The 57671-nt window shown below is 61.5% G+C and carries 42 protein-coding genes and 1 pseudogene; 26 read left to right on the forward strand and 17 right to left on the reverse strand.

The features are described 5' to 3' along the window. Positions 1 to 588 precede the first annotated feature (588 nt). The 3 genes and pseudogenes from QMX88_RS12720 to QMX88_RS29680 all read left to right on the forward strand — a co-directional run bounded on the left by QMX88_RS12720 (position 589) and on the right by QMX88_RS29680 (position 4631). Positions 589 to 2505 carry a methyl-accepting chemotaxis protein gene (locus tag QMX88_RS12720; RefSeq protein ID WP_282369761.1) on the forward strand — a complete coding sequence of 639 codons (1917 nt, stop codon included), beginning with the start codon at positions 589 to 591 and terminating at the stop codon, positions 2503 to 2505. 308 nt (positions 2506 to 2813) lie between these two features. After that, positions 2814 to 3773, forward strand: a pseudogene (locus QMX88_RS29675) (methyl-accepting chemotaxis protein); the annotation flags it as partial. Beyond that, on the forward strand, positions 3765 to 4631 hold the full coding sequence (locus tag QMX88_RS29680) for a methyl-accepting chemotaxis protein (RefSeq protein ID WP_442969453.1): 867 nt from the start codon (positions 3765 to 3767) through the stop codon (positions 4629 to 4631). The pseudogene QMX88_RS29675 and the gene QMX88_RS29680, both read left to right, overlap by 9 nt. An 88-nt stretch (positions 4632 to 4719) precedes the next feature. Here QMX88_RS29680 and mdoH read toward each other — a convergent pair whose 3' ends face one another. The 4 genes from mdoH to pip all read right to left on the reverse strand — a co-directional run bounded on the left by mdoH (position 4720) and on the right by pip (position 10939). After that, on the reverse strand, positions 4720 to 7317 hold the full coding sequence (gene mdoH, locus QMX88_RS12730; protein WP_282369764.1) for a glucans biosynthesis glucosyltransferase MdoH: 2598 nt from the start codon (positions 7315 to 7317) through the stop codon (positions 4720 to 4722). After that, positions 7310 to 9265 (reverse strand): glucan biosynthesis protein, encoded by a 1956-nt coding sequence (locus QMX88_RS12735; RefSeq protein ID WP_282369765.1) that lies wholly within the window; start codon positions 9263 to 9265, stop codon positions 7310 to 7312. Before QMX88_RS12735 ends, mdoH begins: the two co-directional genes overlap by 8 nt. A gap of 264 nt (positions 9266 to 9529) precedes the next feature. After that, on the reverse strand, positions 9530 to 9967 hold the full coding sequence (gene dtd / locus QMX88_RS12740) for a D-aminoacyl-tRNA deacylase (protein WP_282369766.1): 438 nt from the start codon (positions 9965 to 9967) through the stop codon (positions 9530 to 9532). Continuing rightward, on the reverse strand, positions 9968 to 10939 hold the full coding sequence (pip, locus tag QMX88_RS12745; RefSeq protein ID WP_122533954.1) for a prolyl aminopeptidase: 972 nt from the start codon (positions 10937 to 10939) through the stop codon (positions 9968 to 9970). Between the two features lie 380 nt (positions 10940 to 11319). On the opposite strand from pip, the gene QMX88_RS12750 reads away from it, so the two are divergent. The 6 genes from QMX88_RS12750 (at position 11320) to QMX88_RS12775 (ending at position 20831) form a co-directional block, all read left to right on the forward strand. After that, on the forward strand, positions 11320 to 13803 hold the full coding sequence (locus QMX88_RS12750) for a glycogen/starch/alpha-glucan phosphorylase (protein ID WP_192171236.1): 2484 nt from the start codon (positions 11320 to 11322) through the stop codon (positions 13801 to 13803). Positions 13804 to 14136: 333 nt separating this feature from the next. Further along, a complete protein-coding gene (locus tag QMX88_RS12755) occupies positions 14137 to 17022 on the forward strand; it encodes a DUF2339 domain-containing protein (RefSeq protein ID WP_282369769.1) in 2886 nt (961 codons plus the stop codon). A gap of 50 nt (positions 17023 to 17072) precedes the next feature. Next, the gene (locus tag QMX88_RS12760) at positions 17073 to 18419 is read left to right on the forward strand and encodes a DUF3999 domain-containing protein (RefSeq protein WP_282369845.1); all 1347 of its coding nucleotides are present in this window, start codon (positions 17073 to 17075) and stop codon (positions 18417 to 18419) included. A 233-nt stretch (positions 18420 to 18652) separates the two neighbouring features. Beyond that, positions 18653 to 19663 carry a class 1 fructose-bisphosphatase gene (locus QMX88_RS12765; protein WP_192171239.1) on the forward strand — a complete coding sequence of 337 codons (1011 nt, stop codon included), beginning with the start codon at positions 18653 to 18655 and terminating at the stop codon, positions 19661 to 19663. A gap of 329 nt (positions 19664 to 19992) precedes the next feature. Continuing rightward, positions 19993 to 20247 carry an outer membrane protein assembly factor BamE domain-containing protein gene (gene bamE / locus QMX88_RS12770; RefSeq protein ID WP_282369771.1) on the forward strand — a complete coding sequence of 85 codons (255 nt, stop codon included), beginning with the start codon at positions 19993 to 19995 and terminating at the stop codon, positions 20245 to 20247. Positions 20248 to 20333: 86 nt separating this feature from the next. Then, positions 20334 to 20831, forward strand: a complete 498-nt coding sequence (locus QMX88_RS12775) for a lipocalin family protein (RefSeq protein WP_282369847.1) — start codon at positions 20334 to 20336, stop codon at positions 20829 to 20831. Positions 20832 to 20958: 127 nt separating this feature from the next. On the opposite strand, the gene QMX88_RS12780 is transcribed toward QMX88_RS12775, so the two are convergent. Continuing rightward, the gene (locus QMX88_RS12780; protein ID WP_282369774.1) at positions 20959 to 22323 is read right to left on the reverse strand and encodes a formimidoylglutamate deiminase; all 1365 of its coding nucleotides are present in this window, start codon (positions 22321 to 22323) and stop codon (positions 20959 to 20961) included. Positions 22324 to 22513: 190 nt separating this feature from the next. On the opposite strand from QMX88_RS12780, the gene hutC reads away from it, so the two are divergent. The 13 genes from hutC (at position 22514) to hutG (ending at position 38700) form a co-directional block, all read left to right on the forward strand. Next, positions 22514 to 23224 (forward strand): histidine utilization repressor, encoded by a 711-nt coding sequence (gene hutC / locus QMX88_RS12785; RefSeq protein WP_192171477.1) that lies wholly within the window; start codon positions 22514 to 22516, stop codon positions 23222 to 23224. Next, complete coding sequence (locus QMX88_RS12790) at positions 23221 to 23814, forward strand: HutD/Ves family protein (protein WP_282369776.1); 594 nt, start codon at positions 23221 to 23223, stop codon at positions 23812 to 23814. Before hutC ends, QMX88_RS12790 begins: the two co-directional genes overlap by 4 nt. A gap of 54 nt (positions 23815 to 23868) precedes the next feature. Beyond that, on the forward strand, positions 23869 to 25047 hold the full coding sequence (nhaA, locus tag QMX88_RS12795) for a Na+/H+ antiporter NhaA (protein ID WP_282369778.1): 1179 nt from the start codon (positions 23869 to 23871) through the stop codon (positions 25045 to 25047). 399 nt (positions 25048 to 25446) lie between these two features. After that, positions 25447 to 27144 carry a urocanate hydratase gene (gene hutU, locus QMX88_RS12800; protein WP_282369780.1) on the forward strand — a complete coding sequence of 566 codons (1698 nt, stop codon included), beginning with the start codon at positions 25447 to 25449 and terminating at the stop codon, positions 27142 to 27144. 177 nt (positions 27145 to 27321) lie between these two features. Further along, positions 27322 to 28791, forward strand: a complete 1470-nt coding sequence (locus QMX88_RS12805) for a purine-cytosine permease family protein (RefSeq protein ID WP_282369782.1) — start codon at positions 27322 to 27324, stop codon at positions 28789 to 28791. A gap of 139 nt (positions 28792 to 28930) precedes the next feature. Next, complete coding sequence (locus QMX88_RS12810; RefSeq protein WP_282369784.1) at positions 28931 to 29896, forward strand: ABC transporter substrate-binding protein; 966 nt, start codon at positions 28931 to 28933, stop codon at positions 29894 to 29896. Between the two features lie 93 nt (positions 29897 to 29989). Continuing rightward, positions 29990 to 30841: an ABC transporter permease gene (locus QMX88_RS12815; RefSeq protein ID WP_282369786.1), complete on the forward strand. Its 852-nt coding sequence runs from the start codon at positions 29990 to 29992 to the stop codon at positions 30839 to 30841. Then, positions 30838 to 31722, forward strand: coding sequence for a quaternary amine ABC transporter ATP-binding protein (locus QMX88_RS12820; protein ID WP_282369788.1), 885 nt, complete (start codon positions 30838 to 30840; stop codon positions 31720 to 31722). Before QMX88_RS12815 ends, QMX88_RS12820 begins: the two co-directional genes overlap by 4 nt. Before the next feature lie 13 nt (positions 31723 to 31735). Then, entirely contained in the window at positions 31736 to 33385 is a 1650-nt protein-coding gene (gene hutH, locus QMX88_RS12825) for a histidine ammonia-lyase (protein WP_282369789.1), read from the forward strand. Next, on the forward strand, positions 33382 to 34932 hold the full coding sequence (gene hutH, locus QMX88_RS12830; protein ID WP_442969452.1) for a histidine ammonia-lyase: 1551 nt from the start codon (positions 33382 to 33384) through the stop codon (positions 34930 to 34932). The genes hutH (QMX88_RS12825) and hutH (QMX88_RS12830) overlap by 4 nt, the downstream gene beginning before the upstream one ends. 187 nt (positions 34933 to 35119) lie before the next feature. Then, the gene (locus QMX88_RS12835) at positions 35120 to 36514 is read left to right on the forward strand and encodes an amino acid permease (RefSeq protein ID WP_282369791.1); all 1395 of its coding nucleotides are present in this window, start codon (positions 35120 to 35122) and stop codon (positions 36512 to 36514) included. Positions 36515 to 36677: 163 nt separating this feature from the next. Further along, positions 36678 to 37883 (forward strand): imidazolonepropionase, encoded by a 1206-nt coding sequence (hutI, locus tag QMX88_RS12840; RefSeq protein WP_282369793.1) that lies wholly within the window; start codon positions 36678 to 36680, stop codon positions 37881 to 37883. Between the two features lie 13 nt (positions 37884 to 37896). Further along, the gene (gene hutG, locus QMX88_RS12845) at positions 37897 to 38700 is read left to right on the forward strand and encodes an N-formylglutamate deformylase (protein WP_282369795.1); all 804 of its coding nucleotides are present in this window, start codon (positions 37897 to 37899) and stop codon (positions 38698 to 38700) included. Between the two features lie 198 nt (positions 38701 to 38898). On the opposite strand, the gene QMX88_RS12850 is transcribed toward hutG, so the two are convergent. Next, a complete protein-coding gene (locus QMX88_RS12850) occupies positions 38899 to 41232 on the reverse strand; it encodes a heavy metal translocating P-type ATPase (RefSeq protein WP_282369797.1) in 2334 nt (777 codons plus the stop codon). A gap of 84 nt (positions 41233 to 41316) precedes the next feature. Between QMX88_RS12850 and cadR the strand changes: the two genes are divergently transcribed. Beyond that, complete coding sequence (gene cadR, locus QMX88_RS12855; protein ID WP_122533975.1) at positions 41317 to 41775, forward strand: Cd(II)/Pb(II)-responsive transcriptional regulator; 459 nt, start codon at positions 41317 to 41319, stop codon at positions 41773 to 41775. A 522-nt stretch (positions 41776 to 42297) separates the two neighbouring features. On the opposite strand, the gene QMX88_RS12860 is transcribed toward cadR, so the two are convergent. The 3 genes from QMX88_RS12860 to lgt all read right to left on the reverse strand — a co-directional run bounded on the left by QMX88_RS12860 (position 42298) and on the right by lgt (position 45643). Next, the gene (locus QMX88_RS12860; protein ID WP_282369799.1) at positions 42298 to 43746 is read right to left on the reverse strand and encodes a catalase; all 1449 of its coding nucleotides are present in this window, start codon (positions 43744 to 43746) and stop codon (positions 42298 to 42300) included. A gap of 183 nt (positions 43747 to 43929) precedes the next feature. Next, on the reverse strand, positions 43930 to 44763 hold the full coding sequence (locus tag QMX88_RS12865) for a thymidylate synthase (protein ID WP_282369801.1): 834 nt from the start codon (positions 44761 to 44763) through the stop codon (positions 43930 to 43932). A gap of 73 nt (positions 44764 to 44836) precedes the next feature. Then, positions 44837 to 45643, reverse strand: a complete 807-nt coding sequence (gene lgt / locus QMX88_RS12870; RefSeq protein ID WP_122625513.1) for a prolipoprotein diacylglyceryl transferase — start codon at positions 45641 to 45643, stop codon at positions 44837 to 44839. A gap of 266 nt (positions 45644 to 45909) precedes the next feature. Between lgt and QMX88_RS12875 the strand changes: the two genes are divergently transcribed. Then, positions 45910 to 46656 (forward strand): NRDE family protein, encoded by a 747-nt coding sequence (locus QMX88_RS12875; RefSeq protein ID WP_282369806.1) that lies wholly within the window; start codon positions 45910 to 45912, stop codon positions 46654 to 46656. 133 nt (positions 46657 to 46789) lie between these two features. Here QMX88_RS12875 and ptsP read toward each other — a convergent pair whose 3' ends face one another. Continuing rightward, positions 46790 to 49069 (reverse strand): phosphoenolpyruvate--protein phosphotransferase, encoded by a 2280-nt coding sequence (gene ptsP, locus QMX88_RS12880; RefSeq protein WP_122533979.1) that lies wholly within the window; start codon positions 49067 to 49069, stop codon positions 46790 to 46792. A gap of 21 nt (positions 49070 to 49090) precedes the next feature. Then, the gene (locus tag QMX88_RS12885; protein ID WP_062379340.1) at positions 49091 to 49570 is read right to left on the reverse strand and encodes an RNA pyrophosphohydrolase; all 480 of its coding nucleotides are present in this window, start codon (positions 49568 to 49570) and stop codon (positions 49091 to 49093) included. 166 nt (positions 49571 to 49736) lie between these two features. Here QMX88_RS12885 and QMX88_RS12890 point away from each other — a divergent pair, with 166 nt between their 5' ends. Further along, positions 49737 to 50393, forward strand: coding sequence for an HAD family hydrolase (locus QMX88_RS12890; protein WP_282369818.1), 657 nt, complete (start codon positions 49737 to 49739; stop codon positions 50391 to 50393). An 81-nt stretch (positions 50394 to 50474) separates the two neighbouring features. On the opposite strand, the gene QMX88_RS12895 is transcribed toward QMX88_RS12890, so the two are convergent. After that, a complete protein-coding gene (locus QMX88_RS12895) occupies positions 50475 to 50903 on the reverse strand; it encodes a DUF2269 domain-containing protein (protein ID WP_282369820.1) in 429 nt (142 codons plus the stop codon). Between the two features lie 61 nt (positions 50904 to 50964). Continuing rightward, entirely contained in the window at positions 50965 to 52479 is a 1515-nt protein-coding gene (gene ilvA, locus QMX88_RS12900) for a threonine ammonia-lyase, biosynthetic (protein WP_282369822.1), read from the reverse strand. A 154-nt stretch (positions 52480 to 52633) separates the two neighbouring features. On the opposite strand from ilvA, the gene rpiA reads away from it, so the two are divergent. Continuing rightward, complete coding sequence (rpiA, locus tag QMX88_RS12905) at positions 52634 to 53305, forward strand: ribose-5-phosphate isomerase RpiA (RefSeq protein ID WP_192171260.1); 672 nt, start codon at positions 52634 to 52636, stop codon at positions 53303 to 53305. A 220-nt stretch (positions 53306 to 53525) separates the two neighbouring features. Here the strand turns inward: rpiA and QMX88_RS12910 are convergent, their stop codons facing one another. The 4 genes from QMX88_RS12910 to QMX88_RS12925 all read right to left on the reverse strand — a co-directional run bounded on the left by QMX88_RS12910 (position 53526) and on the right by QMX88_RS12925 (position 57573). Further along, positions 53526 to 54437 (reverse strand): SdiA-regulated domain-containing protein, encoded by a 912-nt coding sequence (locus QMX88_RS12910; RefSeq protein WP_282369826.1) that lies wholly within the window; start codon positions 54435 to 54437, stop codon positions 53526 to 53528. 139 nt (positions 54438 to 54576) lie between these two features. Then, positions 54577 to 55476, reverse strand: coding sequence for an SdiA-regulated domain-containing protein (locus QMX88_RS12915; protein WP_282369827.1), 900 nt, complete (start codon positions 55474 to 55476; stop codon positions 54577 to 54579). Next, a complete protein-coding gene (locus QMX88_RS12920; RefSeq protein ID WP_065987348.1) occupies positions 55473 to 56141 on the reverse strand; it encodes a fumarylacetoacetate hydrolase family protein in 669 nt (222 codons plus the stop codon). The genes QMX88_RS12915 and QMX88_RS12920 overlap by 4 nt, the downstream gene beginning before the upstream one ends. Before the next feature lie 37 nt (positions 56142 to 56178). Then, complete coding sequence (locus QMX88_RS12925; protein ID WP_192171480.1) at positions 56179 to 57573, reverse strand: FAD-binding oxidoreductase; 1395 nt, start codon at positions 57571 to 57573, stop codon at positions 56179 to 56181. Between the last annotated feature and the right edge of the window lie 98 nt (positions 57574 to 57671).

The following is a 57671-nucleotide window of genomic DNA, read 5'->3' on the forward strand; positions in this document are numbered from 1 at the left end:
GCCGATACATCCGCTAAATATCCGGCGCTTGAAATGCAGTCTTCGTGAGCAAGCTCACTCCCACAAGTCCTGTGTTTGCTGCTCGACAGCGCGGTGTCAAAACACAGACCCGCGCTCAGAGCACATGGCGACACCGATCTCCCCGCCGACGAAGAACCCGTGGGAGGAGCTTGCTCGCGAAGACGCCGATACATCCGCTAAATATCCGGCGCTTGAAATGCAGTCTTCGTGAGCAAGCTCACTCCCACAAGTCCTGTGTTTGCTGCTCGACAGCGCGGTGTCAAAACACAGACCCGCGCTCAGAGCACATGGCGACACCGATCTCCCCGCCGACTGATAACCCGTGGGAGCGAGCTTGCTCGCGAAGGCTCACTGTCAGTCACCCGACAACGTTGCTGACTGTCCCGGCCTCTTCCTGAGCAAGCTCAGTCCCACATGGGCAGTGTTGGCTGGCTGAATTACGCGGTGTCAGAGCGATGGGGAATTTTCCATCCAACACCCCCACGCCCTCTTCATCACCCCACGCTTCAGTTCGTCACGCAGCGGCCGATGTACAGGCGTCCATAACTACAATTCGCAGGAATCATCATGTCTCGCTGGTTTACCCAACGCCTTGGAAATATGAGCGTCAGCCTCAAACTGGGTATCGGTTTCGGCCTGGTGCTATTGCTGACGCTGCTCATCACGGCGACGGGGTGGTCTAGCGTGAAGGCGTTGATCGAGCGCGGCGACAAGCTGGGGATGATCTCGCAGATCAGTGAGCGGACGATGGATCTGCGCACGGCACGCATGGTGTATGAAACCCAATACACCGCTGAAGCCGCGACGGCTGTCATGACCGCGCTGGACAATCTCGACGCCGACCTGAAAACCGCGCAGAGCATGGTCAAAGGTGTCGGCGATCTCAAACTGATGGACGCTCAGGCTCAGGCCGCGGGCGAATACCGCCGCGCCTTTGGCGACATGACCAAAGCCATCCAGACCCGCGAAGCGAGCCGAACCAATCTGGGAACTACGGCCGATGCAGCCGTAGATGTCGTCAAAAAGATTGAAGAAGCGTTGATCCAGCACGACAACATCCTGCAATTCAACAGCGCGGTGGATGTCAGCAAACAGATTCAGCAGGCACGCTTCCAGGTGCGCGGTTACACCTTCAGCGGCAAAGCGGATTTCGAGAAGAACGCCACCGCCGCCATCGACGAAGCCATCGTCGGAGTGAACACGCTGGCCGGGGACGTTTCCTCCCAATACATCCCGCAGCTGCAAAAGGCCAACCTGGCGCTCAAAGGCTACCGCGACGCTGTCGGCCAGTACCGTGACGCACAACTGGTCAGCGTTCAGGCACTGGCCAAAATGACCGAGCTGGGCCAGCAGCTGCTGGACAACAGCGAACAATTGAACAGTTCGCAAAACGCCAAGCGTGATGCAGACACTCGTCAGGCCCAATCGACGCTTGGCATCGCTACGATAGTGGCCCTGATCCTCGGTGCTCTCGCCGCCTGGATCATCACACGACAAATCACGGTGCCACTGGGCCAGACACTCGTGGCGGTCGAGCGCGTGGCGTCCGGTGATCTGACCCACAACTTGAGCGTCGACCGCCGCGATGAGCTGGGTCAGTTGCAGGGCAGCATCCAGCGCATGACCGTGGAGCTTCGTCAGTTGATCAGCGGCATCGGCGAAGGTGTGACGCAGATCGCCAGCGCTGCCGAAGAACTGTCGGCGGTCACCGAACAGACCAGCGCCGGCGTCAACAGCCAGAAGGTCGAGACTGACCAGGTAGCGACCGCGATGCACGAGATGACCGCCACGGTGCAGGAAGTCGCCCGTAACGCCGAAGAAGCGTCCGAGGCCGCCGTAGCTGCCGACCTCCAGGCGCGCGAAGGCGACAAGGTGGTCAACGAGGCCATCGCCCAGATCGAGCTTCTCGCCACCGAAGTCGGTCACTCCACCGAGGCCATGGCCCAGCTCAAGCGCGAGAGCGACAAGATCGGCAGCGTCCTCGACGTGATCAAGTCCGTCGCACAGCAAACCAACCTCCTCGCCCTGAACGCCGCTATCGAGGCTGCGCGGGCGGGCGAGGCTGGTCGCGGATTTGCCGTGGTGGCGGACGAAGTGCGCAGCCTGGCGCAGCGCACGCAGAAATCCACTGAAGAGATCGAGGAACTTATTTCCGGCCTGCAGAACGGCACGCGGCAGGTGGCGACGATCATGGACAACAGCCGCGAGCTCACTGTCAGCAGCGTAGAGCTGACCCGACGTGCTGGCAGCTCGTTGGAAAGCATCACCCGCACCGTGTCTGCGATTCAATCCATGAACCAGCAAATCGCTGCCGCGGCCGAGGAGCAAAGCGCCACCGCCGAAGAGATCAACCGCAGTGTGCTCAACGTGCGCGATGTATCGGAACAGACCTCGGCCGCGAGCGAGGAAACTGCCGCATCGAGCGTCGAACTGGCGCGACTGGGCAGCCATCTGCAAGCGCTGGTGGGTCGCTTCCGGGTCTGATTCAGTGGCCTGCCCCGCACTTGTATCAGTAACGCACCTGCCGCAAAACCTCCGATCAGGGGTGGAATCTGTGACACGCGTCACCCCTTCCCGCTCCTCGGAAATCTCCTACGACCTGATCAGGTCACGCCTCCGCTTGCCCTGCCGATGCGCGTTTATCGCTCATCCGCAGGAGACGCATCATGCTGCAAGGCATCAACCGGACGCTGGCCAACACCAGCGTCAAACTCAAACTCTCGCTGGGCTTCGGCCTGGTTCTGCTTCTGACCCTGGCCATCACGCTGACCGGCTGGCATGGGCTCGACACCATGATCGAGCGCTCGGAGTCATTGACCTCCATCGCCCAGCTCAACGCGATGACCAAGGACCTGCGCGCCGAGCGCATTGTCTTTCGGGTCGAAAACACCGCTGACAGCGCCTCGCGCGTCGTTGCCCGCATCAATGAGATCGAAGCGCATCTGGTGTTCCTGCGTGACGACGCCCCACCGGCCGACATCCTCACGTTACTCAACGGGCAGAGCGACACCGTACGAGCCCTCGAAGCCACCTTCGCCGATCTGGCCAAGCTGTTGAGTGCGCGGGCAGATTCCCGCGCGCAACTGGCCGTTCTGTCTGAAGAGGCGATCACGTCCATTGGCCAGGTGGAAAGCGAAGTCTTGAAGGCCGTGAGTCAGGAGCAGGACAGCAGCGAGCGGCTGGGGGAGTTCACCAACATCCAGCAGTTGCGCGGCCAGGTGCAGAACGCCCGTTACGAAGTCCAGGCGTACGTGTTCAGCGGTAAGGAGTCCTACGAGGTCGCCGCCATTACCGCCATCGACGAAGCGCTGAAGGAAGTCGAACAAATTGCCACCGACCAGGCCGATGGCAATATCAGTGAATTGCTCAACGCCCGTAAGACGCTGCTCAAGTACCGCGAGCACATGGGCCAGTTCAAGGACCTCCAGGTCAAGGTTGAAGCGGCGCAGGAGTCCATGGAGGCGCTCAGCGAGAATCTGCTGACGTCAACCGGGGAGATCACTGCGCTGCAAGGCCAGCGGCGTGATGCCGAAGCCACTCAGTCGCGGCAGACGCTCAGTGGCGTGGCCGGGTTGGCGATGCTGCTTGGCCTGCTGGCCGCCTGGCTGATCACCCAGCAGATCATCGCGCCGCTACGGCTGACCTTGAGCGCCGCTGCGCGCATCGCCAAGGGTGATCTGAGTCAGGACCTGGAAATCGGCCGTCACGACGAAATGGGCATGCTCCAGCGCAGCATGCAGGACATGACCCTGAGCCTGCGGCAACTCATCAGCGGCATCAGCGACGGCGTGACCCAGATTGCCAGCGCGGCAGAGCAGCTGTCGGCCGTCACTGCGCAGACCAGCGTGGGCGTCACCAGCCAGAAAGACGAAACGGACTGCGTCGCCACGGCGATGAACCAGATGACCTCGACCGTGATGGAAGTGGCCCGCAATGCCGAAGAAGCGAGTGAAGCCGCGCGGCACGCTGATCAGCAGGCGCGGGACGGCGACAAGGTGGTCAACGACGCTATCGCGCAGATCGAGCGCCTGGCGCTGGAGGTCAACTACTCAACCCAAGCCATGGGCAAGCTGAAACTGGAAAGCGACAAGATCGGCGGGGTGCTCGACGTGATCAAGTCAGTGTCGCAGCAGACCAATCTGCTCGCACTGAACGCCGCCATCGAGGCCGCCCGTGCAGGCGAAGCGGGACGCGGGTTTGCGGTGGTGGCCGATGAGGTTCGCGGCCTGGCGCAGCGCACTCAGGAATCCACCGAAGAAATCGAAGTACTCATCGCGGCGCTGCAAAGCGGCACCCAGCAGGTGGTGATGACCCTTGATGCCAGCCGGACCCTGACCGACAGCAGCGTCGAGCTGAGTCGTCAGGCCGGCGATGCCCTGGGACACATCACACGCACGGTGTCGACGATTCAGACGATGAACCAGCAGATCGCTGCCGCGGGCGAGGAGCAGAGCAGCGTGGCGGAGCAGATCAACCGCAGCGTGCTGAACGTGCGGGATGTGTCCGAGCAAACCGCCGCGTCCAGCGAAGAGACGGCCGCGTCGAGCATTGAACTGGCGCGGCTGGGGGTGCAGTTGCAGGAGATGGTCGGGAAGTTTCGGGTGAGTTGAGGCGAAACGGGGAAGCGCCTACACCGATCCCCAAACAAAAACGCCGCCGAAGATTGGCTCTTCGGCGGCGTTTTGTTTAGCGGGTGGATCAGGCGTTGACGAGGGTCGCGTCGTTCACATGGGTCGCTGGCTGCAGAGGCAGCAGCGGCGCATGAGGATCGGCTTCGACCGAGGCGCGCCAGGCATTGAGCCACGCAGAATTGCCTTCGCTCCAGACCAGTTCGTGCAACCGAGCCAGTGCAACCGGATCGCTCAGCAATTGCAGGCGCTCATGGTTGTTCAGGAGTTCAGGGCCACCCTTGATCGCATGACGCACACGCTCGACACGCATCCACTCGATCGGCTCGGCTTCGCGATGGCGAGAGGTCGCCAGCGCACAGGCCAAAGCGTTCTGCTGCGGATCAACCACGGCCCGAACAAAGCCGTCGTTCAGCGCGTGCCAGCGGTTCTCGTGGGTGTACTTGTCTGTGGACACCAGCTCTTGCGGGGGCGTGTGCTCTTCCGGGATCAGGAAGAGCTTGGTGTCGCGCGCCTTCAAACCCAGGTTCGTGCGGCTGGAAATCACCGACACCGGGATCGACAGCATCAACGAACCCACGATCGGCACCAGCCACCACAGAAAGCTCGGGTTCAGCCAAGCCACCAGCAGCGCCCAGCAAAAGCCCAGCAGCGTCTGCGGGCCGTGACGCTTGACCGCTTCGCTCCATGGCGTCGAGTCATCATCACGCTGCGGTGAGTTCCAGGTCGCTGCCCAGCCCAGGAAAGCGGCCAGTACAAAGCGGGTGTGGAAGATCATGCGCACCGGCGCCAGCAGCATGGAGAACAGCATCTCCAGCAGCATCGACATCGTAACCTTGATGCGACCACCAAAGCCGGTCGCGCCCTTGGCCCAGATCAGAATGACGCTGAGCAGTTTCGGCAGGAACAACAGCACGACGGTCGTCGAGAACAAGGCGACGGCTTTTTCCGGGTGCCACTGTGGCCACAACGGATACAGCTGACGCGGCTCCATGAAGTAGGTCGGCTCCATCAGCGTGTTCACCGCCAGCAACGCAGTGGACAACACCAGGAAGAAGAACCACAACGGCGCCGACAGATAGGACATCACGCCGGTCAGGAACACCGCACGGTGTACCGGGTGCATGCCTTTCACCAGGAACAGGCGGAAGTTCATCAGGTTACCGTGGCACCAGCGACGGTCACGCTTGAGCTCATCCAGCAGGTTCGGCGGCAGCTCTTCGTAACTGCCCGGCAGGTCGTAGGCAATCCACACGCCCCAGCCGGCACGGCGCATCAGCGCAGCTTCGACGAAGTCGTGGGACAAAATTGCACCGGCGAAGGCGCCCTTCCCGGGCAGCGGCGCCAGGGCGCAATGCTCGATGAATGGCTTCATGCGGATGATCGCGTTGTGACCCCAGTAGTGGGATTCACCCAGCTGCCAGAAGTGCAGGCCGGCCGTGAACAGCGGGCCGTATACGCGAGTCGCGAACTGCTGCATGCGGGCATACAGCGTATCCATGCCCGAAGCACGTGGCGCGGTCTGGATGATACCGGCGTCCGGCGTCGCTTCCATCAGGCGCACGAGGCTGGTCAGGCAGTCGCCACTCATGACCGAGTCAGCGTCAAGCACGACCATGTAGCGGTATTCACCGCCCCAACGACGGCAGAAGTCATCGAGGTTACCGCTCTTGCGCTTAACGCGACGGCGGCGACGACGATAGAAGATCTTGCCGAAACCGCCGGTCTCACGGCACACGTCCAGCCAGGCTTGTTGCTCGGCCACGCAGATGTCGGTTTCGTTGGAGTCGCTGAGAATGAAGAAGTCGAAACGATCCAGATCGCCCGTGGCTTTAACCGATTCGAACGTCGCCCGCAGACCCGCGAATACACGAGGCACGTCTTCGTTGCAGATCGGCATGACCAGCGCAGTGCGCGCACCGGCTTCGATCGGCTCATTGCCCGCACTGGCACCGGAAATACGGTACTTGTCGTGGCCAGTGAGCAGTTCGAGGAAGCCCATCAGCGCGGTCCAGAAACCCGCTGATACCCAGCAGAACAGAATGCCGAACAGCAACAGAATGCTGGTCTGCAACGCGTACGGCATGACCTGAACCGCGGTCTGCCACAGGGTCTGATGACTGATTTCGTCAAACGAAACCAGCGACCAGCCCTGGTACGGCAGGATGCCTTTCATGTAGAAGCCGGCGACGATGGTCTGGCCCAGCATGAGGATCAGCAAAATGTAGCGACGGATCGAACCGACGGTGCGCCAGCGCGCTTTCGGCAGATCCCGTGGCAAATCGTCCTTTGGCGGCGGCGGGTTGGATTTCCCGGTCAACCGGCGCCAGCCGCGGTGCAGGATGTTGGTCCGCCACGGCTCCGGCACGACTTTGGTCCGACGAATCGGCGGCGTAGCTTTCAGGACCACGCGCCCGCTGGCGTCGACACTCAGCATCTCGGCTTCGCGCAGTTCATCAGCGGTCGTCAGGGTGAGGCGACGACCCACCGAAGCCTGGGAGGCCTCGGCAGAATCAGCGACGGTCTGCGCCGAAAGGCGTTCGTGCAACTCAGCGAACGAGGTGCAGTTGGCAAGTTCTGCCCGCTGCGCATCGGTCATCGGCAAGTGCGCCAGGTACTCGCTGAGAGACTCATTCAAAGGCTCTGGCACCGCGTGTGAATTACTCATCGGCTGGCAACTGGTAGCTCCAGGTTTCGGTCAGGACTTGTTGAATCATGGCCGGCCCCTGTTGGGTGGATGCAGCCTCTACCGCTGGCTGCGGGGTATCTTTCACGCCTTTGTTGGCCTTGGCAGCGTCGCCCAGAGCGGCTTCGGGCTTGGAGGCCTCGTCCGACTTGGCTTCCGCTACTTTGGTGGCGTCGGCAGACTTGGCGGCGTCTTTGCTGTCGGCTTTCGGGCCTTTGGCTTCCTTCGCATCACCCGCCTTCAAAGCGTCGGTTTTAACGATTTCAGCTTTCTCGTCCTTCGGCGCAGCAACGACTGGGGCAGCGGCAACAGCAGGCTTGGAATCAGCTTTGGCGGCCGGCTTCTTGTCGGACTTGTCAGCTGTGATCACCGCAGGCTCTTTGCCTGGCTCAGCAGGGGTTTCGCGCAGCAGATAAGCACGCATCTCAACCGCCTTGCCCGGATCCTTGACCTTCAGGCGCAGCGTCAGACGCCAGCCTTTGGTCACCGGGTTGTAGCGCAGGTTGTTCTCGACCAGATCAGTGTTGTCGTCGGTGATGACCTGACTGCGGATCGACGGATCTTCGCCCAGCTTGGCGAGGGTCGGGCCGACAAAATCGACCAGGTAGGCAACGCTGCCGTCCGGTTGACGAATCAGGTTGGACTGCTTCACGTCACCAGTGGAGCGCAGGGTCTGCTTGACCCAGCCCAGATCTGGCGAGTGAATGGCATCTTCATCCATGGTCCAGTGCAGACGATAGTTGAAGTCGATCGCCTGACCCGGCTCTGGCTGGGTTTCCGGCTTCCAGAACGCAACGATGTTGTCGTTGGTTTCATCGGCAGTCGGGATCTCTACCAGATCAACAGTGCCCTTGCCCCAGTCGCCCTTCGGCTCGATCCAGGCGCTTGGACGTTTGTCGTAGCGGTCATCCAGATCTTCGTAGTGGCTGAAGTTGCGGCCACGTTGCAGCAGACCGAAACCGCGCGGGTTCTCCACAGAGAAGCTGCTGACCGAAAGGTGTTTAGGGTTGTTCAGCGGCCGCCAGATCCACTCGCCATTGGCGGCCTGAATCGACAGACCGCTGGAGTCGTGCAGCTCGCGACGATAGTTGAGGACTTTCGACGGCTGATTGGCACCGAACAGGTACATGCTGGTCAGCGGCGCAACGCCCAGTTTGCCGACCTTGTCACGCAGGTACATGCGCGACTGGACATCAACCAGTGTGTTGGTGCCCGGACGCAGGGTCAGCTTGTACGCGCCAGTGGCGCGAGGGGAGTCGAGCAGGGCGAAGATGACCAGATGGTTGTCATCCGGGTTCGGCTTCTCGATCCAGAATTCGGTGAAGCGAGGGAATTCTTCACCCGACGGCATGGCCGTGTCGATCGCCATCCCGCGCGCAGACAGACCATAAACCTGACCTTTACCGATGACGCGGAAGTAGCTCGCGCCCAGCATGGTCATGATTTCGTCTTGCTTGTCGTCTTTGTTGATCGGGTAAGTCACGCGGAAACCGGCATAGCCCAGGTTCTCGGTCGACTTCGGATCGAACTTCACGTCGCCGAAATCGAAACGACTCGGGTCGTACTTGATCTCGTTGACGGAGTTGGCGGTGACTTCGTTGATCTTGACCGGGGTGTCGAAGTGCATGCCCTGGTGGTAGAAAGACACCTTGAACGGAGTCTTGTCATTGGCCCATTCGGCTTTGTCTTGCAGGAAGCGGATCTTTTGATAGTCCGCGAACTTCATGTCGCGGAATTCGGCCGGAAGATTGCTCTTCGGCGCGGTGAATTTCTGTCCGGCCAGATCTTTGGCCTTTGTCGCCACGTCGTCGAGATCGAACGCCCACAGCTGACTGGCGCCGAACAGACAAAACAAAGCCGACCCTGCCAGCAGTGCGCTACGCAAGCGACCACCCGGGTTCTTTGGTGCATTACATGGACTAACAATCACGAGCAACCCTCGCCGAAAACAGATGAAGAAACCAACGGCCAGCTATCAAATGCCGGGTTGGCGAGCATTGTTCCGACTCCAAAAGGGGCCAATGATTCCCCAAGCGGTGTCGGACCAGTCTGCGTTTTACCGATTTGACGGGCCCTGGCCCGTCCTTGTAGCGCGCGATTATCCAGTAGCTCGCGTTACAACGCATCAGGTGACGCAAACTATTTATTGCGTTTAAAGCGCGTAAATCCGGGGTCATCAAACAGACCTGGCCATTCAGGTCTCAAGCAAAAATGTCACGGGGCCATCGTTGACCAGATGCACCTGCATATCTGCACCAAACTGGCCCGTTTCCACGGTCGGGTGAGACGTTCTGGCCTTCGTCACCAGGTAGCCAAACAGCTCGGCACCGAGTGCCGGAGGCGCGGCTTTTGAGAAGCTCGGCCGCATCCCGCTTTTGGTATCCGCCGCCAGTGTGAACTGAGAGACCAGCAACAACCCGCCATTAACGTCGGTTAACGAAAGATTCATCCTTGCGTCGGCGTCACTGAATACCCGGTAGTTAAGCAGCTTGTGCAACATCTTGTCGGCGCTGGTCGGCGTGTCTTGAGGCTCGATGCCAATCAGGACCATTAATCCTTGATCAATCGCGCCAATGGTTTCGCCGGCGACGTCGACGCGCGCCTGGGAAACGCGCTGCAGCAACGCTTTCATTTATGCTTCTTCCGGGGGTAGATCCAGCAAACGGCGCGCCACTTCTGACGCTGCGCGCACCAGCGCATCGGTGATCCCCGGTTCGGACGCCGAGTGCCCGGCGTCGCGGATGACCTGCAGCTCACTGTTCGGCCACGCCTGATGCAGCTCCCAGGCGTTGTCCAGCGTGCAGATCATGTCGTAGCGGCCATGGACGATGATGCCCGGCAGATGGGCGATCTTCGGCATGTCGCGAATCAGCTGGTTTTCTTCAAGGAACGCGCCGTTGGTGAAGTAGTGGCATTCGATGCGCGCGATGGACAGGGCGCGATGGGGCTCGGTGAAGCGATCGACCACCTGCGGGTTCGGACGCAACGTGGCGGTGCGCCCTTCCCACGTCGACCATGCCTTAGCGGCGTGCATCTGCGCGATCTGGTCACTGCCGGTGAGGCGTTTGTGGAATGCGCCGAGCACGTCGTGGCGCTCGTCCGGCGGAATCGGCGCCATGTAATCCTGCCAGTAATCAGGGAACAGCCGGCTCGCACCCTCCTGATAAAACCACTTGATGTCCTGGGGACGGCTCAGAAAGATGCCGCGCAAAATCAGTGCGTGAACCCGATCCGGGTGCTTCTGCGCGTAGGCCAGGGAAAGCGTCGAACCCCACGAGCCACCGAACACCACCCATTTGTCGATGCCCAGATGAGTGCGAATGCGTTCGAGGTCGTCGACCAGATGCCAGGTGGTGTTGTTTTCCAGGCTGGCGTGAGGAATGGACCGGCCGCAACCGCGCTGATCGAACGTGATGATGCGGTAGAGGTTCGGATCGAAGTAGCGGCGGCTCTGTGCGTCGCATCCCGAACCCGGCCCGCCGTGGATGAAGATGACGGGCAAGCCGTCTGGCGAGCCGCTTTCATCGACATACAGCACATGCGGCTCTTCCACCGCCAGATCGTGCCGGGCGTAAGGTTTGATCTGCGGGTACAAAGTCTGCATAGGTGCTCCAAAAGTCCGGTTCAGGGGCTGCGGTGTATCTGCCGTGGGGCATCATAAACCCGAATCGGCGAATGAACATGTCTGCCTCATTCTGGCCAACTGTGATCCCCTGTTTCACGCGGCATAAGCCCACTGAAAGCAGGCATGAGCAAGATCAACGTCAGAGTGGAACGATCAATGCAAGCCGTCTCCAGATCAGGGGGAAAGCGCCAGATATTCGCCGCCGGTGTGCATTGACGGCGAACCGAGGTAGCTTGTTCGAGTCGAACCGAGGGTCGTGCAACCGCGTATTTTTCATCCGATCGGGAGGAAATAACCAATGACACGCCCTACAGTCAACCCACCCATTTAATCGTCAAACCAACTTGAGGTCGTACCCGATGTCTCCGGAACCCAACGTTCGTGACGCTGAAGTGGCAGCCTTCCGAGAAGCTGTGCTGAACAAACTCGAGTATGCCGTCGGTAAAGACCCCGACCATGCCTTCGATCATGACTGGTTCATGGCAATCGCCCTGGCGACGCGCGACAAAATGGCCGAGCGCTGGATGAACCACACGCGCTACGTCTACCGTCAGGAAAAGAAGCGCGTCTATTACCTATCCCTCGAGTTCTTGATCGGCCGTCTGATGTTCGACAGCCTGAGCAACCTGGGCATTCTCGAAACCGCGCGCGAAGCGTTGAAGGGCCTGAACGTCGATCTGGAGCAGATTCGCTCGCTGGAACCTGACGCTGCACTGGGCAACGGCGGCCTCGGTCGTCTGGCCGCGTGCTTCATGGAAAGCATGTCGACCCTCGGCATTGCGGGTCATGGTTACGGCATTCGTTACGAGCACGGCCTGTTCCGTCAGGCCATCGTCGATGGCTGGCAGCAAGAGCAGACCGAGAACTGGCTGGACTTCGGTAACCCGTGGGAATTCGAACGCCCTGAAGTGATTTACCAGATCGGCTTCGGCGGCAGCGTCCAGCCCCTGCTTGATGCAGCCGGCGCACCTGTTCTGGATGCCTCGGGCGAAACCCGTCAGGTCTGGACCGCAGGTGAAACCGTCCGCGCGATCGCGTACGACACCCCGGTTGTGGGCTGGCGCGGCAAAGCGGTGAACACGCTGCGCCTGTGGCGTGCGCGCGCCGTGGAAGACCTGCACCTGGAACGCTTCAACGCCGGTGACCACGTCGGTGCGGTGGCGGAAGTGGTGCGGGCAGAAAGTATTTCCCGTGTGCTGTATCCAAACGACAGCACCGAAGCGGGCCAGGAACTGCGCCTGCGTCAGGAGTTCTTCTTCGTTTCGGCGTCGCTGCAGGATTTGCTGCGCCGTCACAAGAACATGGGCTACAGCATCAGCAGCCTGCCGGAACACGTGGCCATCCAGATGAACGACACGCACCCGTCGATCGCTGTGGCAGAGCTGATGCGCGTTCTGATCGACCTGCACGACGTGGAGTGGGACGAGGCCTGGCGCATCACCGTGGGCACCCTGGCGTACACCAACCACACGCTGCTGCCTGAAGCGCTGGAAACCTGGTCGGTCGGCCTGATGGAGCGCATGTTGCCGCGCCACATGCAGATCATTTACATGATCAACGCTCAGCACATCGACAAGGTTCGCCAGGACTTCAAAGACGACCCCGCACTGTTCGACCTGCTGCGCGCCGTGTCGCTGATCGAAGAAGACAACGGCCGTCGCGTGCGCATGGGTAACCTGGCATTCCTCGGTTCGCACAGCGTGAACGGTGTGTCAGCGCTGCACACGCAGCTGATGCGAAAAACCGTTTTCGCCCATCTGCACAAGCTGCACCCGGATCGCATCAACAATAAAACCAACGGCATCACCTTCCGCCGCTGGCTGTTCCAGTCCAACCCGCAACTGACGTCCATGCTGGTCAACGAGCTGGGCGAGCAGGTGCTCGACAACCACGAGACCGCACTGCTGAAACTGGAGCCGCTGGCCGACGACGCACGTTTCCAGAAGGAGTTCGCTGCTCAGCGCCTGCAAAGCAAACAAGCCCTGGCCTCCATCATTCAGGAACGCATGGGCATCTCGGTTAACCCCGAGGCGATGTTTGACGTGCAGGTCAAACGCATCCACGAGTACAAGCGTCAGTTGCTGAACCTGTTCCACACTGTGGCGCTGTATCAGGCCATGCGTGCCGACCCGAGCACCGACTGGGTGCCGCGGGTGAAGATCTTCGGCGGCAAGGCGGCGGCCAGTTATCACTCGGCCAAGCTGATCATCAAGCTGACCAACGACATCGCACGCACGGTCAACAATGACCCGACGCTGCGCGGCCGTTTGAAAGTGGTGTTCATGCCCAACTACAACGTCAGCCTGGCGGAAAGCATCATTCCGGCGGCGGATTTGTCGGAGCAGATTTCCACGGCAGGTCTGGAAGCTTCCGGCACCAGCAACATGAAGTTCGGCCTCAACGGTGCGCTTACCATCGGCACTCTCGACGGCGCCAACGTGGAGATGAGCGAGCAGGTCGGCCTGGAGCACATGTTCATCTTCGGCATGACCGCGCAGGAAGTCGAAGCGCGCAAGCATGCCGGTGAGTTCAACGCCCATCAGGACATCGCGGCGTCCGGGCGTTTGAATGACGTGCTGCAAGCGATTCGGGGCGGGGTGTTCTCGCCGGATGATCCGTATCGCTATGCCGGGCTGATCGATCAGTTGATCAACTACGACCGCTTCTTCGTCTGCGCGGACTTCGAGTCGTACTGGCACGCGCAGGCCAAGGTGGAAGCGCGCTGGCACGATTCGAAAGAATGGTGGCGCTCGGCGGTGCTCAACACCGCGCGCATGGGTTGGTTCTCTTCGGACCGGACCATCCGCGAGTACGCGACCGAAATCTGGAACGCGCTGGATTAAGGACGCGCGGGGTGATCGCCTCAGCGGAGACGATCACCTCGGCCACAGCACTCGGTTTCGAAGCAGATGCAAATCCTGTGGGAGCGAGCTTGCTCGCGAATAGGTATTTCAGCCGCTGGTGATTTAGCGGATGTACCGACCTTTTCGTGAGCAAGCTCACTCCCACAAGTTCACCAGCGTGGCCGAGATCCCGAGTCGATCCAGATCTCACTCCACAGTTCTCATCTGCATGTTGTCCACTGCCCCCTCCCCGACACAAAATGTTTCCCCTTTCCTGACGCCCGATATACTTTTCGCCATCGCCGTTAATCGGCCGAAAAGGGATGTCGTCGCGTGCAATGGATTCTTCTGCTGGCCGGTCTGGTAATCGGAGCGCTTCTTGATGAGTCGCTGTTGGGCGGCGCTGTCGGCGCGGTCATTGGCCTGGCCGCGGGCTTGAGCTTCCGGCTGAGCGCATTGACGCGGGAGGCCGCTGCGCAGAAAGCCGAGCTCGCCAAAACCCGGCTGGACCTCAACGCCGTTCAACAACGCCTTAGCCAGCTGGACTCAGCCGCCGCGCAATTGCCGGATGCGCCCGCGCCTGCGCCGTTGAATGTTCAGCCCATCGCAGACGACGGCCCGGAACTGCTGTGGGACCTCCCGGATCTTGAACCGGCCGCCTCGGACGCTGGCGACTCAGAATGGAGCCGGCCTCCGCACGCGCCGTCACCTACCGCCCCGAGCTACCCGCCCGCCTCCCTGCCCGCTTCAACCCAGCCCGCTCCTCCCCAGCACAGCCTCTTCGACAGCGCCTTACTGCGCGCGAAAAACTGGCTGCTGGGTGGCAACACCGTGCTGCGGGTCGGCGTGGTGCTGCTGTTTCTCGGCCTGGCGTTTCTGCTGCGCTACGCCACCGAAGGCATGGTCGTCCCGATCGAAGCCCGTTATGCCGGCGTGGCGTTGGCCGCCCTGGCGCTGCTGGGTCTGGGTTGGTGGTTGCGTCACCGCAACGAATCCTTCGCGTTGATGCTGCAGGGGACGGGCGTCGCGGTGCTGTACCTGACCGTATTCGCCGCCATGAAAGTCCACACCCTGCTGGCGCCGGGGATGGCGTTCAGCCTGTTGGTTGCAGTCACCGTGTTTTCGGCCATTCTCGCCGTCACGCAAAACTCCCTGGCCCTCGCCTGCGTGGCCGCGCTGGGCGGGTTTGCCGCGCCGCTGCTGACATCCTCCGGCGAGGGGAGTCATGTCGCGTTGTTCAGTTATTTCGCCCTGCTCAACGCCGGCATTTTCGCCATCGCGTGGTTCAAGGCATGGCGCCCGCTGAACCTGATCGGCTTCATCGGCACGTTCGGCATTGGCTTCGCCTGGGGCATGGACGCGTACACGCCCGAGCTGTTCTGGAGCACCGAACCCTTCCTGATTCTGTTCTTCCTGATGTACCTGGCCATCGGCCTGCTGTTCGCCCGACGCAAGCTGCAAGAGCATGCCGCCGGGCCCGACGACGACAGCCGCGAAGCCACCCTGCGCTGGTCCGCGCGCCAGACTCACTACGTCGATGGCAGCCTGTTGTTCGGCACGCCTATCGTGGGTTTCGGCCTGCAATACGCGCTCGTCAAACATTTGGAATTCGGCGCTGCATTGAGCGCACTGGCGCTTGGCTTGCTGTACATGGGCATCGCCCGGTTACTGGCCGGGCGCGCACCGGGTCGGGCATTGCTGTTGGTCGAAACGTGCCTGTCACTGGGCGTGGTGTTCGGCACGCTGGCGATTCCGCTCGGACTGAGCGCGCAATGGACCACGGTCGCCTGGGCGGTCGAAGGCGCGGCGGTATTTTGGCTGGGCATGCGCCAGAACCGCTTGCTGGCGCGGGCTTTCGGCTTGCTGCTGCAACTGGGCGCGGGGATCGCGTTCCTTGGCGTGGTCGGCCGCTGGTTTGTGCCGAACTTCAACCACGGCGATTTCTGGACACCGCTGATCATCGCGCTTGCCGGCCTGGTCAGCGCCTTCACGGTCGAGCGCGTAGGCACCTTGCGTTTGTCGTTGAGCAATCGCTTCCTGCAGCCATTGCTGTTGATCTGGGGCGCGCTGTGGTGGGGCGCGCTGTGGTGGTCCGCGGCAGTGGGCGTCAGCACCCATTACGTGCCGGGAGAGACCGAGTTCTCGACGCTCTTGCTGTTGGGCGCTTTCAGTGTCGGGCTGTGGACAATGGCGGCCCTGCGTCTGAACTGGGCGGGAATCGCGCAGCTGTCCACGCTGCTGACGCCCATGAGTGCGGTATTGCTGGCGCTGATGAGCTTCAACTCTTACTACAACCCTGCCGCCGATTGGGGCTGGCTGGGCTGGCTCGCGGTGTTTGCGGTTCATCTGTGGTCGCTGAATCGGCTCGACAAACTGCTGCTCCCGCGCTTGCGCAGTGCAGCCCATGTGATCGGCTGCTGGCTGATCATCGCCGTGCTCTCGCTGCAACTTCGTTACGGATTGCTGGTGTTGTCGGAGTCGTATAACGCTTGGCGCTGGCTGGGCTGGGCGTTGCTGCCAAGCCTGTACTTGCTGGCGATGACCGCATCCCGCACGTGGCCCTGGCCTGTCGGGGCGTACCCGCGCGAATACCGCGTCTGGGCCGCCGCGCCGCTGGCGGCATTGATGCTCGGCTGGTTCTGGCTGGCGAACGGGTTCAGCGAAGGCGCTGCCGATCCCCTGCCCTATCTGCCGCTGCTGAACCCGCTGGAGCTGGGCTTGCTGATCACACTGACCGGTATCTTCAGTTGGAGCCGCCAGCAACTCCCGCAATTGGGCGTCAGCGAGGGGCGGGCTCAAAAAGCGGCGCTGGTCATTGCCGGCGCATCGCTATTTGCGTTGATCACAGCCATGGTCCTTCGCACGGCGCATCACTGGCTGGGCGTGGCCTGGTATCCGGATGCGCTGTTTGAATCCATGCGGGTGCAGGCCGGGCTTTCCATCGTCTGGACGCTGACCGCGCTGGCGCTGATGATCGGCGGCCACCTGCGCGCCCGCCGCGACCTGTGGATCGTCGGCGCCGCGCTGATCGGGGTTGTCGTCGCCAAGCTGTTCTTCGTCGAGCTGAGCAATCGCGGCGGCTTGGAGCGAATCATTTCCTTCATCGGCGTTGGCGTTCTGTTGCTGGTGGTGGGATATTTCGCCCCCCTGCCGCCCCGGCATCCGGCTCGAAGCGAGGGTCTGACCGACGCCGACCCGGCGGACCGGGCATCGAAATGAAGCGCGTAAGGAGTGTCCAGTTGAGTCGTCAGTTCTTCACCAAGGCTGCCCTGCTTGTCCCGTTGCTGGGCTCGCTGCTGTGCGCGGCGTCGCTCAGTCAGGCGGAGGATCTGCCGGATGATTTCACCACCCATGCGCCCCTGACCGTCAGAGGTGAAGGGCCTTGGTATCGGCTGGAATTGCCCCTCGGCGTGCAGTTGAACGCGCGCCAGAGCAATCTCAACGATGTGCGCGTTTTCAATGCGGACGGCCAGGCCCAGCCCTACGCGATCACTCAAAGCCCGCCTCAGCGTGCCGCCGACGCAAGCCCGGTCTCGGTGAAGTGGTTCCCGCTGTACAACAGCGATGGCGCGAAAGACGCCGAGCCGAAAATCCGCGTCGAGCGCACGCCCAACGGCACGCTGGTGGAGGTGCAGCCCCAGGGCGAGATCGAGGCGGGCGAAGAGATTCTGCGCGGCTGGTTGCTCGACACCAGCGCGATCAACGCGCCGCTGGATCAATTGATTCTGGACTGGAGCAGCGAGCGCGACGGCTTTCAGCGGTTCAGCATCGAGGCCAGCGACGACCTCCAGCACTGGCAGCGCTGGGGCGAGGGTCAGGTCGCGAGGCTGTCATTTGCCGAGGAATTGGTTGAGCAGCGCGTCGTCAATCTGCCGGGGCGCAGCGCCCGCTATCTGCGTCTGCTGTGGAAATCGCCCCTGTCCGCGCCGACGCTGAACGCCGTGCAACTGATCAGCACGCGGCCCGGCGTGCTGCCGTTGAGCTGGTCGCCGGCCATCAATGGCCGCGTCGAAAAACCTGGCGTGTATGTGTGGCAACTGCCGGTGGCCCTGCCGCTGGAACGCATGCGGATCGACATCGCGCAACCCAACAGCCTCGCGCCCGCCACGCTGTATGGGCGTCGCGATAACAACGCGCCGTGGCAGTTGATCGACAATGGCCTGCTTTATCGGCTCAGCCAGAACGGTCAGGACGTTGTGCAGGACGAAATGGAGCTGCCGGGCAATGTCGTGCAGCAGCTGAAACTTGAGGTCGATGACCGTGGCGGCGGCCTGGGCAATGACGCGCCTACGCTGAGTTTTGCCGTGCGCGCCACGCAACTGGTGTTTCTCGGCCGCGGCGCGCCGCCTTACAGCCTGGCCGTCGGCAATGCCACGGTGAAAAGCGCGGCGCTGCCACTGGCGACGCTGATTCCCGGTGTCAGCCCCGAGAAACTGGCGGCGCTGGGCAGTGCGTCCATGGCCTCCACACCGGTCGCGCCGGTTGCTGCGGCTGCACCCGTGGAGGCCAGTGGTCCCGACCTGAAACGCATCGGTTTGTGGGCCGTTCTGATACTCGGCGTGGTTTTTCTGGCCTGGATGGCGCTTGGCACACTGCGCGGGTCTCGTAGCAAGTAACGCGCAAAATAACGCGCCAACCGAGGCGCCAAATTATAAGTGTCGGGGTGATGACGCTGAATCGATCCGGCATCGAAAAAATTGCAGACGATGCCCGCCGATTCGTCACCCCGATCGGGTTAGGCTTATGTAGCCCGTGAACTGAATCACTACCTAACCGGTCTGACAGGCAGTATTAAATCTCCGCTCACGCTAGACTGTGCGCGTTTTTATCCCCCATTTCGGAGCTCTCCATGTCCCGCGTTACCTTGAGTCGTTATCTGATCGAGCAGACCCGCACCAACAACACCCCTGCCGATCTGCGCTTTCTGATTGAAGTGGTGGCGCGTGCGTGCAAGGAGATCAGCCACGCGGTATCCAAAGGCGCCCTGGGCGGCGTGCTCGGCAGCATGGGCACTGAAAACGTGCAGGGTGAAGTGCAGAAGAAACTGGACGTGATGTCCAACGAGATTCTGCTCGAAGCCAACGAATGGGGCGGTCACCTGGCCGGCATGGCCTCCGAAGAAATGGACAACGCCTACCAGATTCCCGGCAAATACCCGAAAGGCGCCTACCTGCTGGTGTTCGACCCACTGGACGGCTCGTCCAACATCGACATCAACGCGCCGGTCGGCACGATCTTCTCGGTGCTGCGTTGCCCGAACGAGTACCTGAGCCAGAACGAAGCGCTGAACGAGAAGGCATTTCTGCAGCCAGGCACCCAGCAAGTCGCCGCCGGTTACGCCATCTACGGCCCGCAGACCATGCTGGTGCTGACCTTGGGTGACGGCGTCAAAGGCTTCACGCTGGACCGCGAGATGGGCAGCTTTGTCCTCAGCCACGAAGACATCAAGATCCCGGAGTCCACTCAGGAATTCGCGGTCAACATGTCCAATCAGCGTCACTGGGAAGCCCCGGTCAAGCGCTACGTCGAAGAGCTGCTGGCGGGCGAAGACGGTCCGTTGAAGAAGAACTACAACATGCGCTGGGTCGCGGCGATGGTCGCTGATGTACACCGTATCCTGACCCGTGGCGGCCTGTTCATGTACCCGCGCGATTCCCGCGAGCCTTCCAAGCCGGGCAAACTGCGCCTGATGTACGAAGCCAACCCGATGTCGTTCCTGGTGGAACAAGCCGGTGGCGCGTCGACCGATGGCCATCAGCGCATCCTCGACATCCAGCCCGAAGGCCTGCACCAGCGCGTCGCGGTGTTCCTGGGTTCGAAAGAAGAAGTGGAACGCGCAACGGCGTATCACAAGGAGTAACGTCCTGGATGGCCGCCTTTGGCGGCCATTTCTTTTCTGCAGGACCCGGTTAAGTGGAAGTGACCTGGGTGGCGCTTCACTGTTGTCGCAGGCGGGCGAGAACATCCGCTAAATTTCATGCGGCTGAAATTCCGTCTTCGTGAGCAAGCTCACTCCCACAGGGTTTACTTTTGCTGCACAACCGCGTGCTGTCTGGCCGAGCGGAAAAATCTCTTCCTCGGAACCAGTCCTCCCCTTTTCTCTTCTAAACTTACGGCATCATGTCGGCGCTGTGCGGCTATCGCCGTGCACTGTGACACTGCCCCCCCTCGATTCAGGAGCTTCATCTCATGTCTTCGCGCACTCTCGCGGTGTTGTCGTTCTGCGTATTGCTGGCCGCCTGCAGCAAGGTCACTCAGGAAAATTACTCGAAAATCTCGGCCGGCATGCCCAAGGCCCAAGTCGAGCAACTGCTCGGCAGTCCGACCGAATGCTCCGGCGCGTTGGGGATGTCCAGCTGCACGTGGGGTGATGCGAAGACCTTCATCAGCGTCCAATACGCCGCCGACAAGGTCGTGCTGTTCTCGGCGCAGGGGCTTGAATGAATATTCGTCAGGGATTAAAAATCGGCGCCGTGGCGCTGGCAGCATTGTGGATCAGCGCCTGTGCGGTTAAGCCAGAAACCGAATCCATGGCGCCGAAGACGGTTGATCATGTTGATCTCAAGCGTTATCAGGGCACGTGGTACGAAGTGGCGCGGCTGCCGATGTTCTTCCAGCGCAACTGCGCGCAGTCCGAAGCGCATTACACGCTGAAGGACGATGGCAACATCGCTGTCACCAACCGCTGCCGCACGATCGAGGGCAAGTGGGAGCAAGCAACCGGAACGGCTTCACCGCAGGTTCAGGGCAAGACCGACAAGCTGTGGGTCGTGTTCGACAACTGGTTCTCGAACCTCTTCCCGGGTGTGGCAAAGGGCGATTACTGGGTGCTGTACGTGAGCCCCGACTACAAGGTGGCGCTGGTGGGCAGTCCGAACCGCAAGTTCCTCTGGCTGCTGTCGCGCACGCCTCAAGTGCCGGATGCAGTGCGCAACGACCTGCTGATGAGAGCGCAGCAACAGGGCTACGACACCATCAAGCTGATCTGGCGGGTGTCGGATTCGAAAGTGGGCAAGTCAAAGGACTGACCTGTTCGGTCATTCGTGAGCAAGCTCACTCTCATGAAACATGACAGCGCCGCAGTTCTACCTGTGGACACAAAAATTGTGGGAGCGAGCTTGCTCGCGAAGGGGCCCTTTGCCTCTGCACACATGTTCAGCCCAGCAATTCCCTCAGCACCTGAGCGAACGCACGGCTGCTCTGCCCTTCATCGGCATGGTGGCCGTCGCGGATCACCCAGCGCCCATTGACCATCACATCCTTGATCTGACGATCACTCCCGGCGAACAGCCAGCGATTGAGAATGGCATCGCCAGACGCCGTTGCCAGATAAGCGTCGTTACCGTCCAGCACCAGCCAGTCGGCCCGTTTGCCCACTTCCAGCGCACCTACCGGTTGGCCCATCGCTTGGGCACCGCCCACCAGCGCCGCGTCGTATAGCGTGCGCCCGACCATCGGCTGATCAGGCCGGTACAGGCGGTTACGGCGCTGATCGCGCAGACGCTGACCGTATTCCAGCCAGCGCAGCTCTTCGACCACGCTCAGCGACACATGGCTATCAGAGCCGATACCCCAGCGCCCGCCCTGAGCGATGTAATCCACCGCCGGGAAAATCCCGTCGCCCAGGTTCGCTTCGGTGGTCAGGCACAGTCCCGCGATCGCACGACTTTTCGCCATCAACGCCACTTCGTCAGGCTCGGCATGGGTCGCGTGAACCAGGCACCAGCGCGCGTCGACATCGACGTTTTCATACAGCCACTGCAATGGCCGGCGACCGCTCCAGTCCAAGCAATCGTCGACTTCCTTTTGCTGCTCGGCGATATGAATGTGGATCGGGCAATGGGTGTCGCTGGCGGCCGTCACGTCACTGATCTGCTGCGGGGTCACGGCACGCAGCGAGTGAAAGCACAGCCCCAGCGCCTGGGCGGGTTGCGCGGCGATGATGGGCTTAAGACGTGCTTGCAGGTCCAGGTAACTGTCGGTGCTGTTGATGAATCGGCGCTGGCCTTCGTTCGGGTTCAGGCCGCCGAAACCGGAGTGGCTGTAGAGCACCGGCAACAGGGTCATGCCGATGCCGACCGAACTCGCCGCCTGGCTGACCTGCAGCGCCAGCTCGGCGGGGTCGGCGTAGGGCTTGCCGGTGGTGTCCTGATGGACGTAGTGAAACTCCGCAACCGAAGTAAAACCGCCCTTGAGCATTTCAATGTACAGCTGTCGCGCGATGACGCCGAGCTGCTGCGGACTGATCTGCCCGACGAGGCGATACATCAGGTCGCGCCAGGTCCAGAAACTGTCATTGGGATTGCCGGCCACTTCCGCGAGGCCCGCCATGGCACGCTGAAAGGCGTGGGAGTGCAGATTGGGCATGCCCGGCACGACCGGCCCGTTGAGCAGCTCGGCGCCAGCGCGTTCGGCATCGGCTTGAACTTGGCTCAGCAGGCCATCGGCGCTGACCTCGAAACGAACGTTATTCGCCCAGCCGGTGGGCAATAGCGCGCGTTCGGCAAAGAAAACGGACATGACTCGGCACCCCTTGCGTGAAATTGTCTATACATATACAGACGTTTATACGGCCGGTAAACTGCGCCGCGCTTGTCGGCACACGTGTTAATGGTTAGCGTGGACGCTGTAACCTCTTTCGCCTGAATAACGCCATAACAAGGATTTCTCTGTGCCGACTCCGCCTGCCAATTTGCCGCTGGCCTCCCAGATGGGTGACAGTCCGGCGCCGCTGTACGCCAGGGTGAAGCACATGATCACCCAACAGATTCAGAACGGCACGTGGCCGCCGCACCACCGCGTGCCGTCCGAGAGCGAACTGGTGACGCAGCTGGGCTTCAGCCGCATGACCATCAACCGCGCCCTGCGCGAGATGACCGCCGAAGGGCTGCTGGTGCGCATGCAAGGCGTCGGTACATTCGTCGCCGAGCCCAAGACCCAATCGGCACTGTTCGAAGTGCATAACATCGCCGATGAGATCGCCGCCCGCGGACATACCCACACCTGCCAGGTCATCATCCTCACGGAAGAAGCCGCTGGTTCCGAACGCGCGCTGGCGCTGGACATGCGTGAAGGCCAGCGAGTGTTTCATTCGCTGATCGTGCATTTCGAAAACGATATCCCCGTGCAAATCGAGGACCGTTTCGTTAACGCCCTCGTCGCGCCGGACTACCTGCAGCAGGATTTCACCCAACAAACGCCCTACGCCTATCTGTCTCAGGTAGCGCCGCTGACCGAGGGCGAGCACGTGGTTGAGGCGATTCTCGCTGAACCCGACGAGTGCACATTGCTACAGATCGAGAAGGGCGAGCCGTGCCTGCTGGTGCGTCGGCGCACCTGGTCCGGGCGCCAACCGGTGACCGCCGCCCGCCTGATTCATCCCGGCTCACGCCACCGCCTGGAAGGACGCTTCAGCAAATGACTCAACTGACTGTTATGCGCGCCGCTGACTACCCGCGCATGCCCTGGAAAAACGGCGGCGGCAGCACCGAGGAAATCACTCGCGATGCCGGCGAAGGCCTGGAAGGTTTTGGCTGGCGGTTGTCGATTGCCGACATCGGTGAGTCGGGCGGCTTTTCGGTGTTCGCCGGTTATCAGCGCATCATCACGGTGCTGCAAGGCGCAGGCATGACGCTGAACATCGATGGCAAGGACAGCGAGCCACTGCTGCCGTCCGATCCGTTCGCATTCAGCGGCGACAGCGCAGTGTCATGCACGCTACTCGACGGCCCGATACGCGACTTCAACCTGATCTACTCGCCCGCCCGCTACCGCGCGCGCCTGCAGTGGATCGACGTGATGCAGCCGCAGCGGTTTTTCAGTTCGGCCAACATGTTCGTGGTATTCAGCGCGGCCGAGCAGATGGCCGCCAATGTCGGCGAGCATCCGCCGCAACGGCTGGAAAAACACGATTGCCTGCAATTGGACAACGCTGCAGGCGGGCTGCTGGAGGTTGTGCTCTACGCCCCTCGCGCCAGTCGCGTGTGCGTGATCGAGTTGTCACGCGTCTGAGTCCCGCCGTCCCTGTGGTAGATTGCGTTTTTTTTCGCCAGCACAGGGACGACCATGACGACGCTCAACAACAATAAAGAAAGCCCCCGAGCCCTCGCCATTCTTGCCAGTTTTCTTTCATCGGAGTCGGCAGGCGGCCTTGTGCTGATGGGCGCTGCCCTCGCGGCGATCATCGTCGCCAACTCCCCCCTCGCCCCCTCGTATTTCGCCGCACTGCACAGTGTCTGGGGAGGACTGTCGATCGAGTTGTGGATCAACGACGGGCTGATGGCGATCTTCTTTCTGATGGTCGGTCTGGAAATCAAACGCGAAGTGTTGGCCGGCGGTCTGGCCAGTTGGGGTCAGCGCGCGCTCCCCGGTTTTGCGGCAGCGGGCGGCATGCTGGTGCCGGCGCTGATCTACATCGGCATCAACATGGGCAACGCCGAAACCCTGAGCGGCTGGGCGATTCCTGCGGCCACCGATATCGCCTTCGCTCTCGGCGTGCTTTCGTTGCTGGGCAAGCGGGTGCCGACGTCGTTAAAGGTGTTTCTGGCCGCACTGGCGATTCTCGATGACCTGGGCGCCGTCACCATCATTGCGCTGTTCTACAGCAGCGGCCTGAACATGCCGATGCTCGGTGCCTCCTTCGCGACGCTGGCCGTGCTGGTGATCATGAACCGCATGGGCGTGCAGCGATTGCTGCCGTACCTGCTGCTGGGTCTGCTGTTGTGGTTCTTCGTGTTGCAATCCGGCGTGCACGCGACGCTGGCCGGTGTGGCGCTGGCGCTGTGCATTCCGCTGGGCACGCCCAAGGAAGAAGCCCGCTCGCCGCTGCTGTTCCTTGAAGAAAAAATGCACTACTGGGTGGCGTTCGCGGTGGTGCCGATTTTCGGCTTCGCCAATGCGGGCGTGTCCCTGTCGGGCATCACCCTCGGCAATCTGGTCGATCCAGTGCCGCTTGGGGTGGCACTGGGGTTGTTCGTCGGCAAGCAGATCGGCGTGTTTCTCGCAGCCGTGTTGGCGATCCGTTCCGGCCTGGCAACCCTGCCAGAAGGCAGCAACTGGCCGCAGCTGTACGGCGTGGCCCTGCTCTGCGGTATCGGGTTCACCATGAGCCTGTTCATTGGCAACCTGGCGTTCCCGGGCGCTGCGCATCTGATCGATGAAGTGAAAGTGGGCGTGTTGCTGGGTTCGATCGCGTCGGCGCTTGCCGGGGTGTGGCTGTTGCGCAGCAAGCTGGCCCGGCACTGATTAGCGCTGAGACTACCCTGATATACCCAGCGCTCCCACAGGTCAGGTGTCGGCAGCGATATCTGCACACGACGTTCTGTTACCCAATTCGCGCACTGAGCTGGGGCGTTCGCACCGAAAAGTAACAATTTCCTTCGTTTCATCTTCTTCGCATCCGTAACCCTCCTTACACCTGAAATCTTGGCAAGCCCGACGCAGAGCGGGCCGACGGGATTTCTGCGCCTGCAAAACCAACATTGGCCCCTTGGTTGCATATGCTTGTATGTACAAGTAAGCATGAGTCGATAAAAGGCGTCCACGCCCGGTTCAGATCACAGCGGCGACGCTCATGCAGAACCTTATTCCCACATTCGTCACGGACCCCGCGTCCCGGCCGGATTGATCATCGAGGATTGTTAAGTGACTACTGACCACAACACCCCTGCTCAGCAATGGACCAAACGCCGCGATGTGGAAATCCGCGCCGCCCGTGGCACGCAACTGACGGCCAAGAGCTGGATGACCGAGGCACCGTTGCGGATGTTGATGAACAACCTCGACCCGGAAGTCGCCGAGAACCCGAACGAACTGGTGGTCTACGGCGGTATCGGTCGTGCAGCGCGCAACTGGGAATGCTACGACAAGATCGTCGAAAGCCTGACGAACCTGAATGACGACGAAACCCTGCTGGTGCAATCCGGCAAGCCAGTCGGCGTGTTCAAGACCCACAGCAACGCACCGCGCGTACTGATCGCCAACTCCAACCTCGTGCCGCACTGGGCGAGCTGGGAGCATTTCAACGAACTGGACGCCAAAGGCCTGGCCATGTACGGCCAGATGACCGCCGGCAGCTGGATCTACATCGGCAGCCAGGGCATCGTTCAGGGCACCTACGAAACCTTCGTCGAAGCCGGTCGCCAGCATTACGACGGCAACCTGAAAGGCCGTTGGGTGCTGACCGCCGGCCTTGGCGGCATGGGCGGCGCACAGCCACTGGCTGCCGGCATGGCGGGCGCCTGCTCGCTGAACATCGAATGCCAGCAGAGCCGCATCGATTTCCGCCTGAAAACCCGTTACGTCGACGAGCAAGCCACTGACCTCGACGACGCCCTCGCCCGCATCGCCAAATACACCGCCGAAGGCAAGGCGATCTCCATCGCCCTGTGCGGCAACGCCGCCGAGATCCTCCCGGAAATGGTCCGACGTGGCGTGCGCCCTGACATGGTCACCGACCAGACCAGCGCCCACGACCCGCTTAACGGCTACCTGCCAAAAGGCTGGACCTGGGAGCAGTACCGCGAGCGCGCCGCCAGCGAGCCTGCTGCAGTGGTCAAGGCCGCCAAGCAGTCCATGGCCGAGCACGTCGAAGCCATGCTGGCGTTCCAGAAAATGGGCGTGCCAACGTTCGACTACGGCAACAACATCCGTCAGATGGCCAAGGAAGTCGGCGTGACCCACGCCTTCGATTTCCCCGGTTTCGTGCCCGCTTACATTCGTCCGCTGTTTTGCCGTGGCGTCGGTCCATTCCGCTGGGCCGCGCTGTCGGGCAATCCTGAAGACATCTACAAGACCGACGCCAAAGTCAAAGAGCTGATCCCGGACGACGCGCACCTGCACAACTGGCTGGACATGGCCCGTGAGCGCATCAGCTTCCAGGGTCTGCCGGCACGTATCTGCTGGGTCGGGCTGGGTCAGCGCGCCAAGCTGGGCCTGGCGTTCAACGAAATGGTCCGCAGCGGCGAGCTGTCGGCGCCGGTAGTCATCGGTCGCGATCACCTGGACTCCGGCTCCGTCGCCAGCCCGAACCGCGAGACCGAATCGATGCAGGACGGCTCCGACGCCGTGTCCGACTGGCCACTGCTCAACGCCCTGCTCAACACCGCGAGCGGCGCGACCTGGGTCTCGCTGCACCATGGCGGCGGCGTCGGCATGGGCTTCTCGCAGCACTCGGGCATGGTCATCGTCTGCGACGGCACCGATGAAGCCGCCGAGCGCATCGCCCGCGTCCTGCACAACGACCCGGCCACCGGCGTGATGCGTCATGCCGATGCGGGTTATCAGATCGCGATCGACTGCGCCAAAGAGCAGGGTCTGAACCTGCCGATGATCAATAACTGATCAATGCCCGGGTTGCTCGCAGCCCATGTGGGAGCGAGCTTGCCCGCGAATGCTTAGGCCCAGACGCAGGTGATACGTCGTCTGTACCGGCCTCTTCGCGAGCAAGCTCACTCCTACAGAGGGATGCATTCTGCAGAATTTGCGCGTGCCAACACTCGCTTTACGGGGATCTTCGCAATGGCTGTTCCAGATGATCGTGCTGCACCTGCTTCCGTGATCGAGCGGCGTTCGATCGATTACATCCCTGATGCCGAACGACACGGTCGTCTGTTCAGTCAGTTCACGCTATGGCTGGGCGCCAACCTGCAGATCACCGCGATCGTCACCGGGGCCCTGGCCGTGGTGCTGGGCGGCGATGTGTTCTGGTCGTTGATCGGGCTGTTCATCGGTCAGCTCATCGGCGGCGGTGTCATGGCACTGCATGCAGCACAAGGGCCGAAGCTCGGCCTTCCGCAGATGATTTCCAGCCGGGTGCAGTTCGGCGTCTACGGCGCGGTGATCCCGCTGGTGCTGGTGTGCCTGATGTACATCGGCTTTTCCGCCAGCGGCTCGTTGCTTGCCGGTCAAGCGGTGGCGCAACTGATTAACGTGCCGGACTGGCAAGGCGTGGTGATCTTCGCCGCTGCCATCGTGGCACTGACTATTCTGGGCTACCGGGTCATCCACATGATCGGCCGTGTCGCCAGCCTCATCGGCGTGATTGCCTTCGTCTATCTGTTCGCCGCGCTGCTGGCGGGCAACGACGTGGGCGCGCTGCTGGGCAACAAGCACTTCTCGCTGAGCAGTTTCCTGCTGGCGATTTCCCTGTCGGCGTCCTGGCAGATCGCTTTCGGCCCCTACGTCGCGGACTACTCGCGCTACCTGCCGCGCAGCACGTCGGCTGGCAAAACCTTCTGGGCGGTGGGCCTGGGTTCGGTGATCGGCGCGCAGGCGTCCATGGTCTTCGGCGTGTTCGCGGCGGCGCTGGCCGGCAAGAACTTCGCCCATCATGAGGTCTCGTTCATCGTCGGCCTTGGCGGGACCGGCGCGGTGGCCGCCGCGCTGTATTTCAGCATCGCGTTCGGCAAGGTGACCATCACCACGCTCAACGCCTACGGCAGCTTCATGTCCATTGCCACCATCGTCAGCGGCTTTCGCGGCAACCGGCACATCTCCAGCGCGCTGCGGCTGACGTACATCTTCGCCATGGTCGGCATCGCGACAGCCCTGGCGCTGCTGGGCAAGGACTCGTTCCTCAAGGACTTCTCGGCGTTCATCCTGTTTCTGCTGGCGTTCTTCACGCCGTGGAGCGCGATCAATCTGGTGGATTTCTACTGCATCACCAAAGAGCGCTACGACATTCCCGCGCTGTCGGACCCGAACGGTCGCTATGGCCGCTGGAACGGGATGGGCATCGGGATTTACGTGGTGGGCGTGCTGATTCAGATGCCGTTCATTTCCACGCATTTTTACACCGGGCCGCTGGTGGCGAGGCTCGATGACACCGACATCTCGTGGATCATCGGCCTCATCGTGCCGGCTGTGCTGTACTACGTGGCGGCGAAGAGGTGGCCGGGCAACGTGGCCGATCGCCTGATCCTGCCGGCGGATTCGAGGGCGCCTCAGGCAAGTTGCACCGTTGCCCCTGCGCACGTCGCGGTGAACTGACCGTTCGTCATGCACGTCTGTTGCAGGGGGCATGCTGGAGAGAGAAGCGGGACGAGGCCGACAAGTGCCTCTCCCCTAGGCTGGAAGCCGTCTGTTTTCGTTACTGCCGTCATCCACTACAAGACCGGAGCGTCACTCAATGAACACGAAAAAGGCCCTGCTATCCACGTTGCTCACCGCGGGCGTGCTCGCCAGTGGCGCCAGTCAGGCTGCGGGATGGTGCGAGTCCGGCAAACCGGTGAAATTCGCCGGCCTGAACTGGGAAAGCGCAATGCTGCTGACCGACGTACTGCAAGTCGTGCTGAACAAGGGCTACGGCTGCGAAACGGACAGCCTGCCGGGCAACTCCATCACCATGGAAAACGCCCTGAGCACCAACGACATTCAAGTGTTTGCCGAAGAGTGGGTGGGCCGCAGCGAAGTCTGGAACAAGGCTGAAGCCGCCGGCAAAGTGGTCGGCGTCGGTTCGCCGGTGAAGGGCGCGGTGGAAGGCTGGTACGTGCCGCGTTATGTGATCGAAGGCGACGCCAAGCGCAAGCTGGAAGCTAAGGCACCTGACCTGAAATCCATCGCCGACCTGGGCAAATACTCAGCGCTGTTCAAGGACGCCGAAGAGCCGGAGAAAGGCCGTTTCTATAACTGCCCGGCGGGCTGGACCTGCGAGCTGGAAAACAGCGAAATGCTGAAAAGCTATGGCCTGGAAAGCAAATACACCAACTTCCGCCCAGGCACCGGACCGGCGCTGGATGCGGCGATTCTGTCCAGCTACAAACGTGGCGAGCCGATCCTGGCCTATTACTGGTCGCCAACACCGCTGATGGGCCAGGTGGACATGGTGCGTCTGGAAGAGAAAGACGGCGTGAACAAGACCATCGAGATCAAGGTCGGCCTGTCCAAGGCGTTCCACGAACAGGCGCCTGAACTCGTGTCAGTGATGGAGAAGGTCAACATCCCGATCGACCTGCTCAACCAGAATCTGGCGCGCATGACCAAGGAACGCATCGAGTCGCCGAAGCTGGCGAAGATCTTCCTCAAGGAACACCCGGAAGTGTGGCATCAGTGGGTGAGCGAGGATGCGGCGAAGAAGGTGGATGCTTCGTTGTAAGAGCTTGATCCGGGTGCCGCGCGATCCGGCGGCATCCGAACCGGGCAGCACCTGAGCACGGATCCGCACGCAGTATTTGAATGAGATAACGATATGTTCCCCGAAAGCTTCACGTTCTCCATCGCCGACTGGGTCAATGACTGGGTCGACAAGCTGGTCACCAACTACGGCGACGTGTTCCGGCACATCTCCGACACGCTGCTGTGGGCCATCGTCAAGCTCGAAGGCCTGCTGCGCATTGCGCCGTGGTGGCTGCTGCTGGCCATCGTCGGCCTGATCGCCTGGCACGCGACCCGCAAGATCACCACCACGGTGGTTATCGTCGGCCTGCTGTTTCTGGTCGGTGCCGTGGGCCTGTGGGACAAGCTGATGCAGACCCTGGCGCTGATGCTGGTCGCCACGGTGATCTCGGTGATCATCGGCATACCGCTCGGCATTCTGTCGGCGCGGAGCAATCGCCTGCGCTCGATACTAATGCCCTTGCTGGACATCATGCAGACCATGCCCAGCTTCGTGTACCTGATTCCGGTGCTGATGCTGTTCGGTCTGGGCAAAGTCCCGGCGATCTTCGCCACCGTCATCTACGCCGCGCCGCCGCTGATTCGCCTGACCGATCTGGGCATTCGTCAGGTCGATGGCGAGGTCATGGAAGCGATCAACGCGTTCGGCGCCAACCGCTGGCAGCAACTGTTTGGCGTGCAACTGCCGCTGGCCCTGCCGAGCATCATGGCCGGGATCAACCAGACCACGATGATGGCGCTGTCGATGGTGGTGATCGCCTCGATGATCGGTGCCCGCGGTCTGGGCGAAGACGTGCTGGTCGGCATCCAGACCCTCAACGTCGGTCGTGGCCTGGAAGCAGGTTTGGCCATCGTCATTCTGGCGGTCGTGATCGACCGCATCACGCAGGCCTACGGCCGTCCACGGCATGAGGCGAACAGATGAGCGTCGAGACTATTAATCCAGCGAGCTCGGGCAATCCACTGAGCGCGGGCGTTCCAGAGAACACGGGCGGCAAAATCGTCGTCAAGAACGTGTACAAAATCTTCGGCAACCGCGCGAAAGATGCGCTGGCCATGGTGCAGAACAACCAGAGCAAGGATCAGGTCCTGGCGCAGACCGGCTGCGTGGTCGGGGTGAATGACCTGTCGCTGTCCATTTCCAGCGGCGAGATCTTCGTGATCATGGGCCTGTCGGGCTCCGGCAAATCGACCCTGGTGCGCCACTTCAACCGCCTGATCGATCCCACCAGCGGCGAGATCCTGGTCGATGGCGAGAACATACTGACCTACGACATGGAAGCGCTGCGCAACTTCCGTCGGCACAAGATCAGCATGGTGTTTCAGAGCTTTGGCCTGCTGCCGCACAAGACCGTGATCGACAACGTCGCCTACGGGCTGACCATCCGTGGCGAAAGCAAGACCCAATGCGCCGAGCGCGCACAGCACTGGATCACCACGGTGGGCCTGAAGGGCTACGAGAAAAAGTACCCGCATCAGCTTTCCGGCGGCATGCGTCAGCGCGTCGGCCTGGCACGGGCGCTGGCGGCTGACACGGACATCATCCTGATGGACGAAGCGTTCAGCGCACTCGACCCGCTGATTCGCGCCGAGATGCAGGACCAGTTGCTGGAGCTGCAGTCGAGCCTGAAGAAAACCATCGTGTTCATCACCCACGACCTCGACGAAGCCGTGCGCATCGGCAACCGCATCGCCATTCTCAAGGACGGTCGGCTGATTCAGGTCGGCACGCCGAAAGAAATCCTCTACTCGCCCGCCGACGATTACGTAGATCGTTTCGTGCAGCGGCGCGTGGCGACTCTCTAAGGACGCTGTGGTCATGTCGCGAGCAGAACAGATCATCATCGGCGAAGGCCCGCTCAGCTGGCGGGACGTGACCGCGGTTGCCCGTCATGGCGCGACGCTGTCGCTGTCGGAAAGCGCGTGGGCGCGGATCGACAATGCCCAGGCGATCGTGCAGCGCATCGTTGCCAGCGGCGAACGCGCCTATGGCGTGAACACCGGCCTCGGCGCGCTGTGCAACGTGTCACTGGCCGACGAGCAGCTTGGCCGACTGTCACGCAACACCCTGCTCAGCCATGCCTGCGGCGTCGGCCCGGCGTTACCGGACGAGCAGACCCGCGCGATCACCTGTGCCGCGATCATCAACTACAGCCAGGGCAAATCCGGGATTCATCGTCAGGTGGTCGAGGCCCTGCTCGCCCTGCTCAATCGACGCATCACCCCGCAAGTGCCGTCCCAGGGTTCAGTGGGATACCTCACGCACATGGCGCACATCGGCGTCGCACTGCTCGGCGTGGGTCAGGTCAGTTACCGCGGCCAAGTGATGTCGGCGTTGCAGGCGCTTAGCGAAGAAGGCCTGTCGCCGGTGGATCTGGGCGCCAAGGACGGGTTGTGTCTGGTCAACGGCACGCCGTGCATGACCGGCCTGAGCTGCCTGGCCGTCGCCGACGTGAATCGCCTGATGCAGTGGGCCGATGTGATCAGCGCCATGACCTTCGAGGGCCTGCGCGGCCAGCTCGACGCTTTTGACGAAACCATTATTGCGCTCAAGCCACACCCCGGCATGCAGCAAGTCGGCAAAAACCTGCGCGGCCTGCTCGCCGGCAGTGAAGTGCTCGCCAACAGTCAGGGCATCCGCACCCAGGACGCCTTGAGCATCCGCTCGATTCCGCAGGTCCACGGCGCCACCCGCGACCAGCTGGCCCACGCCACACGGCAGATCGAAATCGAGCTCAACTCGGCCACCGACAACCCGCTGCTGCTCGGCACGCCTGAAGCGTATCGCGTTGTTTCCCAGGCCAATCCCCATGGCCAGTCCGTGGCGATGGCGGCTGATCTGCTGGCGATTGCCATGGCCGAACTGGGCTCGATTGCCGAGCGGCGCCTGGACCGGCTGATCAACCCCACGGTCAGCGGGCTGCCGGCGTTTCTGGTCAGCCAGCCGGGGGTCAACTCCGGGATGATGATCACCCAATACGTCGCCGCCTCGCTGTGCGCGGAAAACCGCCAGCTGGCACAACCGGCGGTCATCGACAACTACGTGACGTCCGGTCTGCAGGAGGATCATCTGAGCATGGGCACCAGCGCCGCGTTGAAGCTGCACAAGGTGCTGGAGAACGTGACGCAGATCCTCGCGATCGAGTATTTGCTGGCCGCCCAGGCGTTCGAGTTCTTCAAGGGCCCGCGCTTTGGCGTCGGCACCGAGGCGGCGTGGCGGCTGTTGCGCGAGCGCGTGCCGGCCTACGACGAAGACCGCTGGCTGGCGCCGGACATCGCCAGCAGCGTGACCCTGCTCAAGAACGAAGAGTCATTGGAAACCGTATTCCAGCGCTGCCGCGACTACGCGGCAGGCGCTAATCCCGACACCGACAACAACGGTCGCAGCGCAAGCGCCCCTCGCGCAGGACAGGCAGGCGCCGGTTCAGCGCAGACGACCGACACCCAATCAGGAGTAGCAGCATCGTGACCGACACCCAACAGGCGACCCCGCTGAATCTGATCCCCGGCCAATTGAGCCTCGCCCAGCTGCGCGCGATTTATCAGCGGCCCGTCACGCTGACCCTCGACACCAGCGCCAATCGGCAGATCGAAGACAGCGTGGCCTGCGTCGAGCAGATCCTCGCCGAAAACCGCACCGCTTACGGCATCAACACCGGTTTTGGCCTGCTGGCGTCAACGCGCATCGCCAGCGCCGACCTCGAAAACCTGCAGCGTTCGCTGGTGCTGTCTCACGCCGCGGGCGTTGGTCAGCCGATCAGCGATGAGCTGGTCCGTTTGATCATGGTGCTCAAGGTCAACAGCCTGAGCCGGGGTTTCTCCGGGATTCGCCGTCAGGTCATCGACGCGCTGATCGCGCTGATCAACGCCGAGGTTTACCCGCACATCCCGCTCAAGGGTTCAGTCGGCGCATCCGGCGACCTCGCGCCATTGGCGCACATGTCGCTGGTGCTGCTGGGCGAAGGCAAGGCGCGCTACAAGGGCGAATGGCTGAATGCCGTGGAAGCGCTGGCCATCGCCGGGCTCACGCCATTGACGCTGGCGGCCAAAGAAGGCCTGGCGCTGCTCAACGGCACGCAGGTGTCTACGGCCTATGCCTTGCGCGGCCTGTTCGAAGCCGAAGACCTGTTCGCCGGCGCCCTCAGCTGCGGCGCGCTGACCGTTGAAGCCGTGCTTGGCTCTCGCGCACCCTTCGACGCACGTATTCATGCGGCACGGGGTCAGCGCGGCCAGATTGACTCGGCTGCGGCCTATCGCGATCTGCTTGGCGACGGCAGCCAGGTCTCCGACTCCCACCGCGACTGCGACAAGGTTCAGGACCCCTACTCTCTGCGCTGCCAGCCGCAAGTCATGGGCGCCTGCCTGACCCAACTGCGTCAGGCCGCCGAAGTGCTGGCGATCGAATCCAACGCGGTGTCGGACAACCCGCTGGTGTTCGCGGCCGAAGGTGAAGTGATTTCCGGTGGTAACTTCCACGCCGAACCGGTTGCCATGGCCGCCGACAACATCGCTTTGGCCATCGCTGAAATCGGCTCGCTGAGCGAACGCCGCATCTCGCTGATGATGGACAAGCACATGTCGCAACTGCCGCCGTTCCTGGTGGCCAACGGCGGCGTGAACTCCGGCTTCATGATTGCCCAGGTGACAGCAGCGGCGCTGGCCAGTGAAAACAAGGCCCTGTCCCACCCGCACAGCGTCGACAGCCTGCCGACCTCCGCCAACCAGGAAGACCATGTGTCGATGGCGCCCGCCGCCGGCAAGCGCTTGTGGGAAATGGCGGAGAACACTCGCGGCGTGCTGGCTGTAGAATGGCTGGCTGCGTGTCAGGGTCTGGACTTGCGCAACGGTCTGAAGACCTCCGAAAAACTGGAAATCGCCCGCACCACGCTGCGCGGCAAAGTCCCGTTCTACGAGAAAGACCGCTTCTTCGCCCCTGATATCGAGGCCGCCATCGAGCTGCTGGCTTCCAACTGCCTGAGCGACCTGGTTTCTGCTGACCTGCTGCCGAGCTTCTGATCGGGACAGGCCAGGGATGGCCTGTCGTTGAAATGAGTGGGGGGATTACCCCCTGTAGGAGTGAGCTTGCTCGCGATGCAATAGGTCAGAAACGCGTTTGCCGTCTGACACACCGCAATCGCGAGCAAGCTCACGCCTACAAAAGCCTCTCGTTTCGCAGCAAAAAGTAAGACTAGGAACGTGTGAAATGACATCGCAAAACGCTACAGATCTGAAACGCGGGCTCAGCGCGCGTCACATTCGCTTCATGGCGCTGGGCTCGGCCATCGGCACCGGGTTGTTCTACGGTTCCGCGTCGGCCATCAAACTGGCCGGTCCCGCCGTTCTGCTGGTGTACATCATCGCCGGCGCTGCGGTGTACATGGTCATGCGCGCTCTCGGCGAGATGGCCGTGCGCAACCCGGTGTCCGGCTCGTTTGGCGAGTACGCCACCACGTATCTGGGTCCGCTCGCAGGGTTTGTCCTCGGCTGGACCTACGCATTCGAAATGGTCATCGTCTGCCTGGCCGATGTCACTGCGTTCGGCATCTACATGGGCTTCTGGTTTCCCGAAGTGCCGCGCTGGATCTGGGTGCTAGGCATCGTCTTTCTGATCGGCGCGCTGAACCTGTGCAGCGTCAAAGTGTTCGGTGAAACGGAGTTCTGGCTGTCGCTGCTGAAGGTCGGCGCAATCATCGCGATGATCCTCGCCGGCTTCGGCATCATGCTGTTCGGCCTCGGCTCGGTCTCGGGCGGCGGCGTCAGCAGCGTGAGCAATCTATGGGCCTACGGCGGCTTCATGCCCAACGGCATCGGTGGCCTCGTGGCCTCGCTGGCCGTGGTGATGTTCGCCTTTGGCGGCATCGAAATCATCGGCATCACCGCCGGTGAAGCGCGCAACCCGGAGCGCGTAATTCCCCGCGCGATCAACGCGGTTCCGTTGCGAATTCTGCTGTTTTACGTGCTCACGCTGTTCGTCCTGATGTCCCTGTATCCGTGGCAGCAGATCGGCAACCAGGGCAGCCCGTTCGTCCAGATCTTCGATCACCTGGGGATTTCCTCTGCGGCGACCGTCCTCAACATCGTAGTCATCACTGCCGCCGTTTCGGCGATCAACAGCGACATCTTCGGCGCCGGACGCATGATGTACGGCCTGGCGACACAAGGTCAGGCGCCCAGGGGTTTTGCTCAGTTGTCCGCCCAGGGCGTGCCGTGGATGACCGTGCTGGTGATGGGCGTCGCGCTGCTCTGCGGCGTTGTGCTGAATTACCTGATCCCTGAAAACGTGTTCCTGCTGATCGCCTCGATCGCGACCTTCGCGACGGTCTGGGTGTGGCTGATGATTCTGGTCACGCAGATCGCCATGCGCCGCTCGATGAGCGCAGAAGAAGTCGCCCAGCTGAAATTCCCGGTGCCGTTCTGGCCCGTCGCGCCGATTGTTGCCACGTTGTTCATGGTGTTCGTGTTCGGCGTGCTGGGTTATTTCCCGGACAGCCAGGCCGCGCTGGTGGTGGGGGCGGTGTGGATCGGGTTGCTGGTGGTTGCGTACTGGATTTGGGTAAAGCCGAAGCAGAACCTGATAAAGGCCACATCAAACAGCTGATAAATGGACTGTCATGAACGGTCCGTGTGGGAGCGAGCTTGCTCGCGAAGACTGAATTTCAGGCGCCGAATATTCGGCGGAGACACTTGCCGCTTCGCGAGCAAGCTCACTCCTACACTTAGTACTTGCAACAGGCTGTAAAACCGAAACCTTGGAGAGATCGATGAAAACGCTCTGGCACCACTGTCACGCAGCAACCATGGCGAACGGCACGTACTCGATCATCGAGGACGCCGCCATCGTGACCGATGCAGCGCGGATCGTCTGGATCGGTCCTCTCCACGCGCTGCCGGACCAGGGCGACGTCAAGCGCGTCGACCTGAACGGCGCATGGGTGACGCCCGGCCTGATCGATTGCCACACGCACACGGTGTTCGGCGGTAACCGCAGCGGCGAGTTCGAGCAGCGTCTGCAGGGCGTCAGCTACGCGGAAATCGCGGCAGCGGGCGGCGGCATTGCCAGCACCGTGCGCGCCACCCGCGCCGCCAGTGAAGAAGAGCTTTACGCCAGCGCTGAACGTCGTCTGCTGCACTTGCTAAGGGACGGCGTGACCACGATCGAGATGAAATCCGGCTACGGCCTGGACCTCGCCAGCGAACGCAAAATCCTGCGGGTGATTCGCCAGCTGGGTGAAAACCTGCCGGTCACCGTGCGCAGCACCTGCCTGGCCGCCCATGCCCTGCCGCCGGAATACAAAGACCGCGCCGACGACTACATCGCTCACATCTGCAGCGAAATGCTGCCGGCGCTGGCGGCGGAAAATCTGGTGGATGCCGTCGATGCGTTCTGCGAATACCTGGCGTTCTCGCCGGCCCAGGTCGAACAGGTGTTCATCACCGCCGGCCAGCTGGGCCTGCCGGTCAAGCTGCACGCCGAGCAGTTGTCTTCGCTGCATGGCTCGAGTCTGGCGGCGCGTTATCAAGCGCTGTCGGCTGACCATCTGGAGTTCATGACCGAAGAAGACGCCATTGCGATGGCGGCCTCAGGCACGGTCGCGGTACTGCTGCCGGGGGCGTTCTACTTCCTGCGCGAAACTCAATTGCCGCCGATGGATGCCCTGCGCAAACACGGGGTGAAGATCGCCATTTCCACCGATCTCAATCCGGGCACGTCGCCGGGTCTGTCGCTGCGGCTGATGCTGAACATGGCCTGCACGCTGTTCCGCATGACGCCGGAAGAAGCCTTGGCCGGCGTAACTGTCCACGCAGCACAGGCGCTGGGCATGGCTGAGACCCATGGCTCACTGGAAGTTGGCAAAACGGCGGATTTCGTCGCCTGGCACATCGAACGGCCCGCCGACCTCGCCTACTGGCTGGGCGGCGATCTGGACAAACGCGTCGTGCGTCATGGCGTGGAACGCACTCTCTAATCAGGGGAATACTGTGGACAAGGTTCTGAGTTTCACTCGCGGTCGCGTACCGCTGTTGATCAGCATGCCGCACCCGGGACTGCACCTGACGCCCGCCGTGCGGGACGGTCTGGTGGATGAGGCCGTGAGCCTGCCGGACACCGACTGGCACATTCCGCGCCTGTATGACTTCGCGTCAGACCTCGGCGCCAGCGTGCTTTCGGCGGAATATTCGCGCTTCGTCATCGACCTCAATCGTCCGTCCGACGACACGCCGCTGTACGCCGGCGCGACCACCGGGCTGTTCCCGTCGACGCTGTTCGAGGGCGATCCGCTGTTCAAAGAGGGTCAGGCGCCGAGCAAGGAAGAACGCGCGACTTATCTGGAGAAGATCTGGACGCCCTATCACGAGACGCTACGCGGCGAGCTTGAACGTCTGCGCGCCGAGTTCGGTTATGCGCTGCTGTTCGACGCGCATTCCATTCGTGGGCACATTCCACATCTGTTTGACGGTCGGCTGCCGGACTTCAACCTCGGCACCTTCAATGGCGCCAGCTGTGATGAAGCGCTGGCCCAGCGTCTGGATACTGCGTGCGCTGCCGCGAAGAACTACAGCCATGTGCTCAACGGGCGCTTCAAGGGCGGCCACATCACCCGCCACTATGGCGACCCGGCCAACCACATCCACGCCGTGCAACTGGAACTGGCGCAAAGCACGTACATGGACGAGTTCGTGCCCTTCCACTACCGCCCTGACCTGGCTGAGCCGACGCAGGTGGTCTTGAAAGGGCTGCTGGAAGAAATGATTGCGTGGGGGCGTGAAAAGTACGGGAAGTAGACCCGGCTTGATGATTCTCATGGTGGGACCGGCTTCAGCCGGGAAGAGGCCAGTTTGAGCGCCACCAGTTTTGCGGCATTGCACCTGACGCCTTCCCGGCTAAAGCCAGTCCCACTGGATACGCACGCGGCGTTTGTGGGACCGGCTTCAGCCGGGAAGAGGCCTGCGTGAGCACCATCAGTCTCCTGATGGGGAGCGTTACTTCTTCAATAACCGCAACCCGTTGGCCACCACCAGCAGACTGACGCCCATGTCGGCAAACACTGCCATCCACATGGTCGCCATCCCGGCGAAGGTCACCGCCAGAAAGATCAGCTTGATCACCAGCGCCAGCGCGATGTTCTGTTTGAGCACCGCCGCCGTGTCCCGCGACAGACGAATAAAGGTCGGGATCTTGCGCAGGTCGTCGTCCATCAGCGCCACATCAGCGGTTTCGATGGCGGTGTCCGTGCCCGCTGCCGCCATGGCAAAACCGATCTCCGCCCGGGCCAGCGCCGGCGCATCGTTGATGCCGTCGCCGACCATACCCACCCGGTGATTCTGCGCGTACAGGGCTTCGATGGCTTGCAGCTTGTCGGTCGGCATCAGATTCCCCTGGGCCTGATCGATGCCCACCTGAGCGGCGATGGCCTTGGCCGTGTGCGGGTTGTCACCCGTCAGCATCATCGTCTTCACGCCCAGCGCATGCAGTTGCTCGATGGCCTCACGGCTGCTGTCCTTCACCGTGTCGGCGACCGCGAACAACGCCAGCGGGCCGGAAGCGTCGAACAGTAGCACCACGGTTTTGCCCTGGCTTTCCAGCGCTTCAAGTTGCGCTTCCAGTTCCGGCGAGCAATACCCGGCGTCATGCACCAAGCGGTGGTTGCCCAGATGGTACAAACGCCCTTGCACTTCGCCCTTCACGCCAAGCCCGGCAAGGGCTTCGAACGCCTCAACCGGCAAGCGGGTGCCGTCCTGCGCCGCCTTGGCGATGGCTTGAGACACGGGGTGATCCGAGCGACCGGCCAGGCTTGCCGAGATCGCCAGCGCCTGCTCACCCAGTGACTCGTTGAGCAATACGTAATCGGTCTGCACCGGTTTGCCGTGGGTGATGGTGCCGGTCTTGTCGAGGGCCAGGTAATCGAGCTTGTGACCCATTTCCAGGTACACGCCGCCCTTGACCAAAATGCCTTTGCGCGCCGCCGCCGCCAGACCGCTGACGATCGTCACCGGCGTCGAAATTACCAGCGCACACGGGCACGCGACCACCAGCAGCACGAGCGCGCGGTAGATCCAGTCAAACCACACCGCGCCCATGAACAGCGGCGGGATGATCGCAATCCCCAGCGCAAGCGCGAACACGGCGGGCGTGTAGATCTTTGAAAAGCTGTCAACGAAACGCTGAGTCGGCGCGCGCGCACCCTGGGCCGCCTCGACGGCATGGATGATCCGCGCCAGCGTCGAGTTGTTGGCAGCGGCGGTCACTTTGTATTCCAGCGAACCGGCCTGATTGATCGTGCCGGCAAAGACCTTGTCGCCTACGGTCTTCTCGACCGGCAGGCTTTCGCCCGTGATCGGGGCCTGATCAATGCTCGACTGGCCGGCAACCACTTCACCGTCCAGCCCGATGCGCTCACCCGGCTTGACCCGCACGACGCTGCCCAGCGCAATATCTTTGACCTCAAGCTCTAGCCACTCGCCGTTCTGCTGCACGGTCGCTGTTTCCGGCGTCAGCTGCATCAGGCCGCCAATGGCGTTGCGGGCACGGTCCAGAGACTTGGCTTCGATCAGCTCGGCGACGGTGAACAGAAACATCACCATCGCCGCTTCTGGCCATTGCCCGATCAGCACCGCACCGGTGACGGCGATGCTCATCAGCGCATTGATGTTCAGGTTGAAGTTTTTCAGGGCGATCCAGCCCTTTTTGTACGTGGTCAGGCCGCCGCTGAAAATGGCGATCAGCGCAACGATGGCGACCACCCAGGTGGGCGCGGCATTGGTGAAGTGGATGACTTCAGCAGACAACGCCGCGACACCCGACAGCGCCAGCGGCCACCACGGTTTGTTGGCAGGTGGCAGCGAGGCTGTTTCCTTGTCGGCGCCCTCTTCGATCAGGTCCGCCTGCATGCCCAGCGAGCCAATGGCGTCGCGAATGGGATCGGTGGACGGCAGCTCATGCCACACGCCCAGCACGCGATTGATCAGGTTGAATTCAAGCTTCTGAATGCCCTTCATCTTGCCGAGCTTGTTTTGGATCAGCGTCTGCTCGGTGGGGCAGTCCATGGCTTCGATGCGGAAGCTGCTCAGTTTTCCATCGGCATTTGACGCGCCATCGATGGTCACGACGGCGGGTGCGCTGTCGTGTGAGCAGCAGGCGTGGGCGGCATGGTCGTGCACGGGCGTAAGTTTGGTTTGCCCGTGCTCATGACCGGCGTGATCGTGCCCAGCGTGATCATGGGCGGAATGGTCATGCCCTGCGTGATCGTGCTCGGCATGGTTGTGCGAGTCGTGGGCAGGTTTGTGCGATGAAGATGTGGGTACAGAGTCACTCATGGATTGAGTCTCTAAATGTGCGTGTTGCCAAGTGAACACCCTGTAGCCACTATAGGGTCAAGCGTCCTTATCGAGATCTTGCACATGAACCCTTCATTTAAAATCGGCGAACTGGCAAAACTCACGGATTGCCCGGTGGAAACCATCCGCTATTACGAGCGCGAGGGCCTGCTCAGCGAACCCGCGCGCAGCGACGGCAACTATCGGCTGTACACCCAGGAGCACGTCGAACGCCTGACGTTCATCCGCAACTGCCGCAGCCTGGACATGACGCTGGACGAGATCCGCAGCCTGCTGGCGTTGCGCGACAGTCCGCGGGACCAGTGCGAGAACGTCAACGCGCTGATCGACGAACACATCCAGCACGTGAACGCCCGCGTCGCGAGCCTGCAAGCGCTGCAGGAGCAACTGGTCGACCTGCGCCAACGCTGCAGCGAAGGGGCGCCGGATCACTGCGGGATTCTTGATCGACTGGAGATCAGCGGGAGTGTCGTGGCAGCGGACGTCGAACACTCCCACGTAGGCCGCAGCCACGGGCATTGAGAGGTTAGTAGGACCGGCTTCAGCCGGGAAGAGGCCAGTCTGCGCATCATCACTTTTGCGGTGAGGCATCCGACGCCTTCCCGGCTAAAGCCGGTCCTACAAGTCGGCGTTTCAGCCAGTCCCATTTAATGCACGCGAATGCTTTAGTGGGACCGGCTTCAGCCGGGAAGAGGCCAGTCTGCGCATCATCACTTTTGCGGTGAGGCATCCGACGCCTTCCCGGCTGAAGCCGGTCCTACAAGTCGGCGTTTCAGCCAGTCCCATTGAATGCACGCGAATGCTTTAGTGGGACCGGCTTTAGCCGGGAAGAGGCCATTGGGGGCAACATCGCTTTCGCGGTGTGGCATCCGACGCTTTCCCGGCTAAATCCGGTCCTACAAGTCGGCGTTTCAGCCAGTCCCATTGAATGCACGCGAATGCTTTAGTGGGACCGGCTTTAGCCGGGAAAAGGCCATTGGGGGCAACATCGCTTTCGCGGCGTGGCATCCGACGCTTTCCCGGCTAAATCCGGTCCCACAGGGATCAAGCGTTGTGAATACGCTCAACCGCAGCCGCGACCCCAATCCCGTACTCGGGATCAGCCATCGAGCAATGCTCGATGTGCAGCTGGATGATAGGTGCCGACACGCCGCGCAGCGAGCGGGCGGTGTTGTCGAACAACGACTGTTTCTCCCGTACGTTCATCAGACGGAACAGGTTGCCTGGCTGCGAGTAGTAGTCGCCATCCACGCGATGGTTCCAGTGAGCGGCCGCGCCTTCGATCGACAACGGCGGCTCTCTGAAATCCGGCTGCTCCTGAAACGCACCCTTGGTGTTCGGCTCGTAAGAGGTCATGCCGCCCCGGTTGCCGTCAATGCGCATCAAGCCGTCGCGGTGGTAGCTGTTCACGTGCAGCGCCGCCCGTGGCGAATTCACCGGGATCTGGTGGTGGTTGACGCTCAAGCGGTAGCGCTGGGCATCGCCGTAGGAGAACAGCCGACCCTGCAGCATTTTGTCCGGCGAGAAGCTGATGCCGGGCACCACGTTGGAAGGCGCGAATGCCGCCTGCTCGACGTCAGCGAAGTTGTTCTCCGGGTTACGGTTCAGCTCGACCACGCCCACTTCGATCAGCGGGTAATCGCCCTTCGGCCAGACCTTGGTCAGGTCGAACGGGTTGATAGGGTACGAGCCTGCCTCCTTCTCCGGCATGATCTGCACGAACAGCTTCCAGCGCGGGAAGTTGCCCTGCTCGATGTTTTCGTACAGATCGCGGTGATGGGACTCACGGTCACGGCCGACCAGTTCCTGCGCTTCTGCGTCGGTCAGGTTGGCGATGCCTTGTTGCGAGACGAAGTGAAATTTCACCCAGAACCGCTCGTGTTGCGCGTTGAGGAAGCTGTAGGTGTGGCTGCCGAAACCGTGCATCTCGCGATAGCTGCGGGGAATGCCGCGCTCGCTCATCACGACAGTCACCTGGTGCAGCGCTTCCGGCAGTTGAGTCCAGAAATCCCAGTTGTTCTCGGCACTGCGCATGCCGGTGCGCGGGTCGCGTTTGACAGCGTGGTTCAGGTCGGGAAACTTCATCGGGTCGCGCAGGAAGAACACCGGCGTGTTGTTGCCGACCATGTCCCAGTTGCCTTCCTCGGTATAGAACTTGAACGCGAAACCGCGAATGTCGCGCTCGGCATCTGCTGCGCCGCGCTCACCGGCAACGGTGGAGAAGCGGGCGAACATCTCGGTGGTTTTGCCGATTTCAGAAAAGATTTTTGCACGGGTGTAGCGAGTGATGTCGTGGGTGACGGTGAAGGTGCCAAAGGCGCCGGAACCCTTGGCGTGCATGCGACGCTCGGGGATGACTTCACGATCGAAATGGGCGAGCTTCTCGAGGAACCAGACATCCTGCAGCAGCGCTGGGCCATGGGGGCCGGCGGTCTGGATATTCTGGTTATCGACTACAGGGGCGCCGAAAGCGGTCGTCAGTTTGTTGCTCATGCGTGTTTCTCCACCAAGGATACTGGCGGGCGACCTCTGTTAAGGCCGCCCTGTGTCTGTCCGATGGGGAGAACGATAGGGAAATCGACGCGTTTAAGCTCATTGTCACTGCGCACTGGGCGGATAGAGCTTTTCAATCGATTGTCGACTGATCAATAGCCTCCGCTCATGAGCGCAGCAGGATTACACCGCTACAGGTGCCTTGATGCTCGGATCCGCGTCATAACCCACAATCTCGAAGTCTTCGAAGCGATAGTCGTAGATGCTCGCCGGGCGGCGCTTGATGTTCAGCTGCGGCAACTGTCGAGGCGTGCGGGTCAGCTGCGTCGCGATCTGCTCTTCGTGGTTGGAGTAAGCGTGGGTGTCGCCCAGGCTGACGATGATCTCGTGGGGGATCAGGTCGCATTGCTGAGCCAGCATGTGGGTCAGCAGCGCCAGCGCGGCGATGTTGTACGGCAGGCCAAGGAATACGTCGGAACTGCGAATATACAACTGCATCGACAGCTTGCCGTCGGCCACGAAGGCCTGGTACAGCAAATGGCACACCGCAAGCGCCTGGCGTCCGGCTTTGACGTTCTCCTGCGGCGACAGCTTCTCGTCTGGCAGGTATTCGGTATTCCAGCCATGGAACAGGATGCGCCGGCTGTTGGGGTTGTTCTTCAGGCAGTCGACCATGTAATCGATCTGGTTGATCTTGCCGCCATCCTTGGTTGGCCAGCCGGTCCACTGCGCGCCGTATACCGGGCCCAGATCGCCGTCTTCAGTGGCCCACTCGTCCCAGATGGTCACGCCGTTTTCGTTGAGCCATTTGGTGTTGGTGTTGCCGCTGAGCATCCAGATCAGCTCGTTGGCGATGCTCTTGAAGTGCAGCTTTTTGGTGGTCAGCAGCGGGAAGCCATCAGCCAGATTGTGGCGAATCTGCCGACCGAACACGGCAGTGGTGCCGGTCCCGGTGCGGTCGCCCTTGCGGGTTCCGTTGTTGATGACGTCCTGCAGCAGTTCAAGGTATTGCTTCATGACCAGAGGCCCTCTGTTTCGGTGAATCCGCCGCACCCATCAGGCCCGGCGTTCAGCAAATGTACCCGGCGCGTCACGCCGCAGCGTTGTTGGCAGCGGGCGCGCGATGGTAGGCAAGCCAGATCAGCACCAGGCCGCCGATGATCATCGGCAGGCTGAGGATCTGCCCCATGGTGACCCAGCCCCATGCCAGATAACCCAGCTGGGCGTCCGGCACGCGGACGAACTCCACCACGAAGCGGAAGATGCCGTAGAACAGCGCGAACATGCCGGAAACGGCCATGGTCGGACGCGGCTTGCGGGAGTAGAAATAAAGAATGACGAACAGGGCCACGCCTTCCAGCGCGAACTGGTAGAGCTGTGACGGGTGGCGCGGCAGTTGCGCAGGGTCGGTGGGGAACACCATGGCCCAGGGCAGATCAGTCGGCTTGCCCCACAGCTCGGCGTTGATGAAGTTGCCGATGCGCCCGGCACCCAGACCAATCGGCACCATAGGGGCGATGAAGTCCATGAGCTGGAAGAATGACTTGCCGTTGCGCTTGCCGAACCAGTACGTCGCGATCATCACGCCGATGAAGCCACCGTGGAACGCCATGCCGCCCTTCCATACCTCAAAAATCAGCAGCGGGTTGGCGATGTAGTTGGGCAGGTCGTAGAACAGCACGTAGCCGAGACGGCCACCGACGATGACGCCCATGGCGACCCAGAAAATCATGTCCGAGAGCTTTTCTTTGGTCCACGTCGGGTCAAAGCGATTCAGGCGACGGGATGCCAGGTACCAGGCACTGCCAATACCGACCAGGTACATCAGGCCGTACCAGTGAATTTGCAGCGGACCGATGGCCACGGCTACCGGGTCAATCTGCGGGTAAGGCAGCATTGCGACTCCTTGAAATAGAAGCGCTCATTGAGCGACGAAGCAGAACTATGCGGCGGCGGTAGCAGGTAGTGCCACCCAATAATGATGAAATCTGATGCAAGAGCGACCGCGATGAAAGTCTCGCACGCCGACGATGTCGCCACGCATGGCGCGGACATCTCTCAAAAACAGTGCGGCATGTTACCGGACCGCGCCAATCCGCTCTAGCAGCGTGCGATGGATGTCGGCGTGCGGGGTGGGTAAAGTGGCGCAAAAAGGAGTCATCCATGTGCCTTATCGTCTTCGCCTGGCGGCCATCTCGCGCTCAGCCGCTAATTCTGGCGGCCAACCGTGACGAGTTCTACGCCCGCCCTACTCTGCCGCTGGCGCAGTGGGAAGACGCGCCGCAGGTCTACGCCGGGCGCGATCTTGAAGCGGGCGGGACATGGCTGGGGATCAATGCTGACGGACGCTTTGCCGCTCTGACCAATATCCGCGAACCGGGCAAACCGCCTGGCCGCCGTTCGCGGGGCGAATTGGTAGCTCGTTTTTTGACCAGCGATGTGTCCATGGATGAGTATTTGAGTGAGATCGCGACGCGGTCGTCTGAGTACGGTGGGTTCAACCTGCTGGTGGGTGATCGTCAGCAGTTGCATTTTCTCAACGGGAACGATCCGATACCCCGCCGTCTGGAAGCGGGCGTTTACGGGGTGTCCAACGCAGGCCTCGATACGCCGTGGCCGAAACTGGTGAAAGCCAAAGCGGCGCTGTCTGAACATTTGGAGAATCCAGATCCTGAAGCGCTGTTTGGCTTTCTCATCAATCACGCGCCTGCGCCAGAGGCTGAACTGCCGAGCACCGGCGTAGGCCTTGCGACGGAAAAGTTATTGTCGAGCGTGTTCATTGCCAGCCCAAATTACGGCACGCGGGCGAGCACGGTGTTACTGGTCAATGCAGATGGCAGCAGGCGCCTGATCGAGCGCAGCTTCGGGCCGTATGGCGGGAGATTGGGTGAGGTGGACCTGCAGGTTTAGCCTGCATCAAGGTTTTAGTAGGACCGGCTTTAGCCGGGAAAGCGTCTTGTGTCACGCCCAACATCCTAGGGTGTTCAAGCCGGCCTCTTCCCGGCTAAAGCCGGTCCCACTAAAAGCAGCGCAGCGCCAGCCGTCAATGCCCCTTCACAGACCCCGGATTGATCATCCGCGACAGGCCCAGATTCCTCAGCGCCAGCTGCAACGAGCTGCTGATCACTTGCGGGTTGTCGTTCTTCATCAACTGGGCCAGCAGGTCCTTGGCCATGCTCAGGTTGATCTGACGCAGCATCCACTTCACTTTCGGCAGGTTGGTGGCGTTCATCGACAGGCTGTCGAAGCCCATCGCCATCAGCAGCACCGCCGCCGCAGGATCACCGGCCATTTCGCCGCAGATGCTCACCGGCTTGCCTTCGGCATGGGCATCGCGCACCACGCTCTGCAAGGCCTGGAGCACAGCCGGGTGCAGATAGTCGTACAAATCCGCCACCCGCGGGTTGTTACGGTCGACCGCCAGCAGATACTGGGTCAGGTCGTTGGAACCGACAGACAGGAAATCCACCTGACGCGCCAGCTCTCGGGTCTGATAGACCGCCGCCGGGACTTCGATCATCACGCCCACCGGAGGCATCGGGACGTCGGTGCCTTCATCGCGGACTTCGCCCCACGCCCGGTGGATCAGGTGCAGAGCCTCTTCGGTTTCATGGGTGCCGGAAATCATCGGCAGTAGAATCCGCAGGTTGTTCAAGCCTTCACTGGCCTTGAGCATGGCGCGGGTCTGCACCAGGAAGATTTCAGGATGATCCAGCGTGACGCGAATGCCACGCCAGCCGAGGAACGGGTTGTCTTCCTTGATCGGGAAATACGACAGCGACTTGTCACCGCCGATGTCCAGCGTTCGCATCGTCACCGGTAGCGGATGGAAAGCCGCCAGTTGCTCACGGTAGATGGCGAGCTGTTCCTTCTCGCTCGGGAAGCGCTGCTGAATCATGAACGGCACTTCGGTGCGGTACAGGCCAACGCCTTCCGCGCCTCGCTGTTGCGCGCGGGCCACGTCCGCCAGCAGGCCGGTGTTGACCCACAGCGGCATGCGGTGGCCATCGAGGGTCACGCAGGGCAATTCACGCAGCGCGTCGAGGCCTTGAGAAAGCTGACGCTCCTCTTCGACGACGACGGAGTACTGCTTGATCAGGATCTCGGAGGGGTTGGTGAAGACCTCGCCGTGATAGCCGTCGACGATCAGCTGGATGCCATCGACTTTCGAGTACGGCAGGTCCACCACGCCCATGACCGTGGGAATGCCCATGGCCCGGGCCAGAATCGCGACGTGGGAGTTACCCGAGCCGAGTACCGAAATCAGCCCCACCAACTTGCCTTCCGGCACCTCGCCGAGCATGGCGGGCGACAGCTCTTCGCTGACCAGAATGGTGTTATCGGGGTAGACCAGGGTTTGTTGACGCGCTTCCTGAAGGTAGGCGAGCAGGCGGCGACCGAGGTCTTTGACGTCCGATGCGCGCTCACGCAGGTAGGCGTCATCCATCAGCTCGAAGCGTTTGACGTGCTCGTTGACCACCGAGCGCAAGGCGCCCTGAGCCCACTGGCCGGTCTTGATGACGTTGGTGACTTCACTGCCCAGCGACGCATCGTCGAGCATCATCAGGTACACATCGAACAACGCGCGCTCTTCTGGGCGCAATTGCGTCGCCAACTTCGCCGAAAGGGTACGCATGTCATTGCGAACGCCTTCAAGCGCAGTCTGGAACAGTTTGAGTTCAGCGGTGATATCAGAGACGGTTTTGTCCGGGACGACTTCGAGGTCAGCCGGCGGCAACATGACCAGCGCGGTACCGACCGCAGCGCCCGGCGAACCCGGCACACCGACGAATCGGGCTTCCTGAATGCCTTTGCCCTGACGGCCCAGCCCGCGGATGGAGCCGGTGGCTTCCGCGTGGGCGATGACGCCTGCGAGTTGCGCGCTCATCGTCACGAGGAAGGCTTCTTCGCCCTCGTCGAACTGGCGGCGCTCCTTTTGCTGGATGACCAGAACGCCCACAACCCGGCGGTGGTGGATGATCGGCGCGCCGAGGAACGACGCATAACGCTCTTCGCCGGTTTCAGCAAAGTAGCGATAGCGAGGGTGATCGGCAGCATTTTCGAGGTTCAGCGGTTCTTCACGCGTACCGACCAGACCCACGAGGCCCTCGTTCGGGGCCATGCTGACTTTGCCGATGGAGCGCTTGTTCAGGCCTTCGGTGGCCATCAGCACGAAGCGGTTCGCTTCAGGATCGAGCAAATAGACTGAGCAGACCTGGCTGCTCATGGCCTCTTTGACGCGTAACACAATAATGCCCAACGCCGCCTTGAGATCCTTGGCGGAGTTAACTTCCTGGACGATCTTGCGCAGCGTATTGAGCATGGCTCGGGGTCGAACTCCGTGTCAGTCGCGCGCCAACAGGCGCGGGGCAAGCTCTTTGAGTGCGCGGCGATATACCTCGCGCTTGAATGTCACCACCTGGCCCAACGGGTACCAATAACTGACCCAACGCCAGCCATCGAACTCCGGTTTGCCGGTCAAATCCATCCGCACCCGCTGCTCATTGGAGATCAGGCGCAGGAGAAACCATTTTTGCTTCTGGCCGATGCACAGCGGCTGGCTGTGGGTACGGACCAATCGTTGCGGCAGACGATAGCGCAACCAACCCCGGGTGCAGGCAAGAATTTCAACATCATGCCGTTCCAGCCCGACTTCTTCATTCAATTCACGGTAAAGCGCGTCTTCCGGGGTCTCCTGAGGGTTGATACCCCCCTGCGGAAACTGCCAGGCGTCTTGATTGATGCGCCGAGCCCATAAAACCTGGCCAGCATCATTTGTCAGAATTATCCCGACATTAGGGCGAAAACCATCGGGGTCGATCACGGCTACAACCTCGCAAACGCATGTCGCCGCATTGTTCCACAAAGATCGTGAAGGCAGCAACGAGGCTGGGACAGCTTATCGTGACAACTGCATTAATAGATGCGATCTCTCGGGCAAACCTCGTATTCTTGTGCTCTTTTTTCTGATAATTCAGCGAGTAAAGCCCATGCGCCTGGCCCTGTTCGACCTCGACAACACCCTTCTCGGCGGCGACAGCGATCACGCCTGGGGCGATTACCTGTGCGAACGCGGCATCCTGGACGGCGCTGCCTATAAGGCACGCAACGATGCTTTCTATCAGGACTATCTGGCCGGCACCCTGAACCTGACCGACTACCTGAACTTCAGCCTGGAGATTCTGGGCCGCACCGACATGACGCAGCTCGACGAATGGCACCGGGAATTCATGCGCGACTGCATTGAGCCGCTGATCCTGCCAAAAGCCATGGCCCTCATCGCCAAGCACCGGGACGCTGGCGACAAACTGGTGGTGATCACGGCGACCAACCGTTTTGTCACCGCGCCGATCGTGGCCCGACTGGGCATCGACACCTTGCTGGCGACCGAATGCGAGATCGTCGACGGCCGCTACACCGGGCGCACCACTGACGTGCCGTGCTTCCGCGAGGGCAAAGTGACCCGCCTGAATCGCTGGATCGAAGAGAATGGCTTCAATCTCGATGACAGCTGGTTCTACAGCGATTCGATGAACGATTTGCCATTGCTGGAGCAGGTGGCTAATCCGGTCGCAGTCGATCCTGATGAAAAGCTGCGCGCCGACGCCACCCGTCGCGGCTGGCCGGTGATTTCACTGCGCGATTGAAAGCCTTTGCGAGCAAGCTCGCTCCCACCGTCCTTTATCCGCAGGGACATCTGCGCTGGCGTCAGTTTGGATGACTGAGGTTTAGACCGGTTTGGCGCCCATCAGACCGGCAATCGCCACGAAGCAGACGACGCTGAAAATGGCCATCGCCAAGGTGAAGCGGGAATTACCCACGATGACTGGCCGGCGCAGGCGATTGACTCGCACCGCCAGCCAGGCCCAGCTCAAGGCGCCGAAGAGATACAGCACACTCGCCGCCAGCAGCCAGGTCTGTCCCAGCGGCCAGCCGGCGTAGTGGACAAGCCACCAGCCGCTGATTGGCAGGGTCAGTAAACACACGCCCATCAGCAGCCAGGCAAATGCCCATGGTCGTTGCATGGCGCGGTTCTGCACCTTCGCATCGCCAGCCCGACGGCCGCGCACGATCCACACAACCAGCCCCAGCGCGCAGATGAACAGCAGCACCGTGCTGACGATGTGCAGGATTTTCAGTGCAGCGAAGTGTTCCATTGTGTTCGTGTCCCTGTATGGCTGTGTTTGAAGCGTAGCAGCCAGTCGCATGCCGCTGCTGTTATCCCAGAAACAGCTTGTACGCAGGGTTCCTGGTTTCATCCCAATACGGATACCCAATCTCTGCCAGCGCCTGCGGCACCAGATGCCGTTCATCCTCCGGCACCACCAACCCCGCCACCACTCGGCCATCCGCGGCGCCGTGATTGCGGTAGTGGAACATCGAAATATTCCATTTCCCGCCCAGCTTGTTCAGAAAGTTGAATAGCGCACCCGGCCGCTCGGGGAATTCAAAGCGCAGCACCACCTCGTCGTTGACCCGTTCCGAATGCCCGCCGACCATGTGCCGCAGGTGCAGTTTGGCCAGTTCGTTGTCGGTCAGGTCGAGCACCGGGAAACCCTGTTCCGTGAGGCTTGCGATCAGGGCTTTGCGCGGGTCGGTGTCGGGGTGGGTTTGCACGCCGACGAAGATGTGCGCCTCGCGGTCGGTGTGGTAGCGGTAGTTGAATTCGGTGATCTGCCGCTTGCCAATCGCCTCGCAAAACGCCTTGAAGCTGCCCGGCTGTTCCGGAATGGTCACCGCAATGATTGCTTCACGGCCTTCGCCCAGCTCAGCGCGCTCGGCGACATGGCGCAGGCGGTCGAAGTTGACGTTGGCGCCGGAATCGATGGCGACGAAGGTCTGCCCGGTGACTTCGTACTGTTCGGTGTACTTCTTGATCCCGGCCACGCCCAGGGCGCCGGCGGGTTCGGTGATCGAGCGAGTGTCATCGTAGATGTCCTTGATCGCCGCACAGATTTCATCGGTGCTGACCGTGATCACTTCGTCGACGTAATCCTTGCAGATCTCGAAGGTGTACTGCCCGATCTGCGCCACGGCGACGCCATCGGCGAACAACCCGACCTGCTGCAACACAACGCGCTCACCGTAGGCCATGGCCTGTTGCAGGCAATTGGAGTCATCGGGCTCGACGCCAATCACCTTGATCTCCGGGCGCAGGTATTTCACGTACGCCGCGATACCGGCAATCAACCCGCCGCCACCCACCGGGACGAAGATCGCATCCAATGGCCCCTGATGCTGACGCAGGATTTCCATCGCCACGGTGCCTTGCCCCGCGATGGTGTCGGGGTCGTCATACGGGTGGACATAGACGTAGCCGTGTTCCTCGACCAGTTTCAGCGAATACGCCAGCGCTTCGGGAAAGGAGTCGCCATGGAGTACGACTTTTCCGCCCCGAGAGCGCACGCCTTCGACCTTGATCTCCGGGGTGGTCTTCGGCATCACAATGGTCGCCGCCACGTTCAGCGTCTTTGCCGCCAGCGCCAGGCCTTGGGCATGATTGCCCGCCGATGCCGTCACCACGCCCCGCGCCAGTTCTTCCGGACTCAACTGCGCCAGCTTGTTGTACGCGCCGCGAATCTTGAAGGAGTACACCGGCTGCAAGTCTTCGCGCTTGAGCAGCACGTTATTGCCCAGGCGCGCAGACAGCTGGCGGGCGGCGTGCAGCGGGGTTTCCACGGCAACGTCGTAGACACGGGAGTTGAGGATTTTTTTGACGTAGTGCTCGAGCATCGGGGAAGAATCGCTGGCGAAGGGGCAAGACCCGGAAGTCTACCCCTCGCCCCGGCGCACGACCACATCAAGACTCAGGCTTTGACGACGGCATGTCGTTATACTGCCGGCCCTCGGACCTATCGCTATTCCCTGTAACCGGAGCCCACCTCGCATGACCCAGGATCAACTCAAACAGGCCGTTGCCCAGGCCGCTGTCGATTTCATCCTTCCGAAACTCGACGACAAAAGCATCGTGGGCGTGGGCACCGGCTCTACCGCCAATTGCTTCATCGACGCACTGGCCCTGCACAAAGGCGCGTTCGACGGCGCAGTCGCAAGCTCCGACGCAACGGCTGCGCGCCTCAAGGGCCACGGGATTCCGGTGTATGAGCTAAACACGGTCAGCGATCTGGAGTTTTACGTCGACGGCGCCGACGAAAGCGACGAGCACCTGAACCTGATCAAAGGCGGCGGCGCGGCCCTGACCCGCGAGAAGATCGTGGCCGCCGTGGCCAAAACTTTCATCTGTATCGCGGATGCCAGCAAGCTGGTGCCGGTGCTGGGCGCATTTCCTCTGCCGGTCGAAGTGATCCCGATGGCCCGCAGCCACGTAGCCCGCGAACTGGTGAAGCTGGGCGGCGACCCGGTTTACCGCGACGGCGTGCTGACGGACAACGGCAATATCATCCTCGATGTGCACAACATGAACATCACCAATCCGGCGGAAGTGGAAGCGCAGATCAATAACATCGTCGGCGTCGTCACCAACGGCCTGTTCGCCGCGCGCCCGGCGGATTTGCTGCTGCTGGGTACCCAGGAAGGCGTGAAAACCCTCAAGCGCTAATGGTTGCGGGGCAAGGCTGATCCGGTTGAAGAGGACTTCCCGACCACCGAGATAACCCTGCCGTGCTCGTCACTGTGGGAGTGAGCTTGCTCACGAAGACTGCAGTGCAGCCGCTGAAAATTCAGCGGATGTACCACCCCTTCGTCCGGATGCGGCCCAGAGCAAGCTCGCTCCCACAAGTTATTCGTCGCTCGCTCGATCCTCGCCAGATCCGGCCGGATTAGCGCTTCTTGAATACATAAAACAGGTTCGGCTCGCTCACGACGTACAAGGTGCCGTCGTCCCCCATGGCGATGCCTTCGGCCTGGGGCACGCTTTTGCTCAGGCCCATGCTGCCTTTGGTCAGCGACACGTTGGCGACCGGCTTGCCCTCGGTGTCCAGCTCAAGAATCTGCCGCGACTCGTCCGACAGCGCCAGCAAGTGCCCGCTTCGCTCATCGAATTGCAGGCTGGACAGGTCGCGCACGAACAGGCCCGCATCCCGCTGCTTGCTGGACGTCACTTCCAGGATGTTTGGGGAATGGGTTCCGGCGTCAGGAAAGCCGCGCACCTCAATAATCTGCACCGGCCGCCGCTCTTTGGCGACGAACAGCCGACGGCCCTGATTATCGTAGGCCAAGCCTTCAAAACCGTTGTTGCCGCCGGCGTCGATGCCCAGGGTCAGCTGCTCGGCATCGGCCGCGTCGAGGAACGTCGTGTCCTCATCCACGTGAACCTTGATCAGCCGCTGACTGTGCTCGTCACTGATGACGTAAATCCCGGGGCTGATGTACTCGACCGCTTCGGCGTCACCGAACCCGGTCAGGGGAATTCGTCTGAGAATCCGCCCTTCCAGGCTCAACTCGACCAACTCGGGGTTTTTGTTGGTGACGGTGAAGAGGGTTTTGCGCTGCGGATCGAAGCTGAGCGCCGAGACGTTAGCCTTCAGGCCGTCGATGACCCGCGCCTCAATCTCGACGTCGTACGCGTCGAGCCCCAGCGCCTGGGCGTCGCTGGATTGCCAGAACACGTACCAGTTGAACCAGAGCCGCTCGATGACCCGGTACTCGCGCGCCACGAAGAACGACGCGGTCAGTAGCAACAGGACAAGTAACGTGAGCACGACGCTCTGGAACGGGGAAACACGACGCATGCAGGGGGCTCGACTTCAGTGGGGCGGTTTTAATAGCACCGTATTCTGAAGCCAAACTGAAAGCCATGTGACCTCTCGTTTCGGCTTTTCAGAGCTCAAGCGAGAGCGGGCAGACGATCAGGCCGATACCGGCCCGGCGTTACTGCCGCTTGAAGGTGTAAAACAGGTTGGGCTCGCTGACCATGTAAATGGTGCCGTTTTCGTCCATCGCCACCCCTTCGGCGCGCGGGATGGTCTCGCTCAGGCCATTGAAACCGTGCAGCAGGGTCATGAAGCTGACCTGATTTCCCTTGCCGTCCAGCTCCAGCAGCATATGCGACTCGGCGGACAGCACCAGCAAATGACCAGTCTTCTGGTCCGCGTACAGGGACGACAGATTGCGCACGATCAGGTTGTCGTTGATCAGCTTGCGCTTCTCGCCCCTCACCTCGCTGCTGCCATCGGCCTTCCAGCTGTACAGCGCCGGCGGACGCTCTTCGCCAAACAGGAACTGCTGATCCCGCGGGTCCCAGGCGATGCCTTCGAAGGCTTTGTTCTGATCCTTCGACGGACCGAGATCGTACTTGGGGAAGTCGGCGATGTTCAGGGTTTTGGTTTCGGGCGTGACGTGGACGATGGTCATCAGGTGCTGACGCTCATCAACGATGGCAATCAGCCCGTCGCCCAGAACGGCAACCCCCTCGGGGTTGCCCCACCCCTGAAGCGGGATCTTGCGAATGACGTCGCCGGTCAGGGTGATCTCGGAAAGAAAGGGGTTTTTGCCCATCACCGAATACAGGGTTTTGGTCGACGGGTCGTAAGACAGGTCTGAGGCCTCGTCCTTTTCCATGCCGGCCAACGGCTTGGCGTCGATGTCGACCTTGTAATCCGGCAGCCAGATGCCCGCTGCGCGCTCGGCCGGCGTGACGTTGCGCTCGCGCAGCCACAACAAACCGCGATCGTCCCAGTGCCAGGCCAGGGACAGACCGGCCAAAATCACCAGCGCTGCAACGAGCAACCACCACCAACGGAAACGCAGACGGCTTTTACGCTGTGTCATCCGCGTACGTCGCTTTCGAAGCGGCTCTGGCCGGTCAGCTCCAGCACGATCTCATCGCCAACAGTGAACGGCCCTACGCCGGCCGGCGTGCCGGTCATGATCAGGTCACCGGCCTGCAGCGAGAACTGCGAGGCCATGTGCTGGATCATCGGCACGATCGGGTTGAGCATGTGGCTGCTGTTGCCGTCCTGGCGGACTTCGCCGTTGATGGTCAGGCGGATGGCGATGTCGGTCAGATCGGGGTAAGCGTCAGCGGATACGAACGGCGCGATGACGGCCGCGCCATCGAAGGACTTGGCGATTTCCCAAGGCAGGCCTTTCTCTTTCAGCTTCGACTGCACGTCGCGCAGCGTCAGGTCCAGGCCCGGGGCGAAGCCGGAAATCGCGTCGAGGACTTCTTCACGACTCGGGTTCTTGCTCAGCGGCTTGCCGATCAGCACGACGATCTCGGCTTCGTAGTGCACCGAACCCCGGTCCTGAGGAATGCTGAAGCCACCCTCGATTCCGACCACGCAGCTGCCCGGTTTGATGAACAGCAGCGGCTCGGTGGGGACCGGGTTGTCCAGCTCCTTCGCGTGCTCGGCGTAATTGCGGCCGATGCAGACGACTTTACCGAGCGGAAAGTGAACCTTGGTGCCGTCGACGTACTTGTGCTGATAGCTCATGAGCGCTCCTGAAATGCTTGTTGTAATGGGGAACCGCTTACACCGCGAAAATTTTGCCGGGGTTCATGATGCCGTTCGGGTCGAACACCGCCTTGACGGCCTTCATGTATTCGATTTCCACCGGCGACCGGCTGTAGTGCAGGTAGTCACGCTTGGTCATGCCGACGCCGTGTTCCGCGGAGATCGAGCCGTTGTACTTCTGGACGATCTCGAACACCCACTTGTTCACCGTCGCGCACTTGGCGAAGAACTCGTCCTTGCTCAGGTTTTCCGGCTTGAGGATGTTCAGGTGCAGGTTGCCGTCGCCAATGTGACCGAACCAGACGATTTCGAAATCCGGGTAATGCTGCCCAACGATCGCGTCCACTTCAGCGAGAAACGCCGGGACCTTCGAAACGGTGACCGAGATGTCGTTTTTGTACGGCGTGAAGTGGGAGATGGTTTCAGAAATGTATTCGCGCAGTTTCCACAGGTTCTGCAGTTGCTGTTCGCTCTGGCTCATCACGCCATCCAGCACCCAGCCTTGCTCGACACAGTGCTCGAAAGTTTCCAGCGCGTGGTTGGCCACTTCTTCGGTGGTCGCTTCGAATTCCAGCAGCGCGTAGAACGGGCATTCGGTGTCGAACGGGGACGGCACGTCGCCGCGCGCCATGACCTTGGCCAGCGCCTTGTCCGAGAAGAATTCGAATGCGGTGAGGTCGAGCTTGCTCTGGAACGCGTGCAGCACCGGCATGATCGCGTTGAAATCAGTGGTCCCGAGGACCATCGCGGTGAGGTTTTTCGGCGCGCGGTCCAGGCGCATGGTGGCTTCCACCACAAAGCCCAGTGTGCCCTCGGCGCCAATGAACAGCTGACGCATGTCGTAGCCGGTGGCGTTTTTGATCAGGTCTTTGTTCAGTTCGAGAAGGTCGCCCTTGCCGGTGACCACCTTGAGGCCCGCGACCCAGTTGCGGGTCATGCCGTAGCGGATCACTTTGATCCCGCCGGCGTTGGTGCCGATGTTGCCACCGATATTGCTGGAGCCTGACGACGCGAAGTCGACCGGGTAATACAGGCCGTTTTCTTCCGCGAGATTCTGCAGCTGTTTGGTGACCACGCCTGGCTGGCAGATGGCAGTGCGATCCGTCAGGTTAAGTTCGAGCACCTGATTCATGTAATCGAAGTTGACGACCACCTCACCATTGGCGGCAACGGCGGCGGCGGACAATCCGGTGCGGCCGCCCGACGGCACCAGCGCTACCTTGCGTTCGTTGGCCCAGCGGACGATGGCCTGCACCTGTTCGGTGGTCTTGGGAAAGACGATGGCGGTGGGCGCCGGGGCGAAATGTTTGGTCCAGTCCTTGCCGTAGGCTTCGAGGGAATCGGCGTCGGTCAGGACCTTGCCGGGCTCAACCAGGGTCTTCAGCTCATCTATCAGCGCAGGATGGGTCATCAACAGAACTCTCGAACAATTCATGGTCATCCTGAGAACGGCTCACGTCCAGGAATGGGGTGTTTCGCGGGGTGCATATGCTAGCATACGCCCCCCGC

Source organism: Pseudomonas sp. PS02290 (genome assembly GCF_029960075.1).
Taxonomy (GTDB): domain Bacteria; phylum Pseudomonadota; class Gammaproteobacteria; order Pseudomonadales; family Pseudomonadaceae; genus Aquipseudomonas.

What these genes read in the sequence shown, in the direction of transcription:
- QMX88_RS12720 (WP_282369761.1), top strand. Translation starts at nt 589, where the DNA reads ATGTCTCGCTGGTTTACCCAACGCCTTGGAAATATGAGCGTCAGCCTC.
- QMX88_RS29680 (WP_442969453.1), top strand. Translation starts at nt 3,765, where the DNA reads ATGACCCTGAGCCTGCGGCAACTCATCAGCGGCATCAGCGACGGCGTG.
- mdoH (WP_282369764.1), bottom strand. Translation starts at nt 7,317, where the DNA reads ATGAGTAATTCACACGCGGTGCCAGAGCCTTTGAATGAGTCTCTCAGC.
- dtd (WP_282369766.1), bottom strand. Translation starts at nt 9,967, where the DNA reads ATGAAAGCGTTGCTGCAGCGCGTTTCCCAGGCGCGCGTCGACGTCGCC.
- pip (WP_122533954.1), bottom strand. Translation starts at nt 10,939, where the DNA reads ATGCAGACTTTGTACCCGCAGATCAAACCTTACGCCCGGCACGATCTG.
- QMX88_RS12750 (WP_192171236.1), top strand. Translation starts at nt 11,320, where the DNA reads ATGTCTCCGGAACCCAACGTTCGTGACGCTGAAGTGGCAGCCTTCCGA.
- QMX88_RS12765 (WP_192171239.1), top strand. Translation starts at nt 18,653, where the DNA reads ATGTCCCGCGTTACCTTGAGTCGTTATCTGATCGAGCAGACCCGCACC.
- bamE (WP_282369771.1), top strand. Translation starts at nt 19,993, where the DNA reads ATGTCTTCGCGCACTCTCGCGGTGTTGTCGTTCTGCGTATTGCTGGCC.
- QMX88_RS12775 (WP_282369847.1), top strand. Translation starts at nt 20,334, where the DNA reads ATGGCGCCGAAGACGGTTGATCATGTTGATCTCAAGCGTTATCAGGGC.
- QMX88_RS12780 (WP_282369774.1), bottom strand. Translation starts at nt 22,323, where the DNA reads ATGTCCGTTTTCTTTGCCGAACGCGCGCTATTGCCCACCGGCTGGGCG.
- hutC (WP_192171477.1), top strand. Translation starts at nt 22,514, where the DNA reads ATGGGTGACAGTCCGGCGCCGCTGTACGCCAGGGTGAAGCACATGATC.
- QMX88_RS12790 (WP_282369776.1), top strand. Translation starts at nt 23,221, where the DNA reads ATGACTCAACTGACTGTTATGCGCGCCGCTGACTACCCGCGCATGCCC.
- nhaA (WP_282369778.1), top strand. Translation starts at nt 23,869, where the DNA reads ATGACGACGCTCAACAACAATAAAGAAAGCCCCCGAGCCCTCGCCATT.
- QMX88_RS12805 (WP_282369782.1), top strand. Translation starts at nt 27,322, where the DNA reads ATGGCTGTTCCAGATGATCGTGCTGCACCTGCTTCCGTGATCGAGCGG.
- QMX88_RS12810 (WP_282369784.1), top strand. Translation starts at nt 28,931, where the DNA reads ATGAACACGAAAAAGGCCCTGCTATCCACGTTGCTCACCGCGGGCGTG.
- QMX88_RS12815 (WP_282369786.1), top strand. Translation starts at nt 29,990, where the DNA reads ATGTTCCCCGAAAGCTTCACGTTCTCCATCGCCGACTGGGTCAATGAC.
- QMX88_RS12820 (WP_282369788.1), top strand. Translation starts at nt 30,838, where the DNA reads ATGAGCGTCGAGACTATTAATCCAGCGAGCTCGGGCAATCCACTGAGC.
- hutH (WP_282369789.1), top strand. Translation starts at nt 31,736, where the DNA reads ATGTCGCGAGCAGAACAGATCATCATCGGCGAAGGCCCGCTCAGCTGG.
- QMX88_RS12835 (WP_282369791.1), top strand. Translation starts at nt 35,120, where the DNA reads ATGACATCGCAAAACGCTACAGATCTGAAACGCGGGCTCAGCGCGCGT.
- hutI (WP_282369793.1), top strand. Translation starts at nt 36,678, where the DNA reads ATGAAAACGCTCTGGCACCACTGTCACGCAGCAACCATGGCGAACGGC.
- QMX88_RS12850 (WP_282369797.1), bottom strand. Translation starts at nt 41,232, where the DNA reads ATGAGTGACTCTGTACCCACATCTTCATCGCACAAACCTGCCCACGAC.
- cadR (WP_122533975.1), top strand. Translation starts at nt 41,317, where the DNA reads ATGAACCCTTCATTTAAAATCGGCGAACTGGCAAAACTCACGGATTGC.
- QMX88_RS12860 (WP_282369799.1), bottom strand. Translation starts at nt 43,746, where the DNA reads ATGAGCAACAAACTGACGACCGCTTTCGGCGCCCCTGTAGTCGATAAC.
- QMX88_RS12865 (WP_282369801.1), bottom strand. Translation starts at nt 44,763, where the DNA reads ATGAAGCAATACCTTGAACTGCTGCAGGACGTCATCAACAACGGAACC.
- lgt (WP_122625513.1), bottom strand. Translation starts at nt 45,643, where the DNA reads ATGCTGCCTTACCCGCAGATTGACCCGGTAGCCGTGGCCATCGGTCCG.
- QMX88_RS12875 (WP_282369806.1), top strand. Translation starts at nt 45,910, where the DNA reads ATGTGCCTTATCGTCTTCGCCTGGCGGCCATCTCGCGCTCAGCCGCTA.
- ptsP (WP_122533979.1), bottom strand. Translation starts at nt 49,069, where the DNA reads ATGCTCAATACGCTGCGCAAGATCGTCCAGGAAGTTAACTCCGCCAAG.
- QMX88_RS12890 (WP_282369818.1), top strand. Translation starts at nt 49,737, where the DNA reads ATGCGCCTGGCCCTGTTCGACCTCGACAACACCCTTCTCGGCGGCGAC.
- QMX88_RS12895 (WP_282369820.1), bottom strand. Translation starts at nt 50,903, where the DNA reads ATGGAACACTTCGCTGCACTGAAAATCCTGCACATCGTCAGCACGGTG.
- ilvA (WP_282369822.1), bottom strand. Translation starts at nt 52,479, where the DNA reads ATGCTCGAGCACTACGTCAAAAAAATCCTCAACTCCCGTGTCTACGAC.
- rpiA (WP_192171260.1), top strand. Translation starts at nt 52,634, where the DNA reads ATGACCCAGGATCAACTCAAACAGGCCGTTGCCCAGGCCGCTGTCGAT.
- QMX88_RS12910 (WP_282369826.1), bottom strand. Translation starts at nt 54,437, where the DNA reads ATGCGTCGTGTTTCCCCGTTCCAGAGCGTCGTGCTCACGTTACTTGTC.
- QMX88_RS12915 (WP_282369827.1), bottom strand. Translation starts at nt 55,476, where the DNA reads ATGACACAGCGTAAAAGCCGTCTGCGTTTCCGTTGGTGGTGGTTGCTC.
- QMX88_RS12920 (WP_065987348.1), bottom strand. Translation starts at nt 56,141, where the DNA reads ATGAGCTATCAGCACAAGTACGTCGACGGCACCAAGGTTCACTTTCCG.
- QMX88_RS12925 (WP_192171480.1), bottom strand. Translation starts at nt 57,573, where the DNA reads ATGACCCATCCTGCGCTGATAGATGAGCTGAAGACCCTGGTTGAGCCC.